General features: G+C 67.7%; 62 protein-coding genes and 1 pseudogene (1 of these 63 running past the window's edge). 12 read left to right on the top strand and 51 right to left on the bottom strand.

What is annotated here, in order from left to right; all coding sequences use genetic code 11:
- Positions 1-355, bottom strand: partial view of a bifunctional ADP-dependent NAD(P)H-hydrate dehydratase/NAD(P)H-hydrate epimerase gene (locus D473_RS0116440; RefSeq protein WP_017610151.1) — the 5' portion only. It extends 1,190 nt beyond the left edge of the window; the window shows 355 of its 1,545 coding nt (coding positions 1-355); its start codon is at positions 353-355; its stop codon lies off the left edge, out of view.
- A gap of 146 nt (positions 356-501) precedes the next feature.
- Here D473_RS0116440 and D473_RS0116445 point away from each other — a divergent pair, with 146 nt between their 5' ends.
- Positions 502-930 carry a hypothetical protein gene (locus D473_RS0116445; RefSeq protein ID WP_017610152.1) on the top strand — a complete coding sequence of 143 codons (429 nt, stop codon included), beginning with the start codon at positions 502-504 and terminating at the stop codon, positions 928-930.
- A gap of 15 nt (positions 931-945) precedes the next feature.
- Here the strand turns inward: D473_RS0116445 and D473_RS27270 are convergent, their stop codons facing one another.
- Positions 946-1,791: a hypothetical protein gene (locus D473_RS27270; protein ID WP_017610153.1), complete on the bottom strand. Its 846-nt coding sequence runs from the start codon at positions 1,789-1,791 to the stop codon at positions 946-948.
- A gap of 364 nt (positions 1,792-2,155) precedes the next feature.
- Here D473_RS27270 and D473_RS0116455 point away from each other — a divergent pair, with 364 nt between their 5' ends.
- The 8 genes from D473_RS0116455 to D473_RS0116490 all read left to right on the top strand — a co-directional run bounded on the left by D473_RS0116455 (position 2,156) and on the right by D473_RS0116490 (position 7,694).
- A complete protein-coding gene (locus D473_RS0116455; protein WP_026127030.1) occupies positions 2,156-2,518 on the top strand; it encodes a hypothetical protein in 363 nt (120 codons plus the stop codon).
- Entirely contained in the window at positions 2,511-2,954 is a 444-nt protein-coding gene (locus D473_RS0116460; RefSeq protein ID WP_017610155.1) for a hypothetical protein, read from the top strand. The genes D473_RS0116455 and D473_RS0116460 overlap by 8 nt, the downstream gene beginning before the upstream one ends.
- A gap of 9 nt (positions 2,955-2,963) precedes the next feature.
- Positions 2,964-3,818 (top strand): sulfurtransferase, encoded by an 855-nt coding sequence (locus D473_RS0116465; protein ID WP_017610156.1) that lies wholly within the window; start codon positions 2,964-2,966, stop codon positions 3,816-3,818.
- A gap of 277 nt (positions 3,819-4,095) precedes the next feature.
- On the top strand, positions 4,096-4,641 hold the full coding sequence (locus D473_RS0116470) for a DUF4178 domain-containing protein (protein ID WP_051043103.1): 546 nt from the start codon (positions 4,096-4,098) through the stop codon (positions 4,639-4,641).
- A gap of 7 nt (positions 4,642-4,648) precedes the next feature.
- Positions 4,649-5,155, top strand: coding sequence for a DUF2617 family protein (locus tag D473_RS0116475; protein WP_017610158.1), 507 nt, complete (start codon positions 4,649-4,651; stop codon positions 5,153-5,155).
- Between the two features lie 10 nt (positions 5,156-5,165).
- Positions 5,166-5,588, top strand: a complete 423-nt coding sequence (locus D473_RS0116480; RefSeq protein ID WP_017610159.1) for a hypothetical protein — start codon at positions 5,166-5,168, stop codon at positions 5,586-5,588.
- A gap of 68 nt (positions 5,589-5,656) precedes the next feature.
- The gene (locus D473_RS0116485; RefSeq protein WP_017610160.1) at positions 5,657-6,085 is read left to right on the top strand and encodes a DUF350 domain-containing protein; all 429 of its coding nucleotides are present in this window, start codon (positions 5,657-5,659) and stop codon (positions 6,083-6,085) included.
- 37 nt (positions 6,086-6,122) lie between these two features.
- Complete coding sequence (locus D473_RS0116490; protein ID WP_017610161.1) at positions 6,123-7,694, top strand: polyamine aminopropyltransferase; 1,572 nt, start codon at positions 6,123-6,125, stop codon at positions 7,692-7,694.
- 82 nt (positions 7,695-7,776) lie between these two features.
- On the opposite strand, the gene D473_RS0116495 is transcribed toward D473_RS0116490, so the two are convergent.
- Complete coding sequence (locus tag D473_RS0116495) at positions 7,777-8,241, bottom strand: flavodoxin family protein (RefSeq protein ID WP_017610162.1); 465 nt, start codon at positions 8,239-8,241, stop codon at positions 7,777-7,779.
- Between the two features lie 179 nt (positions 8,242-8,420).
- Here D473_RS0116495 and D473_RS0116500 point away from each other — a divergent pair, with 179 nt between their 5' ends.
- A complete protein-coding gene (locus tag D473_RS0116500) occupies positions 8,421-8,669 on the top strand; it encodes a hypothetical protein (RefSeq protein ID WP_241474809.1) in 249 nt (82 codons plus the stop codon).
- A 114-nt stretch (positions 8,670-8,783) separates the two neighbouring features.
- Here the strand turns inward: D473_RS0116500 and D473_RS0116505 are convergent, their stop codons facing one another.
- A complete protein-coding gene (locus D473_RS0116505) occupies positions 8,784-9,848 on the bottom strand; it encodes a CDP-alcohol phosphatidyltransferase family protein (RefSeq protein ID WP_017610164.1) in 1,065 nt (354 codons plus the stop codon).
- Between the two features lie 467 nt (positions 9,849-10,315).
- On the opposite strand from D473_RS0116505, the gene D473_RS0116510 reads away from it, so the two are divergent.
- Positions 10,316-12,442: an acyltransferase family protein gene (locus D473_RS0116510; protein WP_033353508.1), complete on the top strand. Its 2,127-nt coding sequence runs from the start codon at positions 10,316-10,318 to the stop codon at positions 12,440-12,442.
- A gap of 300 nt (positions 12,443-12,742) precedes the next feature.
- Here D473_RS0116510 and D473_RS25780 read toward each other — a convergent pair.
- The 6 genes and pseudogenes from D473_RS25780 to rplM all read right to left on the bottom strand — a co-directional run bounded on the left by D473_RS25780 (position 12,743) and on the right by rplM (position 18,178).
- A pseudogene (locus D473_RS25780) lies at positions 12,743-13,461 on the bottom strand (crotonase/enoyl-CoA hydratase family protein).
- Positions 13,462-13,470: 9 nt separating this feature from the next.
- On the bottom strand, positions 13,471-14,244 hold the full coding sequence (locus D473_RS0116520; RefSeq protein ID WP_017610166.1) for an SDR family oxidoreductase: 774 nt from the start codon (positions 14,242-14,244) through the stop codon (positions 13,471-13,473).
- Positions 14,245-14,545: 301 nt separating this feature from the next.
- Positions 14,546-15,568, bottom strand: coding sequence for an ROK family glucokinase (locus D473_RS0116525; RefSeq protein WP_017610167.1), 1,023 nt, complete (start codon positions 15,566-15,568; stop codon positions 14,546-14,548).
- A gap of 114 nt (positions 15,569-15,682) precedes the next feature.
- A complete protein-coding gene (gene glmM, locus D473_RS0116535) occupies positions 15,683-17,020 on the bottom strand; it encodes a phosphoglucosamine mutase (protein WP_017610168.1) in 1,338 nt (445 codons plus the stop codon).
- Positions 17,021-17,181: 161 nt separating this feature from the next.
- A complete protein-coding gene (rpsI, locus tag D473_RS0116540; RefSeq protein ID WP_017610169.1) occupies positions 17,182-17,691 on the bottom strand; it encodes a 30S ribosomal protein S9 in 510 nt (169 codons plus the stop codon).
- A gap of 37 nt (positions 17,692-17,728) precedes the next feature.
- A complete protein-coding gene (rplM, locus tag D473_RS0116545; protein WP_017610170.1) occupies positions 17,729-18,178 on the bottom strand; it encodes a 50S ribosomal protein L13 in 450 nt (149 codons plus the stop codon).
- A gap of 1,894 nt (positions 18,179-20,072) precedes the next feature.
- On the opposite strand from rplM, the gene D473_RS0116550 reads away from it, so the two are divergent.
- Positions 20,073-20,921: a hypothetical protein gene (locus tag D473_RS0116550; protein ID WP_017610171.1), complete on the top strand. Its 849-nt coding sequence runs from the start codon at positions 20,073-20,075 to the stop codon at positions 20,919-20,921.
- A 101-nt stretch (positions 20,922-21,022) separates the two neighbouring features.
- Here the strand turns inward: D473_RS0116550 and truA are convergent, their stop codons facing one another.
- The 41 genes from truA to rplJ form a co-directional block, all read right to left on the bottom strand.
- Positions 21,023-21,868: a tRNA pseudouridine(38-40) synthase TruA gene (gene truA, locus D473_RS0116555; protein ID WP_017610172.1), complete on the bottom strand. Its 846-nt coding sequence runs from the start codon at positions 21,866-21,868 to the stop codon at positions 21,023-21,025.
- Positions 21,869-21,962: 94 nt separating this feature from the next.
- Positions 21,963-22,475 carry a 50S ribosomal protein L17 gene (gene rplQ, locus D473_RS0116560; protein WP_026127032.1) on the bottom strand — a complete coding sequence of 171 codons (513 nt, stop codon included), beginning with the start codon at positions 22,473-22,475 and terminating at the stop codon, positions 21,963-21,965.
- Positions 22,476-22,541: 66 nt separating this feature from the next.
- A complete protein-coding gene (locus D473_RS0116565) occupies positions 22,542-23,564 on the bottom strand; it encodes a DNA-directed RNA polymerase subunit alpha (protein ID WP_017610174.1) in 1,023 nt (340 codons plus the stop codon).
- A gap of 176 nt (positions 23,565-23,740) precedes the next feature.
- A complete protein-coding gene (gene rpsK, locus D473_RS0116570) occupies positions 23,741-24,145 on the bottom strand; it encodes a 30S ribosomal protein S11 (RefSeq protein WP_017575978.1) in 405 nt (134 codons plus the stop codon).
- A 66-nt stretch (positions 24,146-24,211) separates the two neighbouring features.
- Positions 24,212-24,592: a 30S ribosomal protein S13 gene (rpsM, locus tag D473_RS0116575; protein ID WP_017610175.1), complete on the bottom strand. Its 381-nt coding sequence runs from the start codon at positions 24,590-24,592 to the stop codon at positions 24,212-24,214.
- A gap of 218 nt (positions 24,593-24,810) precedes the next feature.
- Positions 24,811-24,924 carry a 50S ribosomal protein L36 gene (rpmJ, locus tag D473_RS0116580; RefSeq protein WP_026127033.1) on the bottom strand — a complete coding sequence of 38 codons (114 nt, stop codon included), beginning with the start codon at positions 24,922-24,924 and terminating at the stop codon, positions 24,811-24,813.
- Positions 24,925-24,970: 46 nt separating this feature from the next.
- On the bottom strand, positions 24,971-25,192 hold the full coding sequence (gene infA / locus D473_RS0116585; RefSeq protein WP_086002075.1) for a translation initiation factor IF-1: 222 nt from the start codon (positions 25,190-25,192) through the stop codon (positions 24,971-24,973).
- Positions 25,193-25,478: 286 nt separating this feature from the next.
- Entirely contained in the window at positions 25,479-25,937 is a 459-nt protein-coding gene (locus D473_RS0116590) for a DUF1707 domain-containing protein (RefSeq protein ID WP_017610176.1), read from the bottom strand.
- Between the two features lie 76 nt (positions 25,938-26,013).
- The gene (gene map, locus D473_RS0116595; RefSeq protein WP_017610177.1) at positions 26,014-26,835 is read right to left on the bottom strand and encodes a type I methionyl aminopeptidase; all 822 of its coding nucleotides are present in this window, start codon (positions 26,833-26,835) and stop codon (positions 26,014-26,016) included.
- Positions 26,835-27,491, bottom strand: coding sequence for an adenylate kinase (locus tag D473_RS0116600; protein ID WP_193373288.1), 657 nt, complete (start codon positions 27,489-27,491; stop codon positions 26,835-26,837). Before D473_RS0116600 ends, map begins: the two co-directional genes overlap by 1 nt.
- Positions 27,492-28,805, bottom strand: a complete 1,314-nt coding sequence (secY, locus tag D473_RS0116605; RefSeq protein WP_017610179.1) for a preprotein translocase subunit SecY — start codon at positions 28,803-28,805, stop codon at positions 27,492-27,494.
- 295 nt (positions 28,806-29,100) lie between these two features.
- Positions 29,101-29,565, bottom strand: coding sequence for a 50S ribosomal protein L15 (rplO, locus tag D473_RS0116610; RefSeq protein WP_017610180.1), 465 nt, complete (start codon positions 29,563-29,565; stop codon positions 29,101-29,103).
- On the bottom strand, positions 29,562-29,747 hold the full coding sequence (rpmD, locus tag D473_RS0116615) for a 50S ribosomal protein L30 (RefSeq protein WP_017610181.1): 186 nt from the start codon (positions 29,745-29,747) through the stop codon (positions 29,562-29,564). Before rpmD ends, rplO begins: the two co-directional genes overlap by 4 nt.
- Before the next feature lies 1 nt (position 29,748).
- Entirely contained in the window at positions 29,749-30,348 is a 600-nt protein-coding gene (gene rpsE, locus D473_RS0116620) for a 30S ribosomal protein S5 (RefSeq protein ID WP_017610182.1), read from the bottom strand.
- Positions 30,349-30,399: 51 nt separating this feature from the next.
- The gene (gene rplR, locus D473_RS0116625) at positions 30,400-30,780 is read right to left on the bottom strand and encodes a 50S ribosomal protein L18 (protein ID WP_017610183.1); all 381 of its coding nucleotides are present in this window, start codon (positions 30,778-30,780) and stop codon (positions 30,400-30,402) included.
- Between the two features lie 3 nt (positions 30,781-30,783).
- On the bottom strand, positions 30,784-31,323 hold the full coding sequence (gene rplF / locus D473_RS0116630) for a 50S ribosomal protein L6 (RefSeq protein WP_017610184.1): 540 nt from the start codon (positions 31,321-31,323) through the stop codon (positions 30,784-30,786).
- A gap of 17 nt (positions 31,324-31,340) precedes the next feature.
- Entirely contained in the window at positions 31,341-31,739 is a 399-nt protein-coding gene (gene rpsH, locus D473_RS0116635) for a 30S ribosomal protein S8 (protein ID WP_017610185.1), read from the bottom strand.
- Positions 31,740-32,030: 291 nt separating this feature from the next.
- Positions 32,031-32,216, bottom strand: coding sequence for a type Z 30S ribosomal protein S14 (locus D473_RS0116640; RefSeq protein ID WP_017610186.1), 186 nt, complete (start codon positions 32,214-32,216; stop codon positions 32,031-32,033).
- A gap of 10 nt (positions 32,217-32,226) precedes the next feature.
- On the bottom strand, positions 32,227-32,802 hold the full coding sequence (gene rplE, locus D473_RS0116645; RefSeq protein ID WP_017610187.1) for a 50S ribosomal protein L5: 576 nt from the start codon (positions 32,800-32,802) through the stop codon (positions 32,227-32,229).
- Positions 32,802-33,116: a 50S ribosomal protein L24 gene (gene rplX / locus D473_RS0116650; RefSeq protein ID WP_017575962.1), complete on the bottom strand. Its 315-nt coding sequence runs from the start codon at positions 33,114-33,116 to the stop codon at positions 32,802-32,804. Before rplX ends, rplE begins: the two co-directional genes overlap by 1 nt.
- 3 nt (positions 33,117-33,119) lie before the next feature.
- Complete coding sequence (gene rplN, locus D473_RS0116655) at positions 33,120-33,488, bottom strand: 50S ribosomal protein L14 (RefSeq protein WP_017610188.1); 369 nt, start codon at positions 33,486-33,488, stop codon at positions 33,120-33,122.
- A 104-nt stretch (positions 33,489-33,592) separates the two neighbouring features.
- The gene (gene rpsQ, locus D473_RS0116660) at positions 33,593-33,871 is read right to left on the bottom strand and encodes a 30S ribosomal protein S17 (protein ID WP_017610189.1); all 279 of its coding nucleotides are present in this window, start codon (positions 33,869-33,871) and stop codon (positions 33,593-33,595) included.
- Complete coding sequence (rpmC, locus tag D473_RS0116665; RefSeq protein ID WP_017575959.1) at positions 33,868-34,122, bottom strand: 50S ribosomal protein L29; 255 nt, start codon at positions 34,120-34,122, stop codon at positions 33,868-33,870. The genes rpsQ and rpmC overlap by 4 nt, the downstream gene beginning before the upstream one ends.
- Positions 34,122-34,541: a 50S ribosomal protein L16 gene (rplP, locus tag D473_RS0116670; protein WP_017610190.1), complete on the bottom strand. Its 420-nt coding sequence runs from the start codon at positions 34,539-34,541 to the stop codon at positions 34,122-34,124. The genes rpmC and rplP overlap by 1 nt, the downstream gene beginning before the upstream one ends.
- A gap of 3 nt (positions 34,542-34,544) precedes the next feature.
- On the bottom strand, positions 34,545-35,342 hold the full coding sequence (rpsC, locus tag D473_RS0116675) for a 30S ribosomal protein S3 (RefSeq protein WP_017610191.1): 798 nt from the start codon (positions 35,340-35,342) through the stop codon (positions 34,545-34,547).
- Positions 35,342-35,707 carry a 50S ribosomal protein L22 gene (rplV, locus tag D473_RS0116680; RefSeq protein ID WP_017610192.1) on the bottom strand — a complete coding sequence of 122 codons (366 nt, stop codon included), beginning with the start codon at positions 35,705-35,707 and terminating at the stop codon, positions 35,342-35,344. Before rplV ends, rpsC begins: the two co-directional genes overlap by 1 nt.
- Positions 35,708-35,781: 74 nt before the next feature.
- The gene (gene rpsS, locus D473_RS0116685) at positions 35,782-36,060 is read right to left on the bottom strand and encodes a 30S ribosomal protein S19 (protein ID WP_026127035.1); all 279 of its coding nucleotides are present in this window, start codon (positions 36,058-36,060) and stop codon (positions 35,782-35,784) included.
- Between the two features lie 12 nt (positions 36,061-36,072).
- Positions 36,073-36,912 carry a 50S ribosomal protein L2 gene (gene rplB, locus D473_RS0116690; protein WP_026127036.1) on the bottom strand — a complete coding sequence of 280 codons (840 nt, stop codon included), beginning with the start codon at positions 36,910-36,912 and terminating at the stop codon, positions 36,073-36,075.
- 59 nt (positions 36,913-36,971) lie between these two features.
- Entirely contained in the window at positions 36,972-37,262 is a 291-nt protein-coding gene (rplW, locus tag D473_RS0116695; protein ID WP_017610195.1) for a 50S ribosomal protein L23, read from the bottom strand.
- Positions 37,259-37,930, bottom strand: coding sequence for a 50S ribosomal protein L4 (gene rplD, locus D473_RS0116700; protein WP_017610196.1), 672 nt, complete (start codon positions 37,928-37,930; stop codon positions 37,259-37,261). Before rplD ends, rplW begins: the two co-directional genes overlap by 4 nt.
- Positions 37,931-37,933: 3 nt before the next feature.
- A complete protein-coding gene (gene rplC, locus D473_RS0116705; protein ID WP_017610197.1) occupies positions 37,934-38,584 on the bottom strand; it encodes a 50S ribosomal protein L3 in 651 nt (216 codons plus the stop codon).
- Between the two features lie 12 nt (positions 38,585-38,596).
- Positions 38,597-38,905, bottom strand: coding sequence for a 30S ribosomal protein S10 (gene rpsJ / locus D473_RS0116710; protein ID WP_014908366.1), 309 nt, complete (start codon positions 38,903-38,905; stop codon positions 38,597-38,599).
- Positions 38,906-39,164: 259 nt separating this feature from the next.
- Positions 39,165-40,358, bottom strand: a complete 1,194-nt coding sequence (gene tuf / locus D473_RS0116715) for an elongation factor Tu (protein WP_017610198.1) — start codon at positions 40,356-40,358, stop codon at positions 39,165-39,167.
- Positions 40,359-40,445: 87 nt separating this feature from the next.
- Positions 40,446-42,557, bottom strand: a complete 2,112-nt coding sequence (gene fusA / locus D473_RS0116720) for an elongation factor G (protein ID WP_017610199.1) — start codon at positions 42,555-42,557, stop codon at positions 40,446-40,448.
- Between the two features lie 34 nt (positions 42,558-42,591).
- Positions 42,592-43,062 carry a 30S ribosomal protein S7 gene (gene rpsG / locus D473_RS0116725; protein ID WP_017610200.1) on the bottom strand — a complete coding sequence of 157 codons (471 nt, stop codon included), beginning with the start codon at positions 43,060-43,062 and terminating at the stop codon, positions 42,592-42,594.
- 2 nt (positions 43,063-43,064) lie between these two features.
- A complete protein-coding gene (rpsL, locus tag D473_RS0116730) occupies positions 43,065-43,436 on the bottom strand; it encodes a 30S ribosomal protein S12 (protein WP_017610201.1) in 372 nt (123 codons plus the stop codon).
- Between the two features lie 487 nt (positions 43,437-43,923).
- Positions 43,924-45,204 carry a DUF4190 domain-containing protein gene (locus tag D473_RS0116735; RefSeq protein WP_026127037.1) on the bottom strand — a complete coding sequence of 427 codons (1,281 nt, stop codon included), beginning with the start codon at positions 45,202-45,204 and terminating at the stop codon, positions 43,924-43,926.
- A gap of 1,496 nt (positions 45,205-46,700) precedes the next feature.
- The gene (locus tag D473_RS0116740; protein ID WP_017610202.1) at positions 46,701-50,579 is read right to left on the bottom strand and encodes a DNA-directed RNA polymerase subunit beta'; all 3,879 of its coding nucleotides are present in this window, start codon (positions 50,577-50,579) and stop codon (positions 46,701-46,703) included.
- 34 nt (positions 50,580-50,613) lie between these two features.
- Entirely contained in the window at positions 50,614-54,081 is a 3,468-nt protein-coding gene (gene rpoB / locus D473_RS0116745; RefSeq protein ID WP_017610203.1) for a DNA-directed RNA polymerase subunit beta, read from the bottom strand.
- A 696-nt stretch (positions 54,082-54,777) separates the two neighbouring features.
- Entirely contained in the window at positions 54,778-55,167 is a 390-nt protein-coding gene (rplL, locus tag D473_RS0116750) for a 50S ribosomal protein L7/L12 (protein WP_017610204.1), read from the bottom strand.
- Between the two features lie 93 nt (positions 55,168-55,260).
- The gene (gene rplJ / locus D473_RS0116755) at positions 55,261-55,791 is read right to left on the bottom strand and encodes a 50S ribosomal protein L10 (RefSeq protein WP_017610205.1); all 531 of its coding nucleotides are present in this window, start codon (positions 55,789-55,791) and stop codon (positions 55,261-55,263) included.
- Positions 55,792-56,233 lie beyond the last annotated feature (442 nt).

Consider the following 56,233-nt stretch of genomic DNA (forward strand, 5'->3'; position numbering starts at 1 on the left):
GGTCCGCACCGAACAGGTCCGAGCCGTCGGCGTCGGAACCGGTGAAGTCCCGCACACGCCCGCCCGCGGCACGCAACGCCGCCGCGCCCGCCTCGTGCACCCGCGAACCGGCGGTCAGGGCTCGGACCATGGCGCCGCGCCGGGCGAGGTCGGCCCCGGCGTACAGGGCGTCGCCGCCGTTGTCGCCGCTGCCGACCATGAGCACGACGCGCGCCCCGTACACCGACGGCAGCAGTCGGACGCACTCCACCGCCAGGCCGGCCGCAGCCCTGCGCATGAGCGCCCCTTCCGGCGAGCGCGCCATGAGTGCGCCCTCGGCCTCGCGGACGACATCGACAGTGTGTGCGTTGAGCACGGGTCCACCTCCGGGATCGGTCGGCACCCATCGTGCCGCACGGAGGAGCGGCCGTCGGCCCGCCACACACGCCGGACGGTCATTGTCACCGCACCCTTCGGCGGCCATGCTGTCGGTACCCACGCCCGCTCACGAGGAAGACACCGATGCCCGGCCACCACTGCTTCGTCAGGTCCAGCGAACTCCAGCTCCGCCCCGGTGAATGGCACGACATCGGGTTCGACTGGCGCGACGACGGCCTGATCTCGGTCTCCGCCCTGGCCGGGACGGGACCGGAGGCCCTCGGCGGCGTTCTCTACGACCTCTCCGTCGGTGTGGTCCTGCACGGAACCACCCCCGGGACCGAGGTGCAGTTGCGCGCGGCGGAGTTCGAGCCCGACGGCGACGACGGCCGGGTCCGGCGCGAGCGCCCGGCCCTGGGGCTCGTGCACGCCGCCGGGCACGGCCGCTTCACCCACCACTGGAAGGGCTCACTCGCGGTCGGCCACTGGGTCGGTGTGCAGGTGGCGCAGTTCGGGGCCTCCGACGCGCGCCTGGTCTCCGCCGAGGCCGACGTGTTCACCTGGCGCCACTGATCCGGTCCGCTGACGTCAGGCCGCCCTCCATCTGAACCTGTCGTCGGTGTCCGTGGTCGTGCACTGCATGCGTGTGCCGGCGCTGGTGTACCCGTACTGCCAGTGCTCACTGCAGAACGCCCCGGGATGCACCCCTGGGACGGGACCGGGTTCGGGCTCGGGCTCCGGCTCCGGCTCGGGCTCCGGCTCGGGCTCCGGCTCGGGCTCCGGCTCCGGCTCGGGCTCCGGCTCGGGCTCCGGCTCGGGCTCCGGCTCCGGCTCGGGCTCCGGACTGGGGTCCGGACTGGGGTCCCCCATGGTGTCCGGGCAGTCCTGTCCCGAGGCAACAACGAAGAGTTCCATCTCGAGCGTGTCCGCGTAGGGCGCGGTCTCGCCGTCTTCCTCGGGGTCATGGGCACACACCGAAACGGAGTCGGCATCCCCGTCCTCCGGCGCGTCCACGTCACCGAACGCACTGCTGATGACGGTCTCCGCGAGGCCGGCCTCGTCAGCCCATCCCGATGCGTCGGCAGCAGTCCCCTCTGTCAGGTCGGGGAAACTCGGCCAGGGCACTGCTTCGCCGGGCTCCTCGGGGCAGTCGCTGCCCTCTGGGACCAGGCCGAGCACGACCTCCCCCTCCGGTGCGCCCTCGGCACCCGAGCAGACCAGCATCGCCGATTCGGTCCAGGGACCGTCTTCGCCGTCCGCCCAGAGCTCCGTCCCGGCGACCTCGATGCCGGCCGAGTCGAGCTCCTCCAGAGCTTCGGGGAGGAGCGTCCCGATTACGTCGGGGACCGGGTCCTCGGCAGGTTCGGAGGTCGCGGTGGACTCCGGATCCGGGATATCGGCCAGAGCCGCAACGCATCCGGCGAGCAGGAACATGGAGAGCACTGTTCCGCCGCAGCCCAGGCATCCGAGGCCGACCTTGACCCCGAGCGACGTGGGTTTGCGACCGTGCGGTCCAGGGGGCGGGGAAGGAGCCCGAGGGGGAGAAGCCATGGGAATGCTCCATTGTGTGTCACGGGGCGGCGGAGCGGGAGCCGCTGGGGGACGATCGGACCGTGTCCAGGGCGCGACCGGAGGCTCAGATTAGCCCTCCAGCCCCCCGCGCACCATCGATATGCCGGAATTGCCCAAGAACCCGTTCCCGGGTACACGACGGTGACCGCAAAGTACTACGCTGTGTCGTTGACAGGAGCGGACCGCTGACATGGGCGGACGCGTGGTTCTCGGAAGCGGAGGCGGCGTGGTCGACTGGCTCACCATGACGATCCAGATGGTGTCGCTGGGCGTGGCCGTCTGGTGTCTGGTCTCGTTCTTCCAGGACCGCCCCATGCTGGTCCCCCACCTCATCGGCACGGGTGTGCTGTGGTTGCTCGTCCTCGGCCAGGTCGGGGCCGCCGTCGCCGCCATGGTGGGCGGGGACCGCCCCGACGAGCTCCCCATGTTGATCTCCTACCTGGCCACCATCGCGCTCCTGCCGCCTGCCTGTGCGGTGTGGGGTTTCATGGAACGCAGCAAGTGGGGTCCGGCCGTCATCGCCTTCGCGTGTTTCGTCCTGCCCGTGCTGCTGGTCCGTATCGAGCAGCTCTGGAGCCCCGTTGCCTGAGACCGCCGCGACGACCACCGACGCCACTCTGCGCTCCGGCCCGGGCCGCCTGCTCGTGGCCGTGTACGCGGTCTTCGCCCTGGCCGCCACCGCGCGCGGCACCTATCAACTCCTCACCAGGTTCGACGAGGCGCCGCTGGCCTACGGGTTGTCGGTCTTCGCCGGAGCCCTGTACCTCGTGGCCGCTGTGGGTCTGGCGCGGGCCGGCCGCACCTCCCGCATGGTCGCTCTGGTGTGCGTGTGCGTGGAGATGGCGGGTGTGCTCGTCGTCGGTGCGCTGACGCTGTTCTGGAGCGCGGGTTTCCCCGACGACACGGTCTGGTCGAACTTCGGCAGCGGGTACCTGTTCGTCCCGCTGGTCCTGCCGGTCCTGGGCCTGTGGTGGGTCCTCGAGGTCCACCGCGGGGACCGGCGAGAGACAGCGCCCACCTCCTAGGCTGACCGTATGAACCAACCCCAGAACCTGCCCGTGGCCGTGTCGGCCGACTGGCTGCGCGACCACAGCGACCGTGTGGTCGTCGTCGACTCCCGCTGGTACCTGGACGGCCGCTCCGGGCGGGAGGCCCACCTGAACGGCCATCTGCCGGGCGCGGTCTTCGCCGACGTCGACACCGACCTGGCCGCGCCCGCGAGCGCCGATGGAGGCCGCCATCCGCTGCCCTCCCCAGAGGACTTCGCCACCGCCCTGGGCCGCCTCGGCATCGGCGACGGGTCGACGGTGGTGGTCTACGACGACGCCGGCGGCTCGGTGGCCGCGCGGCTGGTGTGGATGCTGCGTGTGCTCGGCACCCCGGCGGCCTTCCTCGACGGTGGTGTCCAGGCCTGGAACGGTCCTCTGGAGACCGGTGAGGTCGCATCCGGACCCGCCGAGCGCACACCCGTGCCCTGGCCTTGCGACCGTGTCGCCGACACCGGGACCGTGAGCGCGCGTGCCGGGGAACCCGAGCACCTGCTCCTCGACGCCCGTACGTACGGCCGCTACACCGGCGAGCAGCCTGCCCCCGTCGACGTCCGGCCCGGCCACGTCCCGGGTGCCCGCAGCGCGGCCTGGCAGGGAAACCTCGACGGCGAGGGGTTCCTCGCGGCCCCCGAGACCCTGTGGGAACGCTTCTCCGTCCTGGGCGCTGACACGGCCGAAACGGTCACCGCCTACTGTGGTTCTGGAGTAACCGCTTGCCATGACCTGCTCGCCCTCGAGCACGCAGGGATGGCCGGCGCACGCTTGTATCCGGGATCCTGGAGCCGGTGGGGAGGTGACGAGAGGCTGCCAGCGGAGACCGGAGATCCGCACCGGACGTAACGGGGGCCTCTTCAACGGTCACCGTCCGTAGGAAGTTCCCCTTCGGGTCCCCTTCGGGCGGTTTTTTCTGTCCGAATCAGGTCACGAACGAAACCGAAGGCGCTTCTGCGGCGTCCGACCCAGTACAGGACAGTGCCGCACCACGCGGCCCGCCACCAGCGATCCCTACCCTTGGTCGCCCCCGCGCTCAACGCGTAAGACCACGAAACGAGGAACCTTGACCGTCGAATTCGTGCTGCTAGTCATCCTGCTCGCCGTTGCCATCGTCGTGGGGATCATGCTCTACAAACAGCGCGCGAAGGCACAGCAGAGCCAAGCCCCTGTTCAGTCCACGGCCCCGGCCGACCCCTTCGCCACAACCACCGAGACCGAGGGAGACCCCCGCGGCATCAAGGCCGGCGACATGATCGACTGGGGCAACGAACGCACCTGGATCCGCGGCTCGCTGCGCCTGTCCGAGGGCGGGGCCGTGTGGGCCGAGCACTTCCTGGAGGTCGAGGGCGGCCGCCGTTGGCTGTCGGTCGAGGAGGACCCCGACCTGCAGCTGTCCCTGTGGTCCGCCCGCCCCGACCTCGATCTCGTCCCCCAGGGCAAGGCCATGGAGGTCGAAGGCACCGTCTACAAGCTCCAGGAGAAGGGCTCCGGCTCCTACCGTTCCGAAGGCACCACGGGCCTCAAGCCCGAGGGCGGCCTCGACTACGTCGACTACGAGGCGGACGACGGCAGCCTGCTGTCCTTCGAGCGCTTCGACCACGGCAGCTGGGAAGCCAGCACCGGCAAGACGATCATGCCCGGCACCTTCACGATCTACCCCGGGAGCTGAGCAGACCGTGCACACGAACATCAGCACGCCCTTCGTCGACACCAAGGCCAGCGACCTGGTGTGGACCCTGGACCATCCGGTGGTCGAACCGCTGGCCGCCCGCACCTGCCGGGTGCACGGCGTCACGGTCGAGCTCCGGGTCCTGGGCGCCTCCCACCAGACCGTCGTACGGTCGGCGGGCGGTGAGCTGGTGGAGACGGTGGCCTGCCTGCCCGGTGTCGAAGGCGGCCTGCCCGAGCAGGGCGAGCCCACCGGGACCCCGGCGGGCCACTACCGGTTCTCGTCTTCCGTGCACCACCTGGCCCACACCGACCTGACCCGCCGGGTGGATCTTCTGCACCGCGAGGTGGCCGACACACCCGGCGGACTCCTGGTCACCTTCCCGGGGGACCCGCTCGCGGTGACCGCACTGCACCTGTCCCCCGATCCCGGCGGGCCGGTGCGGTGGACCACCTGGCACGTGTATCCGCAGAGCGGCGAGTTGGTGACGACCGCCGCCACACTGACTCCCTGAGATTCCGAGGATGCCCATCGTGGTTGACACCATGCGCGGGGCCACGGCGCCCCGAACGACCAAGACGAAGTCCTCCGTGTTGTGCGGAGGAGCCCTGGCCCTGACCCTGCTGCTCTCCGCGTGCGGGGGCAGTTCGAACAACGAGGACTGCGACAACAACTCGAGCGCCGCGGCCTCCCCGTCCGCCTCCCCTTCCGCCTCGCCCTCTGCTTCCCCGTCCGCCTCGCCCTCCGCCTCACCGTCACCGGTGTTCGGGTCCTCCCCGTCGCCATCGGCCTCGGCGTCCCCGACAGCGGACGACTGCAACAGCAGCAACAGCAACAGCGGTGGCGGCGGTGGTTTCTTCTTCTTCGGTGGCGGAGGCGGTAGCTCCAACGACAGCGGCGGCAGCGGCAGCAACACGCGCGGAGGCGGCACCGGGACGGGCAAGTAAACTGCAGGTCGGGGAGCGCATGCTTCCCGACACAGTCAATCCCTCAATCCCTCTCTTGGACCAATTTCATGGACGAGATCCTCACCAGTTCCCTGTCCGCGCTCGGCTACGGGGCGGTCGGAACGGCCATCATGCTGCTCGGCTACCTGACCACCGACCTGCTCACCCCCGGCAAGCTGCACGAACTGATCTGGGAGGAACGCAACCCCAACGCGGTCCTGCTGGTGTCGGCCAACACCCTGGGTGCCGCCGTGGTGGTCGTGTCCGCGATCCTGTCCAGCTACTCCGAGCTCGGCCTGGGCGCCGGCCTGCTCTCCGCCGCCGCGTTCGGGCTCATCGGTCTCGCCGTGATGGCTGCCTCGTTCCTGATCATCGACCTGATCACCCCGACCAGCGTGAGGGCCGTCATCTCCAGTTCCGAGTTCCACCCCGCGACCTGGGTGAGCGCCACCGCCCACCTGTCCGTCGCTTTGGTGGTGGCCGCCGCCATCTCCTGAGGCCCTGCGCCTCCCTCTCCGAAGAAAGCACCCCGACTTGACCGAGACCCCGACAGGCGCCCGAACCAGGCTCCCGATCCGTCCACGCGCAGCACGGTTCTTCGTGATGCTGGCGGTGTTCATCTGCGCCGCCTGCGGCCTGGTGTACGAGCTCGCTCTCGTCGCGATCGGCAGTTACCTCCTCGGCGACACCATCACGCAGGCCTCCGTGGTCCTGTCGGTCATGGTGTTCGCGATGGGTGTGGGGTCGCTGCTGTCCAAACGGTTCCAGCACCGTCCCGCGCTGTCCTTCGCCGTCATCGAGGGTCTGCTCTCCCTCATCGGCGGTCTGTCGGTGCTGCTGCTCTACGCGGCCTTCGCGTGGTTCTCCGCTTACCAGCCGGCGCTTGTGGTGCTGTCGTTCATCATCGGCATGCTCATCGGCATGGAGATCCCCCTGCTGATGACGCTGATCCAGCGCATCCGCAAGCAAGAGGCCTCCCAGGCGGTCGCGGACCTGTTCGCCGCCGACTACGTGGGCGGGCTCATCGGCGGTCTGGCGTTCCCGTTCCTGCTGCTGCCCGTCCTGGGTCTGCCCAAGGGCGCGCTCGCGGTGGGTCTGCTCAACGCGGTCGTGGGTGTGGCCGTGGTCCTGTGGCTTTTCCGCGACGATCTGAGCCGCCGCGCCTACGCGGGCCTCGGAGCCGGACTGAGTGTGATCGTCGCGGCCCTGGGGCTGGCCTACCTGTACGCGGACCAGTTCGAGATCGACGCCCGCCAGGCCATGTACCGGGACCCGATCGTGCACGCCGAACGTTCGGAGTACCAGGAGGTCGTCCTGACCCGGTCGGTCGACGGGAAGGACGTGCGCCTGTTCCTCAACGGGAGCCTGCAGTTCTCCACCCTGGACGAGTACCGTTACCACGAGTCGCTCATCCACCCGGTGATGGACGGGCCACGCGAGAACGTGCTGGTGCTGGGCGGCGGCGACGGGCTGGCGGTGCGCGAGATCCTGGAGTACGACGACGTCGAGAGCGTCACCGTCGTGGACCTGGACCCGGCGGTGGTGGAGCTGGCCGTCAACGAACCCGTCATCCGCGACCTCAACGAGAACGCCCTCGAGGATCCGCGTGTGGAGGTCGTCAACACCGACGCGTTCCAGTGGCTGCGCGAGGAGGCCGGACAGTTCGACGCGGTCGTGGCCGACCTGCCCGACGGCGAGGACGTGGGAACCTCGAAGCTGTACACGGTCGAGTTCTACTCGTTGGTGCGCGAGAGGATGGCCGAGGACGGCCGGCTGGTCGTCCAGGCCGGTTCACCGTACTTCGCCCCCGAGGCGTACTGGAGCGTGGGCCACTCGCTGGAGGATGCCGAGTTCGCTTCGGTGCCCTACAACGTGGACGTGCCCACCTTCGGAAACTGGGGCTTCTACCTCGCCTCGGCCCAGGGGGAACCGGAGCTGGACGTACCCGAGGACGCGCCGGCTCTGGAGTTCTTGGACGAGGAGCTGCTCGACGCCGCCCAGGTCTTCCCGAGGGACCGCAGTGAAGAGGAGGAGGCCGCGGAAGCCTCCACGATGATGCACCCGCGTATCATCGGCTATCACCAGGGCGCCTGGCGCGGATACTGAACCCGCGCACCACGGGGACCGCGTTCCGCCGGCCCGTACCGTCGAACAACCCCGCCTGCGGGGCTCCGGCCCCGGACCGAGCTCAGCCCTGGGCCCGCTCCAGTGCCGCGAGCGCAGTGACGGCGCCCAGTTCCCAACAGGCCTCGCGGGCGTCGGCGTCGGGACGGCCCGTCACGGTCACCGGCGGGCGGTGGCGTTCCCAGCCCATGCCCTTGGAGACGGACTCCACGGCCCGCACGGCGCCGGACGTGTCGTTGTCCCCGTGCACGTACAGGGCGTAGGGCAGTCCCCGGGTGTCGTTCCGGGCCGGGTAGTAACTGCGGTCGAAGAAATCCTTGAGGGCTCCTGACATGTACCCGATGTTGGCCGGGGTACCGAGGAGAAGGGCGTCGGCGGCGAGCAGCTCCGTCGGGCCCGCGGCCAGGGCGGCGCGGGCGTGCACCTCCACACCCTCGATGTCGTCGGTGTGCGCGCCTTCCAGGACCGCGTCGAGCATCTCCTGCGTGGCGGGCGAGACGGTGTGGTGAACGATGAGCAGCCGTGCCATGCCCCCACCCTAGGCCGCGCTCCCGAGGACGGTTCTGCCCGGCCCGTCCCGCCGGGCCCGCCCGGGAGCGGCCGCACACGGCCCGCGCGAGGGCGTACGGGGCAGGGGACCTGGGTATGCGCTTGTGGCGGGGCACCGGCCCTGCGAACGGTGGCCCCGTCGACAGGGAGCCGGAGCTCATGAGCCAGCAGCCCTCACAGGAACCGTCCTCCGACAAACACACTTCTCCCGGGGGCGGCGCGCCCGCGCCCAGGAGCGGGCCCCAGGCCGCACCGTGGCTGTGGATCAGTTTCGGCTGCGGCGGGTTGCTCGCGGTCGGGCTGGGCCTGGCCGCCCTGGTCGCGTTCGTGCTCGCGGCGCCCGACCCCGCCGACAACGAACGCAGTCGGTTGCAGGACGGCGGGGTGGTCCGGAACCTCCCCGAGTGAGGCCGGCGGCCCTGCGGGCGCGGGAAGAGCGCCCCCGGCCCGCAACGACCGAATCCCCGGTACGGGGGCGCTGCGCACGCGCGGCGTCCCCCGTAACCGTGTCCGTGTCCCGGCTCAGGACATCGCGGCGTTCTCGCGCCGACGCTCCTCCAAGGAGACCAGCGCGGTGTTGATGTCGCGGGTGACGCGGGTGAACTCCTGCGTGGACAACCACAGCTTGTAGATGATCAGCACCTCGAAGGCGAACATGAACACCGCCGAGGCCGCGATGGTCACGAGCATGCCCGTCAGGGAGAACACGCCCACCAGCGGCGCGATGATGAAGACACCCATCTGGTACTCGATGCCGCTGAACAGGTGCGGACGAATGCGGTTGGTGCGCAAGGAGTCCCGCATGGTCCGGTACCAGGGGAAACGGCGGTCGAACCCCTTCTGCAGCGTGGTGCTCTGCAGCTCCTTGGCCTTGCTCGTAGCGGTCGGCTGGGTGACCTGGCCGGGGTCGGCGTGATGCATGGCCGCACCGGGCGCGTTGACCCGCTCCGTGCCGCCGAGGGAGACGCTGGCGTCGTCGTCGCCCAAGTGGTCGACGACGCTCTCGTCACTGCCGAAGGTGCCGGCCGCCCGGCGCACCCCGCTGGTGTCGCCCTCGGTGGCCTCCTCCACCTCGCGGATGACCGAGGCGATGTGGCGGCGCATGGTCGAACGCACCTTCGCCATCTGCGGCGAGTTCAGGTAGCGGAACATGTCGGTGAAGACGATGCCCAGCAGGAACCACAGGAAGACCGGGGCGCCGGTCTGCAGGAACTGGCCGCCCATCAGCGCGATCGCGCAGATCAGGACCCTGATGCGGTCGAAGACGTAGTCCAACCAGCTCCCGAAGACGGAACCGTTGCCCTTGAGGCGGGCGACCTTGCCGTCCATGCAGTCGAGCACGAAGCTCAGATGGAACAGCGCAGCACCGGTGATCAGCCAGTACCAGTCGCCCAGGAAGAAACAGACCGCCGAGACCAGACCCAGGAACAGCGCCGCGAGCGTGAGCTGGTTCGGGGTGATCGAGGTGCGGTTCGCGGTGAAGGCCACCAATCGTGAGGCGAGGGGGTCGACGAGCCAGACCGTCCACCAAGAGTCCCGGGGTTTGTAAGTCTGCTCGCGAACATCGGCGAGCGTGAACGTGTTCATACGTGGACCTCCATGAGGCAGGTCGGGGGTAGGACACGGTCTCGGGAGGATGTCGGGCCGACCGTCGCGAGGAATGTGCGCGAACGGGCAGCACCGCGGGACCCACAGAGATGACGGCCGGATGACCTTCCCCGGTGACACGAGAGGCGAAAAGTGCCGAAAACGTGACATCAGGATGACGTCCCCGCGGAAACCACGGGACAGCCCCGAGGCCCTGGGCACGGGACCCACCTCACCGGCCCCGGTGATCCACGCCTCACCCGGAGGGCCACAGGGCTACGTGACCACAGAGATTGAATCTCGAGTTGGCAACAAGGGCGCCCCTGCTTCCGGAGTGGTCGTGCCCCGACCCAATACTGAAGCTGCGGGCCCCTCAGGGACGCCGACCACTTCTCTCGGCCTGCGCGCGCAGCGCCGCCCGCTTGGCGCATCCACGTTCTCTTCTGTCCCGAGCCTGGAGTCGTTCCGTGTCCGCTCCTGCCCCGCGACCCGTCTCCGACGTGCTCTCCTCACCGGTGACCCCGTCGGCTCAGAGCCGCCACCGCCTCGACATCGAGGGGTTGCGTGCCGTCGCCGCCCTGTTGATCGCCGTTTACCACATCTGGTTCGGCACGGTCTCCGGGGGCGTCGACGTCTTTCTGCTGCTCACCGGATTCCTGGCCACGGGGTCGCTGGTACGCACCCTGGAACGCGGCGACCGGGTCGAGTTCGGTGCCTACTGGAGCAAGGTCCTCAGACGGCTCTCCCCAGCGGGCGCGGTCGTGCTCGGTGCGGTCCTCCTCGGCACCTACCTGTTCATACCGCGTTCGCGCTGGACCGAGATCCTCAGCGAGGTGCAGGCCTCACTCCTGTACTACGGCAACTGGAACCTGGCCTTCGGCTCCGTCGACTACATGGCCGAGAATTCCGCGGCCGGCCCGGTACAGCACTTCTGGTCACTGGCGATCCAGGGGCAGTTCTATCTGGTGTGGCCGCTGTTCATCACCGCGGTGGGCATGGTCGCGGCGTGGCTGGGGATGCGGATCCGAACGGCCGCCCTCGGATCGGTCGCGCTGGTCGCGGCGGGCTCCTTCGTGTACTCCGTGTGGATCACCGCCAACGAGCCCGTGTGGGCCTACTTCGACAGCGGCGCCCGGTTGTGGGAACTGGCGCTGGGCGGGCTGCTCGCCCTGTCGGTCCCCTACCTGAACCTGCCCGGATGGCTGCGCGGGGCCGCCGGGTGGCTGGGTCTGGCCGCCCTCGTGACCTGCGGCGCGGTCATCAGCGACACCCTGGACTACCCCGGTTACGCGTCCTTGTGGCCGACCGCCGCGGCAGCGCTCGTCATCCTCGCCGGCGCCGGTGAGAACGGGAACGGACGTTTTACCGCCAACCGCCTGCTGAGTATGCGGCCGCTGCCCTGGCTGGGCGGACGCGCCTTCCCCCTGTTCCTGTGGCACTGGCCGGTGCTGGTCTTCTACCTGGAGGTCACCGACCGGGTCCGCCCGTCCTTCACCGGCGGCCTGATGATCCTGGCGGTCTCCTTCGTGGCCGCTGTCGCCACGACCTGGGCCGTCGACGGCGGCGTCACCCGTGTGACCACCCGGTACAAGGCCCCGATCTGGTCGCTGGCGGCAGGTGTGCTCTTCATCGTGCCCGTGTTGGTGGCGACCTCGTTGTGGGGCCAGGAGATCGACCGCAACCGCGACCTGCGCCTGGAGCTCAGCTCCAACCCGATGAACTACCCGGGCGCCGCCGTCCACCTCGATCAGGAACTGGCGACCGAGCTGCCGGTCCTGCCCGTGCACCCCGACACCTCCACGGTCGCCGAGGACACCATCGCGCGGACCGACGAGTGCAACGCCGTGGCCGAGGACGAGGAGATGGTGCTGTGCGAGTTCGGTGACCCCGACGCCGACTTCACCATCGCGCTCGTGGGCAGTTCCCACGTCCGCCACTGGTTCGACGCGATGAAGACCATCACCGAACGCCAGGGCTGGAACATGGTCATGATGACCCGGAACGCGTGCCAGTTCAGCCCCGAGGTCCAGTACCGCGCCGGCAAGGAGTACCCCAACTGCACGGCGTGGAACCAGCAGGTCATGACCGAGCTGGGAAGCCGCGACATCGACGCGGTCTTCGGCCTGGCGTCCCTGACCGACTCCAGTGAGGACGGCGAGGAGCACGTCCCCGACGGTTTCGTGCAGCGCTGGTACCAGCTCGACGAGATGGGCATCGACATGATCGCGGTCCGCGACACCCCGCGCTTCGACTACGACGTGCCCGAGTGCGTCGCCCAGGAAGGCGCCGCCGAGTGCGTGGCCGACCAGCGCGACTCCATGGCCGAGACCGCCCCCTACCAGGACTTGGCCGAGGTCCCCGACAACACGAGCTTCGTCGACCTCACCGGATACCTGTGCCAGGACGGAACCTGCCAGGGCGTCATCGGCAACCAGCTCGTCTACTACGACAAGCACCACCTCAGCTACGCCTTCTCCGAGTCGATGGCCGCTGCGCTGGAACCGCACCTGTTGGAGGCCTCGGGGCAGGAGAACCGGGGCGAGGCCGGGCCGCTGAGCTCCTCGGCGGCCGCGGAGGTCTCCGAGCACAGCTGAGCCGTACCCCGTCCGGGCCTGGTCCTACGGACCCCGAGAAGGGCCCGCGGCCGTGCACGGGACCGGCACATTCGCGAGCCGGGGCGGCCCCTCGATCCCTCAGTGCCCGTCTCGGAGCCGCGCCGGCACCGCTACGCACCCGGGTCGGACCGGGGCCGTACAAGCCGGGAGAAGTCGGCCAAGGCGCGCTCATGGGGATCAACAGGAACCAGACCGCCCCCGGTGCGTCTTCGGCCCCCGACGCAGCACGAGGGACGGCCGACCTCTGTCGACCGCCCCTCGGTTCACGCTCCGACCGGGCTACTCGCCCTTCCAGTCGGGGGCACGCTTCTCGGCGAAGGCCGCCGCACCCTCCATCGCGTCGTGGCTGGCGNGGACCAGTCGTCGGAGGCCGCCATGATCTCCTTCGAGACCCGCACGGCGAGGGGGCCGTTGGCGCTGATGCTCGTGGCCAGCTCCTTGGCGCCCTCGAGCGCGCCGCCGTTGCCGGTGACCCGGTTGACCAGGCCCAGGTCGGCCAGGCGCTGGGCACCCACGAATTCACCGGTGAGGGCGAACTCCGAGGCCAGGTTGCGCGGGATGCGGTGCTGCAGCCGCAGCAGACCGCCCGCGCCGGCCACCAGTCCGCGCTTGACCTCGGGGATGCCGAACTCGGCCCCCTCGGCGGCCACGACCAGGTCGCAGGCGAGCACCGCCTCGAACCCGCCGGCCAGGGCATGGCCCTCGACCGCGGCGATGAGGGGTTTCTTCGGCGGGGCCTCGGCGAAGCCACCGAACCCGCGTCCCTCCACGACCGGGACCTCACCCTTCATGAAGGCCTTGAGGTCCATACCCGCGCAGAAGGTCCCGCCTGCGCCGGTGATGATGCCGACGGTCAGATCGCTTCGCGAGTCCAGGTCGTCGAGGGCCTCGGCGATCTGGCCGGCCACGGACGCGTTGACCGCGTTCTTGGCCTTGGGGCGGTTGATGGTGATGACGGCGACGCCGTCCTCGGTGCTGTAGAGAACCTCGTCGGACACGGGTTCCTCCTACTTCGGGGGCATGCGGAGGCCGCCGTCGATGCGGACGACCTCACCGTTGACGTAACTGACCTCGACCAGGGTACGGGCGAGCTTGCCGAATTCCTCGGGGGTACCCAGGCGCTTGGGGAAGGGGACCGGGGAGGCCAGCTTCTGCTTGAACTCCTCCGAGCCGGGGCCGTCACCGTAGATGGGCGTCTCGAGGATTCCGGGGGCGATGGTGTTGACGGTGACACCCACGGCGGCCAGGTCGCGCGCGGCCGGCAGGGTCATGCCGATGACACCGCCCTTGGAGGAGGAGTAGGCGATCTGGCCGATCTGGCCCTCGATACCGGCGAGGGAGGCGGTGTTGAGGACGGAGCCGCGCTCGCCGTCCTCGTTGACCGGCTCGGTCTTGGCGATCTCGGCCGCCGAGAGACGCAGCACGTTGAAGGTACCGATCAGGTTGATCTGGATGACCTTCTGATAGCTGTCCAGGTCGTGGGGGGTGCCGTGGCGGTCGACGGTCCGGGTGGCCCAGCCGATGCCGGCGCAGGAGACGGCCACCCGGAAGGGCTTGCCGGTGTCGACGGCGGCCTGGACCGCGGCCCCGACCTGATCCTCCTGGGAGACGTCGGTGCTGACGAAGACGCCGCCGATCTCCTTGGCGACGGCCTCGCCGCGCTCCGCGTTGAGGTCGGCCACGACGACGGTCGCACCGGCGGAGGCGAGTTCCTTGGCGGTGGCCTCACCCAGGCCACTCGCACCGCCCGAGACGAGGGCGGAGATTCCGTTGAGATCCATGTCAGGCACTCTACAGAGAGTGTGACCCACGCACTAGAACCGGGTTCGGTTAATTGTGGGTAGCCCGCCCGGACCAGGACCCGCCGCCCCCTCCGCCACCACCGAACCCAGGAAGTACGCCCGAGCGGGGCTCCCGCACTTCTGGCGCATCGGGCCGGAAGAGGACCGGCCGGCCGCCCACGTCCACGAACTGGACGGCACCGAAATGCCGAGATACGTCCCCCGTCACCGCCGCACGGGAAGGGCTCGAGGCCGAGGTCCCGTTCCCGATCGGCATCCGGGTCCAGAACCTGCTCCGGGGTCAGCCTCGGCCCAACCTCCGCTGGCGGCGGCCCTGGCGCCAACGGGGCAGCCCCTCGCGCGACAGGTCGGCCGCGCCGACGATCCCCGCCTCGTTTCCCAACGCCGCCGGCACGACCCGCGCCGCGGGCCGGTACCCGCGACCGGTGAGCCCGCGCTCGAAAGCGGTGCGCGCCGGCCCCAGCAGCAGGTCCCCCGTCTCCGAGACCCCGCCGCCGATGACGAACACCTCCGGGTCGAAGGCGGCGGCGAGGTCGGCCAGGCCCCGGCCGAGCCACTCCCCCGCCTCCTCCATCAGCTCCACGCAGGCGCGGTCGCCCTTGGCCGCCAGCTCACCGACGAGCACACCCGTGACCAGTGAGGGGTTCCCGCCGACGGCCTCCGAAAGCGCGCCGGCCACCGGGGAGCCCGCGGCCACGAGCGAACGGGCCTCCCGCGCCAGGGCGTGGCCGCTCACGTACTGCTCCCAGCAACCGCGGTTGCCGCACTCGCACAGGTGCCCGCCGGGAACCACCGTCATGTGCCCGAACTCCCCGGCCACCCCGTACCGGCCCCGGTACAGACGCCCTCCGAGCACGATCGCCCCACCGATACCGGTCCCCAGGTTCACCACCACGACGTCGTCGGAGCCCCGGCCCGCGCCCACACGCGCCTCGGCCCAGGCGGAAGCGTTCGCGTCGTTCTCCACCACCACCGGCAACCCGAGCCGTACCGACAACGCGTCCCGCAGGGGTTCGCCCCGCCACGACAGGTGCGGAGCGAACAGGACCTCGGCGCGGTGCTCGTCCACGAAACCGGCCGCACCCACCCCGACCGCACGCACAGGATGGGCGGAGCGGAGCTCGTCGACGGCCCCGACGACGGTCTCCTCCACCACGTCGGAGCTCTTGCTGCGGTGCGGGGTCTCGGTGCGCACCTGTGCCAGGAGCCGTCCCTGCGGTGTGACCACACCCGCCGAGACCTTGCTGCCGCCGATGTCGACGCCGACCGTCAGCGCCTGACCGAACCACGTGTCCGTGACCATGCCCGTTCCCTTCCCCGACCCCATGGCCTCTGCCCAGGGGGCCACACGAGAAACGGTCGCACCGCTCCTCCCCGGAGCCGTGCGACCGCGTTCCGTCGTTCGGTGGCGTGCCCGTCAGGACAGCTCTTTGCGTACCACCCCGGCGAGCTCCTCCGCGACGGCGCGGGCCTGCTCCTCCTCGGGCGCCTCGACCATGACGCGGACCTTCGGCTCGGTACCGCTCGGGCGCAGCAGAACCCGGCCGGTCTCGCCCAGCACGGACTCGGCCTCGCGCACGGCCGCCCACAACGGTGCGGAGTCGTTCACCTTGGTGCGGTCCACGTCCGGAACGTTGATCAGCACCTGCGGCAGACGCGTCATGACCTCGGCCAACTCGGCCAGCCCCTGACCGCGGCGTGCGATCGCCGACATCAGGTGCAGACCGGTCAGGACCCCGTCACCGGTGGTGCCGTGGTCGAGCAGGATCACGTGGCCCGACTGCTCACCGCCCAGCGTGAACCCGCCGCGCTTCATCTCCTCGAGCACATAGCGGTCGCCCACGGCCGTCTCGACCACGGACACGCCCTCGCGCTTCATCGCCAGCTTCAGCCCCAGGTTGGACATGACCGTGACCACGAGGGTGTCCTCGGCCAGCCGGCCGGACCCCTTCAGCTCGGTCGCCAGGATCGCCAGGATCTGGTCTCCGTCGACGACCTCTCCGCCGGAGTCCACGGCCAGGCAGCGGTCGGCGTCACCGTCATTGGCGATACCGGCGTCGGCGCCGTGCAGGCGCACGGCCTCCTGGAGCGCGTCCAGGTGCGTGGAGCCGTGGCCCTTGTTGATGTTGTGGCCGTCGGGGGCGTCACCGATCGCGATGACCTCGGCGCCCGCCCGGCGCAGGGCCTCGGGGGCGACGGTGCTCGAGGCACCGTGCGCGCAGTCCACGACGATCTTCAACCCGTCCAGACGGTGGCGCAGGGACCCGACGACGTGTTCGACGTAACGCTCGGCCCCGTCGGTGGCCTCCGCGACCCGGCCCACGTCCTCGCCGGTGGCCGGGGTGGAAGGCACTCCGAGCATGCCCTCGATCTCGTCCTCGAGGGCATCGGCGAGCTTGTGGCCGCCCTCTGCGAAGAACTTGATCCCGTTGTCGCGGGCGGGGTTGTGGCTGGCCGAGAGCATGACACCGAAGTCCGCCCCGAGGTCACCGGTGAGGTGGGCCACGGCCGGGGTCGGCAGCACGCCCGCCCGGACCACGTCCACCCCGGTGCTGGCCAGCCCGGCGACGACGGCCGCCTCGAGGAACTCACCGGAGGCGCGCGAATCACGGCCCACGACCGCCATGGGCCGTCGTCCTTCGCGCCGCTCCGTGAGCACGCGCGCCGCCGCGACGGACAGGTCCAGTACGAGATCTGCGGTCAGGTCCTGACCCGCGACACCGCGTACACCATCGGTTCCGAACAGCCGAGCCACAGCGTCAGCCCCTTTCGAGATCGGCGCGTCCTTGACGGCGCCGGAGAGTTCGGGGTGGCAGGAAAAACGCCACCGGAAAAACAAAGGCCCGTACGCCCTCCCCGTGAGCGGGGACGACGTACGGGCCACAGCTCAGCCGGGCAGGAGCCGGCGAGAGAGCATCAGCGCTTGGAGAACTGGGGAGCCTTGCGCGCCTTCTTGAGACCGGCCTTCTTCCGCTCGACCTCGCGGTCGTCGCGGGTGAGGAAACCGGCCTTCTTGAGGGTCGGGCGGTTGTTCTCCGGGTCCAGGGACGACAGCGCACGGGCAACGCCGTGACGCATGGCGCCGGCCTGTCCACTCGGGCCTCCGCCGTTCAGACGGGCGAAGACGTCGTAGGCGCCGTCGAACCCGAGGGAGACCAGCGGCTCCTTGATGGCCTGCTGGTGGACCTTGTCCGGGAAGTAGTCCTCGAGCGACTTGCCGTTGACCTTGACCTCACCGGTGCCGGGCGCGATCCGGACACGGGCCACGGCCTTCTTGCGGCGGCCGGTGCCGGCACTGGGGCCGGACGCGGTGGGAACGTAGGCAGCGACGGTCTCGTCGGACTCGCTGGTGTACTCGGAGGGGAATTCCTCCGGGTTCTCGGTGTACTCCTGCTCGACGTCTTCGATGCCGGTGGGCTCGACCACGGTTCTCCTCGTACTTCCTGTAAAGTCTCGCGAACGCCTAGGCGGACTGCTCGATCTTGCCGATCTCGAACGGAACCGGCTGCTGGGCCTGGTGCGGGTGCTCCGGGCCGGAATACACCTTGAGCTTCTTGGCCATCTGGCGCCCGAGGGGACCCTTGGGGAGCATGCCCTTCACGGCCTTCTCGATGGCGCGCTCGGGGTACTTCTCCATCAGCTCCGAGTAGGAGACCGAACGCATACCGCCCGGGTAACCGGAGTGCCGGTACGCGCGCTTCTGCTCCAGCTTCTTACCGGTCAGCGCGACCTTGTCGGCGTTCACGACGATCACGAAGTCGCCGGTGTCGATGTGGGGCGCGTAGTAGGGCTTGTGCTTGCCCCGAAGCAGCGTGGCAACCTGGCTCGCCATACGCCCGAGCACGAGATCGGTAGCGTCGACAACGTGCCACTGACGCTGGACATCGCTAGTTTTGGGGCTGTATGTGCGCACGATCGTTTGCCTTCGCTCTTCAGTCGGCTGCCCCATCCCAGGAGGGATGGTGGACTCGTTTACGGAACACCCCCGCGGGCGCGGGGCCGGGAACTCCCCGCGGTTGCGGGGCCGTCACTGGCCGGATGTCCCATACCATTTCAGGACGACTCCGGTGGTGAGTGCGCAGACGGTGGTGCGTGGATCGGCTCCCTGTGACTCGATGTCTGGGGCCCACGGCAACTCAACGCACAACGACGGAACATCCTACTCGGCTCCCCGGATACAGGTCAAAACGAATCCAGGTGTCCCGCGCAGGACCACGTCCGCACTCCATAGTACGGACCCGGGGCCACGTCCGTGACCTCTCCGCCTTTTATTATGCCTGCCGTCAGAAGTGCTTCGTCCCGTTCTCGGCCGGGCGTTGGTTACCCTTGCACCGAAAGGACGCTCTCTGCCCCCGTGCGACGGGCACTGACACCCCCTCGGAGACACCCGTCACGATCCCGTCTCCCCCGCGATCGGAACGCACGGGCGCCTTCCGTCCCATCCTCGGAGCCTTCGGAGACTCTCATCAGTACGCATCCGCACTCGCCGCAGAACGGTCCGGACGGACAGCAGAACGGTGACGGCCGGGACCTGCTGGGACCGGAGCCCTCGGCCCCCGCAGGGGCCGGGGAACAGGATTTCACAGACGACGGGTCCGGCGCGTGGGGTTTCGGCCGCTCGGGCGCCCTCGGAGAGGGAGAGACCGGTCACAGCGGCGCCGGGGCGTCCGGTGCGGCGGCCGGGCCGGAGGGATCTGCCGCCCCCGGCGACGCGCTCCAGAGCGGATACGCACCGGTCCCGCCCAGCGCTCCGCGGCCTCCATGGGCCGACACCGAGGGAACCGGTGCACGGGAACCGACGTTCAGCGTCCCGACACCCCCGTGGGCCGGCACCGAAGGCGCCGGTTCACAGACACCGGCCGGGCACCAGAACTTTCCCACGGACACGAAGAGCGGCGGGTACGCACCCGTCCCTCCCGGAGGACCGCAGCCGCCCCGGACAGACACNCCACAGCGGCCCTGTCGGCCCTACCGGTCCCATGGAGCCCAGCACCCCCGGAGGCCCCACGGGCCCGACCGGTGGCCCCTACGGCCCCATGCCCCCCAGGGGGCACAATGGCCCCGGACATCCCCACACCCCGAGCGGATCCCACCAAGCCATGAATCGCAATGTCCCCCCGGACCCCGAGGGCCACGACGGCCCCAGCGGCCCGCACCCGCCACACCGCCCGCAAGCACCGGAAGGCCACGGTGCACCGGGCGCGCCCCGCGCCCCGGAAGGCCCACAGCAGCCGCCCGTGCCCCCGGGCGGCCGCCCGGGCCCCGGTGGGCCTCCGGGCCCTGGTGGGCCTCCGGGGCCGGGCGGCCCCAACGGACCCAACGGACCCCAGGGCCCCGGGGGACCGCACCGGGCCATGCCCCCCGGCCCCCCTCAAGGTCCGGGTGGCTCCCGGGGGCCCGGAGCTCCCCAGGGCCCCATGGGCCCGGGCGGCGGTCAGCCGCCCGTTCCCCCCGGTCCCCCGCAGGGCCCCGGCGGGCCCGGATTCCCCCAGGGCCCGCCTCCGGGCGCCCCCAACGGCCCCAGCGGCCCGCACCCGCCCATGGGCCACGGCTCCCCGAACGGACCGCCCCCTCCGATGGGTACAGGAGGCCCGCACGGTCCCGGCGCCCAGCACGGACCGCAGGGCCCCGGGCACCCTGCGGGTCCCCCCGTGCCGCCCGGCGCGCCCATGGGGCCGGGCGGCCCCCAGGGCCCGCCTCCCGGTGGTCCCGGCGGCCCCAACGGCCCTCCGCCGCCCATGCCTCACGGCGGCCCTCAGGGTCCCGGCCCCGGAGCCGGTCCCGGTGACACGCCCCCCGAGGAACCGATGTTTCCGACCGAGTCGGTGGGAGCCACCCAGAACTTCGCCGCCGTCCCCTCGTCCGGACGCGGCGACGACCGTCCGCTCTTCCGTGACGAGGTCCCCGAGGACCACGGCGCCGACACCGCACAGTTCGACGTCCAGAGCATGGACGACCACGACTACTACGACGAGGGCGGCAACTCCGGCACCGGCAAGCGCAAGACCCTGCTGATCGGCGGTTTCGTGGTCCTGCTCGTCGCAGCGGCGGGCGGCGCCTACTTCATCGCCTCCAGCGGATCGCTCCCCGACGGCGGCGCCCAGGCCGCGACCGTCGCGAACGAGGACGAGGACCCGGACGCGCTCGACTCCGAGACCCTCTTCCCCGAGTCCGTGTCGCTGAGCACCGACGACTACGACGGTGACTTCGACCGGGTCGCGGTCGACGACGTCGAGGACTGCGCCGAGGGCGCACACGGCGAGTACGGCGAGGTGCTCTCGGGCAACGACTGCCGCCAGTTGGTGCGCGCCTCCTACCTCAACGAGGACGACGGACACGCGGTGACCGTCGGTGTGGCCGCCATGCCCTCGGAGGAAGAGGCAGGGGCCGCTCTGGGCGAACAGGACCTCGTCGCCGCCCAGTGGTTCGCGGGATTGTCCGGCGAAGAAGGGTCGGCCGCCGAGGGCCTGGACCACGCCGGCGGGTTCGGCAACAGCGCCACGTGGGGGCGGTACGTGCTCTTCTCCCTCGGCACGGACGGCACGGCCGGGGAAGAGGGCTCGGAAGAGGGCGCGGAGGACGCCACCGAGCTGCGCAGCGTCAGCGACGGGTTCCTGGAGGAACTCCACACCTCGATCTCCGACGAGCGTTCCTAGAGGGCCGGTCCGACACACGTGACGGGGCGGCGGCCACACAGGCCGCCGCCCCTCGTGTTTTCCGCGGGTGTCTCATCCGGGTACCCACGCGCACGGCCGCTTCAGCGCAGTTCCCGCACCCGCCGGGTCGCGGACGCACGCGGTGCGAGCTCCTCGTCCGCGGGGTAGCGCACCTCCTCCAGGCTCAGCCCCTGCGGACCGACCACGTGCACCGACGAATCGCGCACACCGGCCCGCAACACCTCCCCCGGCCACTCGGGCGCACGTCGGCCGTCCCCGACCGCCAACAGCGCTCCCACGAGCGCACGCACCATGTTGTGGCAGAACGCGTCCGCCTTGATCGTCCCGTGCAGCAGGTGCTCGTCCACCCGCTCCCACGACAGGTGCAGCAGTTCACGGACGGTCGTCGCACCCTCCCGCTTCTTGCAGTACGCCGCGAAGTCGTGCTCGCCGCGCAACCGCTCAGCCGCGGCGTTCATCCGGTCCGTGTCCAACGGGCGCCTGTGCCACAACACGTCCCGCCTCCGCAGCGGATCCACTCCGTAGGGTGCGTCACCGACCCGGTACAGGTAGCGCCGGAACAGGGGGGAGAAGCGGGCGTCGAAGCCGGGCGGGGCCACACGCGCGTCGTTGACCCGTACGTCCTTGGGCAGCACACCGGCCAGGCGCCGCAGCACCCGCTCCCCCTCGCGCTCCCACGTCTGCAGCGGCACGTCGGCCTGGGCCACCTGACCGCGCGCGTGCACACCCGCGTCGGTACGCCCCGCGCAGGTCAGCGGCACCGACGGCAGGCGCAGAACCTTGGCCAGCGCGTTCTCCAGCTCCCCCTGGACGGTACGCCGGGTCGGCTGGGTGGCCCACCCGGAGAAGTCGGTGCCGTCGTAGGCGATGTCGAAGCGCACCCGCACCAGCTCGGGGCCCCCGACCGTCATCTCGTTCACGTCCATCGTTGCTGTCCCGTCCCGGATACGACGAGTGCCCGACCCCCCACGGGGATCGGGCACTCGGCAGGAAGCACGCGAAAACGTCGTGCGCCTTGTCTTACTTGTCCTCGGACTTGTCGCCCTCGGCCTGAGCGGTCTGCTCCGAGGTGGTGTCCTCGGCAGGCTGGTCCCCTGCTTCCGAGGCCCCGGCGGCCTCCTCGGAGGAGGTCTCCTCCGAGGGAGCGGCCGAGGTGGCCGGAGCGGCCGGGGCGGCCATGGCCTCGACCAGTTCGATCACGGCCATCGGGGCGTTGTCGCCCTTGCGCGGACCGATCTTGGTGATGCGGGTGTAACCACCGGGACGGTTCTCGAAGCGCGGGCCGATCTCGGTGAACAGCTCGTGCACGACGGCCTTGTCGGTGATCTTGGTCAGCACCTGGCGACGGGCGTGCAGGTCACCGCGCTTGCCGAAAGTGATCAGCTTCTCGACGTAGGGACGCAGACGCTTGGCCTTGGTCTCGGTGGTGCGGATGCGGCCGTGGGTGAGCAGCGAGGTGGCGAGGTTCGCCAGCATGTGCCGCTCGTGAGCCGGCCCGGAACCCAGACGGGCGCCCTTCGTAGGCGTGGGCATGGTGTCGTTCTCCTAGTGGTGCGGTCCACGGCAGCACTCGGCCGGGGACCATTGGGCGACGAAGGTCTAGTACTGCTCCGTCTCGACGAAGGACTCGTCCTCGTCGTCCTCGGAGCCGAAGGAATCGGCCGCGGAGCCGGGGTCGAATCCGGGAGGGGAGTCCTTCAGCGACAGGCCCATGTCGACGAGCTTCTGCTTGACCTCGTCGATGGACTTGGCACCGAAGTTGCGGATGTCCAACAGGTCCTGCTCGGAGCGGGCAACCAGCTCGCCGACGCTGTGGATCCCCTCACGCTTGAGGCAGTTGTAGGACCGGACCGTGAGGTTGAGGTCCTCGATGGGCAGCGCCAGGTCCGCCGCGAGTGCGGCGTCCGTCGGCGACGGGCCCATGTCGATGCCCTCGGCGTCGACGTTGAGCTCACGCGCCAGACCGAAGAGCTCGACCAGGGTCTTGCCCGCGCTGGCCACGGCGTCACGGGGACGGATGGCCGGCTTGGTCTCGATGTCGACGATCAGGCGGTCGAAGTCGGTGCGCTGCTCCACACGGGTGGCCTCGACCTTGTAGGTCACACGCAGCACCGGGGAGTAGATCGAGTCGATCGGGATACGGCCGATCTCCTGACCCTGCTGCTTGTTCTGCGTAGCCGAGACGTAACCGCGGCCGCGCTCGACCGTCAACTCCATCTCGAGCTTGCCCTTGCCATTGAGCGTGGCCAGGTGCAGGTCGGGGTTGTGCACCTCGACACCGGCCGGCGGAGCGATGTCCGCGGCGGTCACCACACCGGGGCCCTGCTTGCGCAGGTACATCAGCACCGGCTCGTCGTGCTCGGAGCTGACGACCAGGCCCTTGAGGTTGAGGATCATCTCGGTGACGTCCTCCTTGACACCGGGCACGGTGGTGAACTCGTGCTCGACGCCCTCGATGCGGATGCTCGTGACAGCCGCACCGGGGATGGAGGACAGCAACGTGCGCCGGAGCGAGTTGCCGATGGTGTAACCGAAGCCCGGCTCGAGCGGCTCGATGACGAATTTCGAGCGCAGGTCCGAGGCGACTTCCTCGGTGAGCGTGGGACGCTGTGCGATCAACATGGTCCGTGTCTTCCCTTCCACATGGCCGCCCGCTATTTGACGACCACCTGACGGGCACCACCGGACGGGTGCCCGTTGACCGGATTCCTACCCAGCGCGCGCTCCCGTGATGGGAGCACGGCCGACAAGCGCGGCACGGCGCCCGCGGGGCAGGTACGCGGACGCCGGAGACGGGATCAGACCCGGCGGCGCTTGGGCGGACGGCAGCCGTTGTGCGGAACCGGGGTGACGTCCTGGATGGAGCCGACCTCCAGACCGGTCGCCTGCAGCGAACGGATGGCGGTCTCCCGGCCCGACCCCGGGCCCTTCACGAACACGTCCACCTTGCGGACACCGTGCTCCTGGGCACGGCGCGCGGAGGACTCGGCGGCCATCTGAGCGGCGTAGGGGGTCGACTTACGCGAACCCTTGAAGCCGACCTGACCGGAGCTGGCCCACGAGATCACGGCACCGTTCGGGTCGGTGATGGTCACCACCGTGTTGTTGAACGTGCTCTTGATGTGAGCGTGTCCGTGGACAATGTTCTTCTTTTCCTTGCGGCGCACCTTGCGCGCGGCACCCTGACGGCCCTTAGGCGGCATTGGCGAAACTCCCAGAGATCATCGGTCCGTAAACGGTTCTCGGACTCGGTGGATGGTCCGAGCGGACTACTTCTTGCCGGACTTCTTCTTACCGGCCACGGTCTTCTTCTTGCCCTTGCGGGTGCGCGCGTTGGTCTGCGTGCGCTGACCGCGGACGGGCACACCACGACGGTGACGGATGCCCTGGTAGCTACCGATCTCCATCTTGCGACGGATGTCGGCCTGCACCTCGCGGCGCAGGTCACCCTCGACCTGGTAGGTGTTCTCGATCCACTCGCGGAGCTTGACGAGGTCTTCCTCGGACAGCTCGTGGATGCGGGTGCTGCCGTCGACACCAGCGTTGTTGACGGTCTCGATCGCGCGCGTGCGACCGATCCCGAAGACGTATGTGAGAGCGATCTCCACCCGCTTGTCACGGGGGAGGTCCACGCCGGCAATACGTGCCATGTGGGCGATACTCCATCTCTTCTTGTGCGGAGGTCTGTACCCGTCCCACCCTCTCGTCGCCCAATCGACGAGGCCCCGGCCTCCGACCAGGGGTGGTTCCCGGACCGTCGATGCGGTCGGACGGGAATCGGGACGGGTTCCTGTTGTTCCACAACCTCCCGGGAAGCCCCGGGACGGGTGCTTGCGATGCGTGAATCCGCAGCAAGCCCGCCGGGTCGTTAACCCTGGCGCTGCTTGTGGCGCGGGTCCGAGCAGATGACCATAACCCGCCTGTTGCGGCTGATCACGCGGCACTTCGCGCACATCTTCTTCACGCTCGGCTTGACCTTCATGGTGACTCCGAACTCATGCGGCTCCGGGCCGTGCGGCCCCAGCCGACTACTTGTAGCGGTAAACGATGCGCCCGCGCGTGAGATCGTACGGGCTCAGCTCCACGACGACACGGTCGTCGGGAAGAATGCGGATGTAGTTCATCCGCATCTTGCCGCTGATATGGGCAAGGACCTGGTGCCCGTTGTCGAGCTCTACCTTGAACACAGCGTTGGGTAGGGACTCGACAACGGAACCCTCGATCTCGATGGCGCCGTCTTTCTTGGCCATGTCCTCCACGCCTCGCTCATCGATTGGTTGATCAGGACAACCCGACGCGTCCCCAGCGGTCCTGGCATGACATTACGGCCCCGGCGACGACTGGTCACACACGTCACCGACGCCAGAACTCACTGGAAGCTCGGGCCAACTGCAAGAGCGTGCGCCGTGTGGACGCGCAACGAGGAAGGCAGACTGACCCAACAGCCCGCGTATGGGCAATGCAAGTCTACCCCTTCGGGCAAGTACTCCTGCCAGAGGGCGGAACACCTTACACCGGACAAGCCCCGATCAGTCACTACCGGTGGAGGCCGTCCTCGCCTCCGCGCTGTCCCCACATCACCCCGAGTGTCACCAACCCCATGAGGATCCCCCACGGGAACAGAACCCACAGGAACCAGGGATAGGAGTGGCCGGTGGTGAGGAAGACGATCAGCCAGATGGCGAAACAGAGGAGGTTGACCCCGCCCCACAGGAACCAAGGGATGAGGAGAGCAGGATCACGCCAACTCAGTGGAGAGGCCGAGGCCTCCTCCGGCACCCGTTCCGCGTCCCGCAACTCGGCGAGATCGCGTTCGGGAAGATCCTCGGTGACCCGGGCCAGCTCCGCCTCGGTACGCGACTTGTAGGCGCCGGAGAGGCGTTCGGTGAACTCCTCGTGGTCCAACCGCCCCTGGGCGAAATGCTCTTGGAGCAGCTGGGCGATCCGGTCACGTTCGGAATCGGATGTCCGCATGGGGGGAACCTGGTCGGACACTGCGCGCACCTCGCAAGGAAGAGGGCGGTGACGTACCGGACCCTCGGCCCCGCTTCCTCGGGCCGGCGCCGGGCCGTCACCAGCTCGGCTGGACGAATCCCATGTCCGCGACCTTATCGCAGTTCTCCTCGCGAGCCGTCAGAACCATCGGCCCACCCGCGGTGATGGCCACCGAGTGTTCGAAGTGGGCTGCCCTGCCGCCGTCGCGGGTGACCACGGTCCAGTCGTCGTCGAGGGTGATCACGTCGTGCCCACGCATGGTCGTCATCGGCTCGATCGCCAGGCACATGCCCTCGACCAGCTTGACTCCCCTGCCCTTTCGGCCGTAGTTGAGCACGTGCGGATCCATGTGCATCTCGGTCCCGATGCCGTGCCCCCCGTACTCACGCACGTTGCCGTAACCGCCGTTGTCGGCGATGTAGGTGCCGATGGCATGGCTGATGTCGCTCAGACGACCGCCCACACGCATCTGGGCGATGCCCTGCCACATCGATTCCTCGCACACGGCCATCATGCGCAGGTCCTCCTCACGCGGGGTCCCGGCGACCACCGTGATGGCGGAGTCCCCGTGCCAGCCATCCAGGATCGCTCCGCAGTCGACGGAGACGATGTCACCGTCGGAGAGCACGCTCTCGGCGCTCGGGATCCCGTGGACGACCTGTTCGTTGACCGAGGCACAGATCGACCCCGGGAAACCGTAGTAGCCCTTGAAGGACGGTACGGCCCCCGCGTCGCGGATGATCTTCTCGGCGACCGCGTCGAGTTCGAGGGTCGACACACCGGGCCGGACCGCGTCCCGCACGGCGTCGAGGGCACGGGCCACGATGCGGCCCGCCCCCCTCATCAGCTCGATCTGTTCCGGGGTCTTGAGCTGCACCGGTTCGGTTCTGCGGATCATCAGGAGGAAGCCTTCTCCCGGATCGCCGCCATGGCGCGCTCGGACACCTCGGCGACCGGACCGGTCGCCGCGATGGTGGCCAGCAGCCCTTCGCCCTCGTAGAACTCCACCAGCGGCGCGGTCTGGTCCCGGTAGACCTTCAGGCGGTGCCGGATGGTCTCCTCCCGGTCGTCCTCCCGCTGGTACAGCTCGGTGCCGTCCTCGTCGCACCGGCCTGCGGTCCTCGGGGCGTCGTACTCGACGTGGTAGACACGGCCGCACTCCGGGCAGGAGCGACGCCCGGAGAGACGCTTGACGACCTCTTCCTCGTCGACCCGCAGCTCCAGGACCGCGTCCAGCTTCGAGCCCAGGTCGGCGAGCATGGTCTTCAGCGTCTCCGCCTGGGGCACGTTACGCGGGAACCCGTCGAGCAGGAAGCCCTCTGCCGCGTCCTCCTGTGCCAGGCGATCTTTGACCATCGCGTTGGTGACCTCGTCAGGGACCAGGTCCCCTCGGTCCATGTACTCCTTGGCTTTCTTGCCAAGCTCCGTGCCACCACTGACGTTGGCCCGGAAGATGTCCCCGGTGGACACCTTCGGGATCGACAGCTCGGTCGCGAGGATCTGGGCCTGGGTACCTTTACCGGCCCCAGGCGGACCCACCAATACAGCGCGCATTTATCGCAGAAAACCTTCGTAGTTCCTCTGCTGGAGGTGACTCTCGATCTGCTTCACCGTGTCCAGCCCGACACCGACCATGATCAGAATGCTCGTCCCGCCGAAGGGGAAGTTCATGTCGGCGCCGGTGGCTCCGAGCGCGACCATCGGAAGAAGAGCAATCACACCCAGGTACAAGGACCCTGGCGTCGTCAGACGTGTGAGCACGTGGTCGAGGTACTCAGCCGTGGGACGCCCAGGTCGGATACCCGGGATGAAACCACCGTACTTCTTCATGTTGTCGGCGACTTCAGTGGGGTTGAACGTGATCGCGACGTAGAAGAACGCGAAGCCCACGATCATGACGAAGAAGGTCGCCATGTAGACGGGGTGAGTCCCTGTGAGGAAGTAGGTCTGGAAGAACTCCGCCACCGGGTGGGTGGAGTCCTGGCCCATGAGCCCCACGATGAGCTGTGGCAGGTACAGCAGAGAAGAGGCGAAGATCACGGGGATGATGCCCGCCTGGTTGACCTTCAGCGGGATGTAGGTCGAGCTGCCGCCGTACATGCGGCGGCCGACCATCCGCTTGGCGTACTGCACCGGGATACGGCGCTGGGCCTGCTCCATGAAGACCACGGCCGTGATGAGCGCGAGGCCGGCGATGCAGATGACGGTGAAGATCCAGACGGAGCGTTCCTCGAACATGCTCATGATCGAGGAGGGGAACATCGCGATGACCTGGGTGAAGATCAGCAGCGACATGCCGTTGCCGACGCCGCGCTCGGTGATGAGCTCACCGAACCACATGATGATCGCGGTGCCCGCGGTCATCGTGAAGACCATCGTCACCATGGTGAGGATGTCCTGGTTCGGCATGTAGACCGACGCCGGGATCTGGTTCTGGAAGAGCGCACCCGTCCGGGCCATCGCCACGATGCTGGTGGCCTGCAGCACGGCCAGCATTATGGTCAGATAACGCGTGTACTGCGTGATCTTGGCCTGCCCGGACTGCCCCTCCTTCTTGAGGCGTTCCAAGTGCGGGATCACCACAGTGAGCAGGTTGATGATGATGCTCGCGGTGATGTAAGGCATGACCCCGAGTGCGAACACCGCCAGTTGCAGCAGTGCGCCACCGCTGAACAGGTTGATCAGTGTGTACACACCGGTCTGATCAGCGGCCGTGACCGCCTCCATCTGCTCCCGGATGGCCGCGGAGTCGATCCCCGGGGCGGGGATCACCGAGCCGAGCCGGAACAGCGTCAGGATGAACAGTGTGAACAGCAGCTTGTTGCGCAGGTCGGGCGTGCGGAATGCACGAACGAACGCACCTAGCACGTCTCCTCCTGCGCGGTTTCGGCGGCGGAACGGGTTCCAGACATCGCGGCCGATCCTGATCGTCGTAGAGCCTCAGCACGGGCTGGTCGCCCTGTGCTCGGAAGTTTTCACATTAGGTCAAGCGGGAAGCTTAAACAGATGGCACTGTAACAGTCATCACGCGCTCATATCAGTTCGTGAGCCATAACGATCGCCGCTCACGTCCAACGCGGGCCGAACAACGCGGGGCGCCCGCCGACCGGTCGTTCCGACCCGCCGTGCGGACGCCCCTTGCGATGCATATCCGGGAAGATCCCTAGACCTCGGTGGTCGAACCACCGGCGGCGGCGATCTTCTCCTTCGCCGATCCGGAGAACGCCGTGGCGCTCACCTGGACAGCGACGTTGATCTCGCCCGTACCCAGGACCTTGACCGGCTCGTTCTTGCGAACTGCGCCCTTGGCCACCAGGTCGTCGATGCCGACCTGGCCGCCCTGGGGGAACAGCTCCCCGATCCTGTCCAGGTTCACGATCTGATAGATCGTCTTGAACCGGGCGTTGCTGAAGCCCTTGAGCTTGGGCACCCGACGGATGAGGGGCATCTGGCCACCCTCGAAACCGACGGGAACGGTGCTACGAGCCTTCGTGCCCTTGGTGCCACGACCGGCGGTCTTGCCCTTGGACGCCTCGCCGCGACCCTTGCGGGTCTTGGCCTTGTTGGCGCCGGGGGCCGGCCGCAGGTGGTGCAGCTTGAGCAGCTCGTCGGGGCTGTAGTCGCTCACTTCACGACCTCCTCGACACTGACAAGGTGCGAAACGATCGTGATCTGTCCACGCACCTCGGGACGGTCCTCACGGACAGTGGACTTGCCGATCCGGCCCAGCCCGAGGGTCTGGAGAGCAGCGGCCTGCTTCTCCTTGCCCCCGATCAGCGACCGGGTCTGTGTGATCTTCAGGTCGGCCATCTCAGGTACCTGCCTTCGCCTCAGCGCGGGCACGCAGCATGGCGGCCGGAGCGACGTCCTCGAGCGGCAGTCCCCGGCGCGCCGCGATCGCCTCGGGCTGGTTGAGCCCCTTGAGCGCGGCGACGGTGGCGTGCACGATGTTCAGCGGGTTCGAGGACCCGAGGGACTTGCTCAGGACGTCGTGGACCCCGGCGCAATCCAGGACTGCACGGACCGGACCACCGGCGATGACACCGGTACCGGGGGCGGCCGGCCGCAGCATGACGATGCCGGCGGCCTCCTCGCCCGTGATCTTGTGCGTGATCGTGCCCTGGACGCGCGGGACGCGGAAGAAGTTCTTCTTCGCTTCCTCGACACCCTTGGCGATGGCGGAGGGGACTTCCTTGGCCTTGCCGTAACCCACACCGACCATGCCGTCGCCGTCACCGACGACGACCAGGGCGGTGAAGGAGAAGCGACGGCCGCCCTTGACGACCTTCGCGACCCTGTTGATGGTCACGACCTTCTCCGTGTAGGAGACACCCTTGTCTGCGCCGCCGCGGCGATCATCACGGCGATCACGCCGCTCGCCACCGGCGCCGCGCCGCGGTGCTGCAGCCATCAGTGGTTCCTCTTCTCGTGGTTGATCTTGTGCGTAACGAAGGTCATCGGATCAGAACTCCAGTCCGCCCTCACGCGCCGCCTCCGCGAGCGCGGCGATGCGACCGGCGTACCGGTTGCCGCCGCGGTCGAAGACGACCTGGGTGACGCCGGCCTCCTTGGCGCGCTGCGCGACGATCTCACCCACCTTGACGGACTTCTCGGTCTTGGTTCCCTCCGTCGCACGGAGGTCGGCCTCGACGCTGGAAGCAGCGGCCAGGGTGTGGCCCTGGGTGTCGTCGATGACCTGCACCACGATGTGCTTCGAGGAGCGGAACACGTTCAGGCGCGGGCGCTCGGGGGTGCCGACGATCTTCTTCCGGCCCCGGTTGTGCCGGCGCAGGCGCGCGGTCGTGTACTTGGCCGTCCGCTTACGGCTCACGGTGATGCCCATTGCCTACTTACCAGCCTTTCCGGCCTTGCGGCGGATGTGCTCACCCTGGTAGCGAACGCCCTTGGCCTTGTAGGGGTCAGGCTTGCGCAGGCCGCGGATGTTCGCGGCGATCTGACCCACGAGCTGCTTGTCGATGCCTTCGACGTGGAAGATCGTCGGCTTCTCCACGCGGAAGGTGATGCCCTCCGGCGGCTCCACCACGACGGGGTGGCTGTAGCCGAGCGAGAACTCGAGGTTCTGGCCGCGGGCCTGGACGCGGTAACCCACACCGTGGATCTCCAGCGTCTTGGAGTAACCCTCGGAGACACCCTTGACCAGGTTGGCCAGGATGGACCGGGTCAGCCCGTGCAGCGAGCGGTTCTCCGGGTCATCGTCGGGACGCACCACCGTGACCACGCCGTCCTCATCACGGGAGGCAGTGATCGGTTCGGTGATGGTGTGCTTGAGTTCGCCCTTCGGCCCCTTGACAGTGACGTCTTGCCCGTTGATCGTGACTTCGACGCCCTTAGGGGCCGAGATCGGCAGTCGACCGATACGCGACATGCTTCAATCTCTCCCTGTTACCAGACGTAGGCGAGGACTTCGCCGCCAACGCCGTTCTTCTTGGCCTGCTTGTCGGTCATCAGGCCACCGGACGTCGAAATGATCGCAACGCCAAGACCGCCGAGCACTCGCGGCAGGTTCTCCTGCTTGGCGTAGACCCGCAGGCCCGGCTTGGAGACGCGGCGGATGCCGGCGATCGAACGCTCACGAGTGGGGCCGTACTTCAGGTCCAGCACGAGGTTCTTGCCCACCTGGGCGTCCTCGGAGCGCCAGCCCTCGATGAAGCCCTCCTGCTGGAGGATCGCGGCGATGTGCGCCTTGATCTTGGAATACGGCATCGCGACGGTGTCGTGGAAAGCCGAATTCGCGTTACGCAGACGCGTCAGCATGTCTGCGATCGGGTCGGTCATTGTCATGGCCGACTGGCCCTTCCTCACCGCGGTTTCCGTGTGCGGGTCTTTCCCAGGACCCATTCCCGCACCGGCCGGAGCCGGCGCCGGAGCCACGTTCGGACCTTCGGCGTGGTCGTGGGCACCGCTGTCCCTGACGGGACTACCGTGCCCTGTTTCATTTTTCTGTGTACGACCGGGCCGTCCTGATGACGGCCGGGTCACTCGGGGTCGCCGCCGAGAGGCCGGCGCCCCGGCGGGGGCCGACCCGTGCGCTCGCCCAGAGGGACATGAGCGCCAGGTCGGCCCCGCCGAGAACTACCAGCTCGACTTGGCGATACCGGGCAGCTCGCCGCGGTGAGCCATGTCCCGGAAGCAGATACGGCAGAGGCCGAACTTCCGGAAGACGGCACGCGAGCGGCCGCACCGCGAGCACCGAGTATACGCACGGACGCCGAACTTCGACTTCCGCTGCTGCTTGGCGATCAGCGCCTTCTTAGCCATGTCCTACCCCTCAGGCTTCCTTGAACGGGAAACCGAGCCGCTTCAGCAGGCTACGGCCCTGCTCGTCATTGACGGCGGTCGTGACGACGGTGATGTCCATCCCACGCTGCCGGTCGATCTTGTCCGGGTTCACCTCGTGGAACATGACCTGCTCGGTCAGACCGAAGGTGTAGTTCCCGTTCCCGTCGAACTGCTTCGGGGACAGACCACGGAAGTCACGGATCCGGGGAAGGGCGAGGGAGAGCAGGCGGTCAGCGAACTCCCACATGCGGTCGCCGCGCAGCGTGACGCTGGCGCCGATCGGCATCCCCTCACGCAGCTTGAACTGCGCGATGGACTTCTTGGCTCGGTTGATCTTGGGCTTTTGGCCGGTGATCGCCGACAGGTCGGTGACCGCACCCTGGATCAGCTTCGCGTCCCGAGCAGCCTCGCCGACACCCATGTTCACCGTGATCTTCGTGACCCCGGGAACCTGCATGATGTTGGCGATCTCGTGCTCCTCCTTGAGGGCGGGCACGATCTCGTTGCGGTACTTCTCCTTGAGGCGCGGCATCGGCGGGGCCGTGATGTCGTTGGTAACCGTCATCAGATGTCCTTACCGGTGCGGCGGGAGACGCGGACCTTGCGGACCTCGTCGCCCTGCTCGTCGAAGCGGTAGCCGACCCGGGTGGCCTTGCCGTCCTCCGAGAGCGCAACGTTGCTCACGTGGATCGGGGCCTCCTTGGTGACGACCTCGCTCTGCTGGCCGCCGGCCGGGTTGGCCTTCCGGTGCTTCTTGACCAGATTGACGCCCTCGACAACGACACGGTCCTCACGGGGCATGGCCTTGACGACCTTGCCGGTAGCACCCTTGTCCTTGCCTGCGAGGACGATCACCTCGTCGCCAGATTTGATCTTCATCGCTCAGAGCACCTCCGGCGCCAGCGAAATGATGCGCATGTACTTCTTCTCACGCAGCTCGCGGCCGACCGGGCCGAAGATACGGGTGCCTCGCGGGTCCCCGCCGTCCTTGATGAGCACGGCAGCGTTCTCATCGAAACGGATGTAGGAACCATCCGGCCGACGGCGCTCCTTGGCGGTGCGCACGATGACGGCCTTGACGATGTCACCCTTCTTGATCCCCGCGGCCGGCATGGCGTCCTTCACCGTACCGACGACAGTGTCGCCGATCCCGGCGTAACGGCGACCCGACCCACCGAGGACACGGATGGTGAGGATCTCCTTGGCACCCGTGTTGTCGGCGACCTTGAGTCGCGACTCCTGCTGAATCACGTCTACTCCTGATGTGATGCGTGCGGTCCACTGCCGCACGGCTAGGTGGTCTCACCCCTCGCGCCGGCGGCCGACACCGAGTGTCGGCCGCCGGCAGGCCGGAGCTACTTAGCCTTCTCCAGGATCTCCACGATGCGCCAACGCTTCGTCGAGGAGAGCGGCCGGGTCTCCATCAGGAGGACACGGTCGCCGACGCCACAGGAGTTCGCCTCGTCGTGCGCCTTGTACTTGGTCGTCCGACGGATGATCTTGCCGTACAGCGCGTGCTTGTCGCGGTCCTCGACCTCGACGACGACGGTCTTGTCCATCTTGTCGCTGACCACGTAACCCTCGCGGGTCTTGCGGTAGTTGCGCGTGGCAGTCTGCGTCTGGTTCTCAGTCATTCGGCTGCTTCCTTCGTCTCCTCAGCCGACTCACCAGACAGCGGCATGATGCCGAGCTCGTGCTCCCGCAGGACCGTGTAGATCCGCGCGATCTCTCGCTTGACGGTGCGCAGGCGGCTGTGGTTGTCGAGCTGGCCGGTGGCGGCCTGGAAGCGGAGGTTGAAGAGCTCTTCCTTGGCTTCCTTGAGCTTACCGACCAGGTCCTCGATGGACTGCTCGCGCAGCTCGGTGGCAGTCACGGTCTTCGCCATTACTCCCACACCTCCCGCTTAACAATCTTGCACTTCATCGGGAGCTTGTGCATCGCACGCCGGAGGGCCTCCTTGGCCACCGGCTCGGGCACGCCACCCGACAGCTCGAACATCACACGACCCGGCTTGACCGGCGCGACCCACCACTCCGGGGAACCCTTACCGGAACCCATGCGGACCTCGGCGGGCTTCTTCGTGATGGGGCGGTCGGGGAAGATGTTGATCCACACCTTGCCGCCACGCTTGATGTGCCGGGTCATGGCGATACGAGCCGCCTCGATCTGGCGGTTGGTGACGTAAGCCGCCTCCAGTGCCTGGATGCCGTACTCACCGAAGGAAACGGCGGTACCGCCCCTGGCCTCGCCACGAAGGTCGGGCTTGTGCTGCTTGCGGTACTTGACCTTACGAGGAATAAGCACGGCTCAGCTCCCCTCGGTCTTCGCGGTCTCGGCCGGGGCCTTCGACTCGTTGCCCTGCTGGCCGCCACCGCCGCCACGACGGCGGCGCTGCGGACGCTCACGGCGCTGGCCGCCGCCACCGCCACCGCCGCCAGCGGTGCGCTCGGCAGCCTGCTTGGCCTCGCGCTCGGCGCGGGTCACAGGGGCGTCGCCCTTGTAGATCCACACCTTGACGCCGATGCGGCCGAAGGTCGTCCGGGCCTCGAAGAGGCCGTAGTCGATGTCGGCGCGCAGCGTGTGCAGCGGGACCCGGCCCTCGCGGTAGAACTCCGAACGGGACATCTCGGCCCCGCCCAGACGGCCACCGCACTGGATACGGACGCCCTTGGCCCCGCTCTTGATGGCGCTCTGCATGGCCTTGCGCATCGCGCGGCGGAAGGCCACGCGACTGCTCAGCTGCTCGGCGACACCCTGAGCGACGAGCTGAGCGTCGGTCTCGGGGTTCTTCACCTCGAAGACGTTCAGCTGGACCTGCTTGCCGGTCAGCTTCTCCAGGTTCGTACGGATGCGGTCGGCCTCGACGCCGCGGCGGCCGATGACGATGCCCGGCCGGGCCGTGTAGACGTCGACGCGGACACGGTCACGGGTGCGCTCGATCTCGACCTTGGAGATGCCCGCGCGCTCCATGCCGCGGGTCAGCATCCGTCGGATCGCCACGTCTTCCTTGACGTAGTCCTTGTAGGCCTTGTCCGCATACCAACGGCTCTTGAAGTCGGTCGTCACACCGAGGCGGAACCCGTGCGGGTTGATTTTCTGTCCCACTATCGGGTCCTTTCCTTCGTCTTGGACGAGGCGACCGAGTCGGCAACGACCACAGTGATGTGGCTCGTGCGCTTGGTGACTCGGAAAGCCCGGCCGAATCCTCGCGGTCGGATGCGCTTCAGGGTCGGACCCTCGTCCACCCAAGCGCCCTCGACCGTGAGGTTCTCCCGGTCCAGCTTGTCATTGTGCTCAGCGTTGGCGATGGCACTGGCCAGCACCTTGCCAACAGGGTCGCTCGCCGACTGGGGAGCGAACCGGAGCACCGCCTGTGCCTCGTCAGCGGGCAACCCGCGAATAAGGTCCACCACCCGGCGGGCCTTCCGGGGCGTAACACGGACGAACCGTGCCTGAGCCCTCGTTCCCATCGCTTTTCCCTCGCTCACGGAAATTCATCTCCACTCACCGTGGAGAAAGTGGTTCTTATCTGCTGCAGCAACCGCTAACGGCGGCTACGGCGGTCTTCCTTGACGTGGCTCCGGAAAGTACGCGTGGGAGCGAACTCACCGAGCTTGTGGCCGACCATCGCCTCCGACACGAACACCGGAATGTGCTTGCGGCCGTCGTGAACGGCGATCGTGTGACCGAGCATCTCCGGCACGATCATCGAACGCCGGGACCACGTCTTGATGACGTTCTTGCTGCCCTTTTCGTTCTGAGCCTCAACCTTCTTGATGAGGTGCTCGTCCACGAAAGGACCCTTCTTAAGGCTACGTGGCATCAGACGTGCTCCTTACCGCTTCTTCTTGCCGCTACGCCGACGCCGCACGATGAGCTTCTGGCTGGTCTTGTTCGTGTTACGGGTCCGGCCTTCCTTGACACCCCAGGGGCTGACCGGGTGGCGACCACCGGAGGACTTGCCCTCACCACCACCATGGGGGTGGTCGATGGGGTTCATCACGACACCGCGGACGACCGGGCGCTTGCCCTTCCAGCGGCTACGGCCGGCCTTGCCCCAGCTGATGTTGGACTGCTCGGCGTTGCCGACCTGACCAACCGTCGCGCGGCAGCCGATCTCGACCATGCGCATCTCACCGGAGGGCATACGCAGCGTGGCGAAGTTGCCTTCCTTGGCGAGAAGCTGGATCTGCGAGCCGGCGGAGCGGCCCAGCTTGCCGCCGCCGCCCGGCTTCAGCTCGACCGCGTGCACGAACGTACCCGTGGGGACGTTGCGCAGCGGGAGGCAGTTACCGGGCTTGATGTCGGACTGCGGACCGTTCTCGACCTTGTCACCCTGCTTGAGGCCGGCGGGCGCCAGGATGTAGCGCTTCTCGCCGTCCACGTAGTGCAGCAGCGCGATACGAGCAGTGCGGTTCGGGTCGTACTCGATGTGTGCGACCTTGGCCGGCACGCCGTCCTTGTCGTGCCGACGGAAGTCGATCACGCGGTAGGCACGCTTGTGGCCGCCACCCTGATGGCGGGCGGTGATCCGGCCGTGGCCGTTGCGGCCGCCCTTGGAGTGCAGCGGACGGACCAGGGACTTCTCCGGCTCCGAGCGCGTGATCTCGACGAAGTCGCTCACGCTGGAGCCGCGACGTCCCGGCGTCGTCGGCTTGTGCTTACGAATGCCCATCTTCTTCGCGCATTCCTTTACGTCTTGCTTACTGTGGAGCGGTCTGACCCGGCTGGGTCTCAGACACCGAAGATGTCGATGCGGTCGCCGTCGGCCAGGCCGACGATCGCCCGCTTGGTGTCGGGACGCTTGCCGTAACCGAAGCGCGTGCGCTTGCGCTTGCCCTTGCGGTTGACCGTGTTCACGCTCGTGACCTTCACTTCGAAGATCTTCTCGATCGCGATCTTGATCTGGGTCTTGTTGGCGTCCGGGCGAACGATGAACGTGTACTTGTTCTCGTCCATGAGCCCGTAGCTCTTCTCGGAGATCACCGGTTCGACGATGATGTCCCGGTGGTCGGCGATCCTCACTTGGCGTCCTCCTCGGACTGAACGGCCGCGGAGGCACCGGCCGCGTGGGCCAGGAACTCGGTGTAGCCCGCCTCGGTGAAGACCACGTCGTCCGAGTACAGGACGTCGTAGGTGTTCACCTGGTCCGCGTCGAGGAGGTGCACCTCTTCGACGTTGCGCAGGGCACGCCGGTTGTGCTCGTCCTCACGGGCCAGGACGACGAGGACCTTGTCGGCCTCGCTGACCTGGCGCAGCGCCTTCAGGGCCGTCTGCGTGAGCTTGTTCTCGGCGTCGGCAGCGACGAACTCGCTGACGACGTGGATACGGCCGTGACGCGCCCGGTCCGAGAGGGCACCGCGCAGGGCGGCGGCCTTCATCTTCTTCGGGGTGCGCTGGCTGTAGTCGCGGGGCTGGGGGCCGTGGACCGTGCCACCGCCGACGTACTGCGGAGCACGGATCGAACCCTGGCGGGCGCGACCGGTGCCCTTCTGCCGGTAGGGCTTCTTACCACCGCCGCGGACGTCGCCGCGGGTCTTGGTGGCGTGGGTGCCCTGGCGGCCGGCGGCCAGCTGAGCGTTCACGACCTGGTGGATCAGCGGAATGCTGACCTGCTGGGCGAAGACACTGTCCGGCAGCTCGACGCTGCCCTTGGCCTTACCCTCGGGGTTCTTGACCTCGATCTGGGCCATGGCTTACTTGTCCCCCTTCACACCGGTGCGGACCAGCACCAGACCGCCGTTGGGACCGGGAACAGCACCCTTGACCAGGATGAGCCCCTTCTCCGCCTCGACGGAGTGAACGGTCAGGTTCTGGACCGTCTTGCGGACGTTGCCCATGCGACCGGCCATCCGCGTGCCCTTGAACACGCGGCCGGGCGTGGCGCAGCCGCCGATGGCGCCCGGGGTGCGGTGCGTGCGGTGGGTACCGTGCGAGGCACCCATACCGGCGAACCCGTGGCGCTTCATGACACCGGCGAAGCCCTTGCCCTTGGTCTTACCGGTCACGTCGACCGACTGACCGTCCTCGAACGAGGAGGCGTCGACTTCCTCGCCGAGCTGGTACTCGGAGGCGTCCGTGGTGCGGACTTCAACGTAGTGGCGGCGCGGGGTCAGTTCGTGCCGGCGCAGGTAGTCGCCCAGGGGCTTGTTGACCTTGCGCGGGTTGATCTGCCCGTAGCCGAGCTGGATGGCGGAGTAGCCATCGGTGTCGGGGGTCCGGATGCGGCTCACGACGCACGGACCGGCCTTCAGGACGGTGACGGGCACAATCTTGCCCTCGTCGTCGAAGACCTGGGTCATGCCGAGCTTTTCGCCCAGAACTCCCTTGATCTGCTTGGTGGCCATGTCTGTGCGTCCTTAAAGCTTGATCTCGATGTCAACGCCCGCCGGCAGGTCGAGACGCATCAGCGAGTCCACCGTCTTCGGCGTGGGGTCGATGATGTCGATCAACCGCTTGTGGGTGCGCATCTCGAAGTGCTCGCGCGAGTCCTTGTACTTGTGCGGCGATCGGATGACGCAGTAAACGTTCTTCTCCGTCGGCAGCGGCACCGGGCCCGCGACCTGTGCGCCAGTTCGCGTCACGGTCTCGACGATTTTCTTCGCCGAGCTGTCAATGACCTCGTGGTCATAGGCCTTTAGCCGAATGCGGATCTTTTGTCCCGCCATGTGGCCTGCTCGTCCTTCGTTTCAGTGTCCGTAACGGTGTGCATTCCGGTCACAGAAACCCAGGCCGGACGGAAGATGCCGCCGCTGTGGCCGTGAGCCTCTATTCCCTTGAGAAACCGCAACAGGGCTTCCCCCTGCGGTACGCCACCGTCACAGAGCCCGATGACGTCTTCTCGGTGTGGTGGGGCGGGCCGTGCGCGCACGGCCCGCCCACCTCCCGGGGCGGTGTTCCCACGAGGGGAACGTGTCCCGGTTCGTACTACTTGATGATCTTGGTGACGCGACCGGCACCCACGGTCCGACCACCCTCGCGGATGGCGAACTTGAGGCCCTCTTCCATCGCGACCGGCTGGATCAGCACGACGGACATCGCGGTGTTGTCACCAGGCATGACCATCTCAGTGCCTTCCGGCAGCGTCACGACGCCGGTGACGTCGGTGGTGCGGAAGTAGAACTGGGGACGGTAGTTGTTGAAGAACGGCGTGTGGCGGCCGCCCTCGTCCTTGGACAGGATGACGACCTGGCCCTCGAACTCCGTGTGCGGAGTCGTCGTGCCCGGCTTGATGATGACCTGGCCGCGCTCGACGTCCTCGCGCTTGGTGCCGCGCAGCAGCAGCCCGACGTTGTCGCCGGCCTGGCCCTGGTCGAGCAGCTTGCGGAACATCTCCACACCGGTGACGGTGGTGGTCTGCTTGTTGTCCTTGATACCGACGATGTCGACGGTCTCGTTGACGTTGATGATACCGCGCTCGATGCGGCCGGTGACGACCGTACCGCGACCGGTGATCGAGAAGACGTCCTCGATCGGCATCAGGAACGGCTTGTCGGTGTCACGCTCGGGCTCGGGGATGTGGCTGTCCACGGAGTTCATGAGCTCGAGGATGGCGTTCTTCCACTCCTCCTCGCCCTCGAGGGCCTTGAGGGCGGAGACCCTGGTCACCGGGGTGTCGTCGCCGGGGAACTCGTACTCGGTGAGGAGCTCACGGACCTCGAGCTCGACCAGGTCGAAGATCTCGTCGTCGTCGACCATGTCGGCCTTGTTCAGGGCCACCACGATGGCGGGGACGCCGACCTGGCGGGCGAGCAGGACGTGCTCCTTGGTCTGCGGCATGGGGCCGTCGGTGGCCGCCACGACCAGGATGGCGCCGTCCATCTGCGCCGCACCGGTGATCATGTTCTTCACGTAGTCGGCGTGACCGGGGCAGTCGACGTGAGCGTAGTGGCGCTCGGTCGTCTCGTACTCGACGTGAGCGACGGAGATGGTGATGCCGCGCTCGCGCTCCTCGGGAGCGTTGTCGATGTCCTCGAACGGGGTGAGCGGGTTCAGGTCCGGGTGCGCGTCGTGCAGGACCTTGGTGATCGCAGCCGTCAGCGTGGTCTTGCCGTGGTCAATGTGACCGATGGTGCCGATGTTGACGTGCGGCTTATTCCGCTCGAACTTTTCCTTCGCCACTGGAAGTCTCCTAGACGTACAGAGCTATCTGGATCCGGTCCCCGCCCGCGTGTGTGCGAGGACCGGAACTGGTTACGTGTCCGCGAACTACTCGCCGCGGACCTTCGCCACAATTTCTTGGGCGACGGAAGACGGAACCTCCGCGTAGGAGTCGAACACCATCGAGTAGTTGGCTCGACCCTGGGTACGGCTGCGCAGGTCACCCACGTAGCCGAACATTTCGGAGAGGGGCACGATGGCCTTGATCAGGCGGGTGCCGGAACGCTCCTCCATGGACTGAACCTGTCCACGGCGAGAGTTCAGGTCGCCGATCACGTCACCCATGTACTCCTCGGGAGTGGTGACCTCGACGGCCATGACAGGCTCCAGAAGAGTCGGCTTGGCCAGCTGGACGGCCTCCTTGAAGGCCATCGAACCGGCGGTCTTGAAGGCCATCTCGGAGGAGTCCACATCGTGGTACTGGCCGTCCTGGAGCGTGACCTTGATACCAACCAGCGGGTAGTGCGCGAGCACACCCAGCTCGGCGGCTTCCTGGGCGCCGGCGTCGACGGACGGGATGTACTCACGCGGCACGCGGCCACCCGTGATGCTGTCGACGAACTCGTAGCCGTCGGCGGTCCCGTCCTCGCTCATCAAGGGCTCGAGGTCGATCTTGATCTTGGCGAACTGGCCCGAACCACCCGTCTGCTTCTTGTGGGTGTAGACGTGGCCCTCGACCTTCTTGCGAATGGTCTCGCGGTAGGCCACCTGGGGCTTACCGATGTTCGCCTCGACCTTGAACTCGTCGCGCATGCGGTTGACCAGCACCTCGAGGTGCAGCTCACCCATGCCGGAGATCACGGTCTGACCGGTCTCCTCGTCCGTGGCCACCTGGAACGAAGGGTCCTCGTCGGCCAGGCGCTGGATCGCGATGCCCAGCTTCTCCTGGTCGCTCTTGGTCTTCGGCTCGATGGCCACCTGGATGACCGGGGCAGGGAAGGTCATGGACTCGAGGATGATGGGCGAGCTCGGGTCGCAGAGCGACTCACCCGTCGTGGTGTCCTTCAGACCCATGACCGCGACGATGTCACCGGCGCCGGCCTCGGCGATCTCCTCACGCTTGTTGGAGTGCATGCGGTAGATCTTGCCGATGCGCTCCTTGCGGCCCTTGACGCTGTTGAGCACCTGGCTACCGGTGGTGAGAACACCGGAGTAGATGCGCACGTAGGTCAGCTTGCCGAGGTGCGGGTCGCTCATGATCTTGAAGATCAGGGCCGACATCGGCTCGTCGGTGTTGGGCTTGCGGGAGAGCTTGGTCTCCTCGCTCTCGTCCTTGGGGTCGTGGCCCTCGATGGCCTCGACGTCCAGGGGCGAGGGCAGGTACGCCGTGATCGCGTCGAGCAGGGGCTGCACGCCCTTGTTCTTGAACGAGGTGCCGCACAGCACCGGCACAGCGGTGCCGGCGATGGTGGCGCGGCGGATGGCCGGGACGAGCTGCTCGGTGGTGGGCTCCTGGCCCTCCAGGTAGAGCTCCATGATCTCGTCGTCGGCGTCGGCCAGCGTCTCGATGAACTGCTCACGAGCCTCACGAGCAGCCTCGATGTGGCTCTCGGGGATCTCGATCGTCTCGTACATCTCACCGAGCTTGGCCTCGGTGCTCCAGACGTAGGCCTTCATGTGGACAAGGTCGATGACGCCCTGGAAGTCGCTCTCAGCACCGATGTTGAGCTGGATCGGCATGGCGTTCGCACCCAGGCGCTCGCGGAACTGGTCCACGCAGCGCTGGAACTCGGCGCCGATCTTGTCCATCTTGTTGACGAAGCAGACCCGCGGGACGCCGTAGCGGTCGGCCTGGCGCCAGACCTGCTCGGACTGGGGCTCGACACCTTCCTTGGCGTCGAACACCGCGACGGCACCGTCGAGCACACGCAGCGACCGCTCGACCTCGACCGTGAAGTCGACGTGGCCAGGCGTGTCGATGATGTTGATGGTGTAGTCGTCCCAGTGGGTGGTGGTGGCAGCCGAGGTAATGGTGATACCCCTCGACTGCTCCTCCTTCATCCAGTCCATCGTGGCGGCACCGTCGTGGACCTCGCCCACCTTGTGGGTCACACCGGTGTAGTAGAGGATCCGCTCGGTCGTCGTGGTTTTACCCGCGTCGATGTGGGCCATGATGCCGATGTTTCGCACCGTGGCCAGGTCAAGCACGTTCTTAGCCATAAGGCTCGTCGTCCCTCGGTCGATCTCGTCCGCGTTACCAGCGGTAGTGAGCGAAAGCCCGGTTCGACTCGGCCATCTTGTGCGTGTCCTCACGCTTCTTGACAGCCGCGCCGAGACCGTTGCTGGCGTCGACCAGCTCGTTCATCAGACGCTCGGTCATGGACTTCTCACGACGCCTGCCCGAGAACGTGACCAGCCAGCGCAGGGCCAGCGTGGTGGACCGGGAGGCGCGGACCTCGACCGGCACCTGGTAGGTCGCGCCACCGACACGGCGGCTGCGGACCTCGAGCGCGGGCTTGACGTTGTCCAGACCACGCTTCAGAACGACGAGCGGGTCCTGGCCGGTTTTCTCACGGGCGCCCTCGAGGGCGTCGTAGACGATGCCCTGAGCGAGGGAACGCTTGCCGTCGACCAGCACCTTGTTGATCAGTGCAGTGACGAGCGGCGAGCCGTAAACCGGGTCGGTGATGAGCTGGCGCTTCGGCGCCGGGCCCTTGCGCGGCATGCTTACTTCTCCTTCTTGGTGCCGTAGAGGCTACGCGCCTGCTTGCGGTTACGGACACCCTGGGTGTCGAGCGAGCCGCGGACGATTCGGTAGCGGACACCCGGCAGGTCCTTCACACGGCCACCGCGGACCAACACGATGCTGTGCTCCTGGAGGTTGTGACCGATGCCGGGGATGTAGGCCGTCACCTCGATGCCGCTGCTCAGCCTCACGCGGGCGACCTTGCGCAGCGCGGAGTTCGGCTTCTTGGGCGTAGTGGTGTAAACACGCGTGCACACACCACGACGCTGCGGACTCCCCCTCAGCGCCGGGCTATTGTTCTTTGCGACCTTGTCCTGTCGGCCCTTGCGGACCAGCTGCTGGATGGTGGGCACCGCGTCTCCGTCTTCCTCGTGACCTACGCCGGTTCTCGTAGCCGATATCGCTATTGACCTGCTGGCTTTCCCGAACCTCCCCGGCCCCCGATGTCGGGCGTGTCGCTTTCGACCCGGCGTACAGTGACGATGGGCGCGCACACCCGGCCATGAGGCCTTGAAGGGAGGGGGTTCACATGCTAAGCGCGCCCGGATCTGTGATCCGCCCCAATGTGATGGGGCCGGGCGCCGCACACACACGTGTGACCCGTCGACTCACGGGCACAATCACACAGGATACCGTTTGCCGAGGAGACGGTCAAAACGGTGTGCGACATGGCGAGAGCCAGCGTGACCGGTCCTCGCGTAGCCGTGGGTCTCCCCCCAGTCTACGCGCTTCCGGGCTTGCTTCGTCCCAGTATTTTCCTCTGGGTCGTTCGTCGGGCGACCGAAAACGAGAACGGCCGCTCCCCTCCCGTCCATTATCGGGGAAGAGCGGCCGTGCTCGCTACAGAATCAGGGTGATCGCCAGAGAGATCACGGTCACCACGATGCCGATGACGGCGAGAACCGTACCGGCCATGATGCGCCCGTGGCCGTCGAGCTCACCCCGCGACTCCCGGATCTCCCGTTTGGCCTTGGGCCCGGTGACCAGGAGGGCCAGGAGGGCCGTGATCACACCGGCGAAGGGGATCAGCGAGGCCACACCCAGCCAGAGGGTAAGGTTCGCGCCCGGTTCGGTGTCGGCGAGGAAATCCACGCTGTCGTAACCGGGGTAACCGTCACCCGGTTCACCGCCCGGGGGACGGTCGTCGAACCCGGGGAAGTCCTCGGTGATGTCACGGCGCCGGCGCTGGCCCCGGCGGGATTTCTCCGGCATCCCGTAGTCGGCCGGGGTGAAGCCGTCCTCGTACTCGTCCTCGTGGTCGCCGTACTCATCGCCGTACTCGTCGTCGTAACCCTCGTCGTAGCCGTCGTAGCCCTCCTCCCACTGGCCCTCGTCGGATCGGCGCCCGTAGGAGGGCACCGATCCCAGGTCGGAAGGCACACCGGCGGGAGGCCGAGCGATGTCCTCCCCGGGACCGTCCGGGGACAGCGGGGAGAACATCTGCGTCGAGGCGCCCCGGTCGTCGTCGGCCGCGGGCGCACCGAACATCTGGGTGGCCCCTCCGTCGGCCTGGGGCTCGACCCCGGCTCCCGTGTCGGCCCCGGCCTGCGACTGCAGGTCGGCGAGGGCCGCGAGGGGATCATCGGAAACCGGGGCGGGACCGTGTCCGGTGTCCCCGGGACCGCCCCAGTCGTCATGGCGTACTCCCCCGTCGGTGTCCTCTCGGCGCCGCTGTTCGGCCTGGCGGACCGCGTCGGGCAGACGCGGATCGTCACGGGAGAAGGCCCAGGTGTTGCCGCTGCCGGTACCGAGGTCACCCGGCTGTTCCGGTTCGGGCGGCCGGGTGCCGGAGAGCTCGTCGTCGTAACCGTCGTCGGCCCACGACCGGCCGTTCCCGGTGTTCCACCCGTCCTCGAAGGACGTCCGGTCGCCGGGTGTCCAGGAGCGCGGGCCGGCGGTGCCGGAGAGTTCGTCGTTGTAGCCGTCATCGCCGTACGCCGGCCGGTCGAACGGGTCGGAGGCGTTCCGGCCCCCGACGCTTCCGGTCGCGGAGGCGTCCCAGGAGGAGGGCTCACCCGAGGGGGCCCAGGGCTCGCCGGGGACCGGCGTACTCGTCCCGAGAGGATCCGGTCCCGGAGCGTCCCAGGACCCGAGCCCAGCGGACGGACCTGCGCTGTCCAAAGGATCGCCCTCGGAACCCGGCTCCCAGGGCGGGGTGTTGTCTGCCGGGGACCAATGCTCGCCGTTGACGGGCGCGGGGGCACCCGGGCCGAGCGGATCGCTTCCGGGGCCGTCCCAGGACGAAGACCCGGACGAAGGATTCCAGGGCTCACCGCCGTAAGAAGGCGCACCCGACCCCAGAGGACCACTCTCCGAAACACCCCACGAGGAAGACTCACCCGACGGGACCCACGAATCCCCAAGACCCGGGGACGAACCCCCCGGCCCGAGCGGATCCACATCGGAAGCACCCCACGACGAAGCCTCACCCGACGGGGACCAGGACTCACCGCCGTCAGGCTGCGCTGCCGACCCGAGCGGATCGATTCCAGGACCGTCCCAGGACGAAAGCCCGGACGAAGGATTCCAGGGCTCACCGCCGTAAGAAGGCGCACCCGACCCCAGAGGACCACTCTCCGAAACACCCCACGAGGAAGACTCACCCGACGGGACCCACGAATCCCCAAGACCCGGGGACGACCCCCCCGGCCCGAGCGGATCCACATCGGAAGCCCCCCCCGACGAAGCCTCACCCGACGGGGACCAGGACTCACCGCCGTCAGGCTGCGCTGCCGACCCGAGCGGATCGATTCCAGGACCGTCCCAGGACGAAAGCCCGGACGAAGGATTCCAGGGCTCACCGCCGTAAGAAGGCGCACCCGACCCCAGAGGACCACTCTCCGAAACACCCCACGAGGAAGACTCACCCGACGGGGACCAGGACTCACGGTCCGAGGACAGGGGATCCGTACCAGGGGTCCACGTCTCCGGCGAGGACCAGTGACCGGTCTCCGGCGCGGACTCGTCCGAGACCCAGGTATCGGCCGCCGCGGGCGAGGCGTCGTGGTCCACCGAACCGGTCGAGGGCCACTCCCCCGCTCCCGTCTCGCCAGGGGGCGCCGGAACGTCGGCGCTCGCAGCCACGTTCGGGTAGCCGCCCGGACGGTCACCGCGGTCCTCCCACGGCATGGGCTCCACCGGGCGGTGCGGCACCTCCCGCGCACCCGGGTACACGAACGGGTTCTGCGACTCGTAGGACGTGGAGGGTGCCGGCTCCTCGGGGACCGAAGGCGCCTGCGGTTCGGCAGGGGTGAACCCGCCCAACGCCTCGGGGTAGGGCTCGACCATCTCCGGACGCGCCGAATCCGGACCAGCGTACCCTCCGCTGTCCGGGAAGACCGTGCCTTGGCCCTTTTCCTCCCGCTGTTCGTCCAACGGGTCCTCGTACTCAGACTGCGTGCGGTGACGGTTCTGACTGGGCCGGAACCACGAATCCGCGCTGTTCCGGTCGGAGTCCCGTCCACCCCCGTGCTCGGTCACTGATGTGCCTGCCTTCCGACGCGCCGAAGCGCCCTCTCCCGTCCACACCGGAACGTGTGGACCAACAACGACAAACGGCGGCGGTCCCCACCCCTGCAGGGGTGGGTGGCCGCCGCCGTCAGTACAGCAAACCGTGGTTAACGGCTGTACGGTCCGAAGTCGTACTCCTCCAGCGGCACGGCTTCTCCCGAACCCTGCCCGAAGGTGTACTCGCTCGGCTCCTCGTACCCCGAGACGGAGTACATCGAGGCCTTGGCCTCCTCGGTGGGCTCCACCCGGACGTTGCGGTACTGCGGAATACCGGTACCGGCCGGGATGAGCTTACCGATGATGACGTTCTCCTTGAGGCCGAGGAGCGGATCGCTCTTGCCGTGGATCGCGTTCTCGGTGAGGACCCTGGTGGTCTCCTGGAACGAAGCCGCCGACAGCCAGGACTCCGTGGCCAGCGAGGCCTTGGTGATACCCAGCAGCACCGGGCGACCGGAGGCGGGCTGGCCGCCCTCGGACACCACGCGGCGGTTGATCCGCTCGAACTTGGGCCGCTCGACCATCTCACCGGGCAGCAGCTCGGTGTCGCCCGACTCCAGGATGTTCACACGCTTGAGCATCTGGCGGACGATGATCTCGATGTGCTTGTCGTGGATGGACACACCCTGCGACTTGTAGACCTCCTGGACCTCGGACACGAGGTGCTGCTGCACCGCGCGCGGGCCCTGGATACGCAGCACCTCGTGCGGGTTGATCGCACCCTGGATGAGCTGCTGACCGACCTTGACGGGGCCGCCGTCGCTCACGAGGAGCTGAGCACGCATCGGGACCGGGTAGGCGATCTCGTCCGTGCCGTCGTCGGGGATGACGACGACCTTGCGGCTCTTCTCGGTGTCGTCGATCCGGATCCGGCCCTCCATCTCGGAGATCGGGGCCATACCCTTGGGGATGCGGGCCTCGAAGAGCTCCTGGACACGGGGCAGACCGTGGGTGATGTCCTGACCGGCCGAACCACCCATGTGGAAGGTCCGCATGGTCAGCTGGGTACCGGGCTCACCGATGGACTGGGCCGCGATGATACCGATCGCCTCACCGACGTCCACCGGCTTGCCGGTCGCCATGGAGCGGCCGTAGCAGGTGGTGCAGACACCGATCTTCGCCTCACAGGTCAGCGACGAACGGATGCGCACCCGGGTGATCCCGTGAGCGACGAGCTTGTCGATGTTCTGCTCGGAGGTGTCGGCCAGCGCCGGAAGCACGAGGTTGCCCTCGGCGTCCAGCGTGTCCTCGGAGATGGTGCGGCCGAAGCCGGTGTTCTCGACGTTGTGCTTGCGCACGACGACACCGGCCGCGTTCTCCTCGCCGACCTCGTGCCAGAGCGAACGGTCCGTGCCGCAGTCGACCTCGCGGACGATGACGTCCTGCGCGACATCCACCAGACGACGGGTCAGGTAACCCGAGTCGGCGGTACGCAGAGCCGTGTCCACCAGCCCCTTGCGCTGACCGTGAATGGAGATGAAGTACTCCAGCACGGACAGGCCCTCGCGGTAGGAGGACTTGATCGGACGCGGGATCGTCTCACCCTGGGTGTTGGAGACCAGACCACGGATACCGGCGATCTGGCGCACCTGCATCGGGTTACCGCGAGCACCGGACTGGACCATCATCCACACCGGGTTGTCGGTGCGGAAGCTGTCCTCCATGTTCTTGGCGATCTCACCGGTGGCCTGGGTCCAGACCTCGGTGAGCTCCTGGCGCCGCTCGTCGTCGGTGATGAGGCCGCGGTCGAACTCGCGCTGGATCTTGTCGGCCTTGCGCTCGTGGGTATCGAGGATCTCGGCCTTGCGCGGGGGCACGATGACGTCCTCGATACCGATGGTCAGGCCGGACTGGGTGGCCCAGCGGTAACCCGCGTCCTTCAGGGCGTCCAGGGTCGTGGCGACCTGGACCTTGGCATAGCTCTCGGCGAGGTCGTTGACCAGCGTCGAGATCTGCTTCTTGCCGACCTGGAAGTTGACGTAGGGGTAGTCCACCGGCGTGCTCTCGTTGAAGAGGTACCGGCCGAGCGTGGTCTCCAGGGTGTAGGGCTCCCCGGGCTCCCAGTCCTCCGGCGGAGTCCAGTCCTTCGGTGCCGGGGCACCGTCGGCGATCCGCAGGTTGATGCGGGCCCGGATGTCCAGCTCTCCCAGGTCGAAGGCCATCAGGGCCTCGGCCGGCGAGAGGAAGGACCGGCCCTCGCCCGCGACACCGTCCATCTGCGTCGTCAGGTAGTACAGGCCGATGACCATGTCCTGGGTGGGCATCGTCACGGGCTTGCCGTCGGACGGCTTGAGGATGTTGTTGGTGGCCAACATGAGCAGCCGCGCCTCGGCCTGGGCCTCGGCGGACAGCGGCAGGTGCACGGCCATCTGGTCACCGTCGAAGTCCGCGTTGAACGCGGTGCACACGAGCGGGTGGATCTGGATGGCCTTGCCCTCGACCAGCTGCGGTTCGAAGGCCTGGATGCCCAGGCGGTGCAGCGTGGGCGCACGGTTGAGCAGCACCGGGTGTTCGGTGATGACCTCTTCGAGAACGTCCCACACGACCGGACGGGACCGCTCCACCATCCGCTTGGCACTCTTGATGTTCTGCGCGTGGTTCAGGTCGACCAGGCGCTTCATCACGAACGGCTTGAACAGCTCCAGCGCCATCTGCTTGGGCAGCCCGCACTGGTGCAGCTTCAGCTGGGGACCGACCACGATGACCGAACGGCCGGAGTAGTCGACACGCTTGCCCAGCAGGTTCTGACGGAAACGGCCCTGCTTGCCCTTGAGCATGTCGGACAGCGACTTCAGCGGACGGTTGCCGGGCCCGGTGACCGGGCGACCGCGGCGGCCGTTGTCGAACAGCGCGTCGACGGCCTCCTGCAGCATCCGCTTCTCGTTGTTGACGATGATCTCGGGCGCGCCCAGGTCCAGAAGCCGCTTGAGGCGGTTGTTCCGGTTGATGACACGGCGGTACAGGTCGTTGAGGTCGGAGGTCGCGAAGCGGCCACCGTCGAGCTGCACCATCGGACGCAGGTCCGGCGGAATGACCGGGATGCAGTCCAGCACCATGCCCATGGGGCTGTTGGTGGTGTTGAGGAACGCCGAGACGACCTTGAGCCGCTTGAGGGCACGGGCCTTCTTCTGGCCCTTGCCGGTACGGATGGTCTCGCGGAGCTTCTCGGCCTCCTCGTTCAGCTCGAAGTTGGAGAGCCGGTCCTGGATGGCCTGAGCGCCCATACCGCCGCGGAAGTACTTGCCGAAGCGGTCCCGCATCTCGCGGTAGAGCATCTCGTCGCCCTCGAGGTCCTGGACCTTGAGGTTCTTGAACCGGTTCCAGACCTCGTCGAGGCGGTCGATCTCGCGCTGGGCACGGTCGCGCAGCTGGCGCATCTCACGCTCGGCACCCTCGCGGACCTTACGGCGCGCGTCGCCCTTGGCGCCCTGTTCCTCGAGCTCGGCGAGGTCGGTCTCGAGCTTGCGGTGGCGTTCCTCGAGAGTGGAGTCGCGGCGCTGCTCCAGGTGCTGCTTCTCGACCGCGACACGGGCCTCCAGGGACTGCAGGTCGCGCTCACGGCCCTCGTTGTCCACCCACGTGACCATGTAGGCCGCGAAGTAGATGATCTTCTCGAGGTCCTTCGGCGCCAGGTCCAGCAGGTAGCCCAGACGCGAGGGCACACCCTTGAAGTACCAGATGTGCGTGACGGGGGCGGCCAGCTCGATGTGGCCCATCCGCTCACGGCGCACCTTGGCACGGGTCACCTCGACGCCACAGCGCTCACAGATGATGCCCTTGAAACGGACGCGCTTGTATTTGCCGCAGTAGCACTCCCAGTCCCGGGTCGGACCGAAGATCTTCTCGCAGAAGAGGCCGTCCTTCTCGGGTTTGAGGGTGCGGTAGTTGATGGTTTCGGGCTTCTTGACCTCGCCGTGCGACCACTGGCGAATGTCGTCGGCCGTCGCGAGACCGATTCGCAGCTCGTCGAAGAAGTTGACGTCGAGCACTTAATTCGTCCTCTGCTCTCGAAGGATGCGGAAGTTAGACCTCTTCGACACTGCTCGGCTCACGCCGCCCCAGGTCGATACCCAGCTCTTCCGCCGCACGGAAGACGTCCTCGTCACTGTCCCGCATCTCGATGGACATACCGTCGCTGGACAGCACCTCCACGTTCAGACAGAGCGACTGCATCTCCTTGATGAGCACCTTGAAGGACTCAGGGATGCCCGGCTCGGGGATGTTCTCGCCCTTGACGATGGCCTCGTAGACCTTGACACGACCCACGACGTCGTCGGACTTGATGGTGAGGAGTTCCTGGAGCGCGTAAGCGGCTCCGTAGGCCTCCAGGGCCCAGACCTCCATCTCGCCGAAGCGCTGACCACCGAACTGCGCCTTACCGCCCAGCGGCTGCTGGGTGATCATCGAGTACGGACCGGTGGAGCGGGCGTGGATCTTGTCGTCCACCAGGTGGTGGAGCTTGAGCATGTACTTGTAACCGATGGAGATCGGCTCGGCGAAGGGCTCACCGGTACGGCCGTCGAACAGCACGGCCTTGCCGTCCTCGTTGATGAGGCGGTCGCCGTCCTGGTCCGGGTTGACCGACTGCATGAGGCCGCTGAGCTCTTCGCCGCGGAGTCCGTCGAAGACCGGGGTCGCCACACGGGAATCGGCCTCGACCTCGGAGGCCCCCATCTCGTTCAGGGACTTCTTCCAGTCGGCGTCGAGCCCCTCGACGGTCCACCCGTTCTTGGCCAACCACCCCAAGTGGACCTCGAGCACCTGGCCGACGTTCATTCGGCCGGGTACACCCAGCGGGTTGAGGATGATGTCGATCGGGGTGCCATCCTCCAGGAACGGCATGTCCTCCTGCGGGAGGATCTTCGCGATGACGCCCTTGTTGCCGTGGCGGCCGGCGATCTTGTCACCGTCGGTGATCTTGCGCTTCTGGGCCACGTAGACGCGGACCATCTCGTTCACCCCGGGCGCGAGCTCGTCGCCGTCCTCACGGCTGAACACGCGCACACCGATGACCTTGCCGGTCTCGCCGTGCGGCACCTTCAGGGAGGTGTCGCGGACCTCACGGGCCTTCTCGCCGAAGATGGCGCGCAGCAGGCGCTCCTCCGGGGTCAGCTCGGTCTCACCCTTGGGCGTGACCTTGCCGACGAGGATGTCGCCGTCGACGACCTCTGCACCGATGCGGATGATGCCCCGGTCGTCGAGGTCGGCCAGGACCTCATCGCTGACGTTGGGGATCTCCCGCGTGATCTCCTCCGGACCCAGCTTGGTGTCCCGGGCGTCGACCTCGTGCTCCTCGATGTGGATCGAGGACATGACGTCCTCCTGCACCAGGCGCTGGGAGAGGATGATGGCGTCCTCGTAGTTGTGGCCCTCCCAGGACATGTACGCCACGAGGAGGTTCTTGCCCAGCGACATCTCGCCCTGGTCCGTGGACGGACCGTCGGCCAGGACCTCGCGCTCCTCGACCCGGGCGCCCTCATGGACGATCGGGCGCTGGTTGAAGCACGTGCCCTGGTTGGAGCGCTCGAACTTGCCCATGCGGTAGGTCCTGCGCGTGCCGTCGTCGGCCATCACGGTGACGTAGTCGGCCGTGACGTCCTCGACGACACCGGCCTTCTCCGTCAGCACGACCTCGCCGGCGTCGGTGGCGGCACGGTACTCCATGCCGGTACCGACGAACGGGGACTCGGCCCGCAGCAGCGGCACGGCCTGGCGCTGCATGTTGGACCCCATGAGCGCACGGTTGGCGTCGTCGTGCTCCAGGAACGGGATCATGGCGGTGGCGACCGACACCATCTGGCGCGGCGACACGTCCATGTAGTCGACCTCGTCGGTACTGACCTGCTCGAAGTCGTCACCGCGCCGCCGCACGAGAATGCCGGCTTCGGCGAAGGTGCCGTCCTCGTTCATCGGCGTGTTCGCCTGCGCGATGATGTAACGGTCTTCCTCGTCCGCGGTGAGGTAGTCGACCTCGTCAGTGATGTGACCGTCGACGACCCTGCGGTACGGGGTCTCCACGAACCCGAAGGAGTTGACACGCCCATAGGCGGCCAGCGAACCGATGAGACCGATGTTGGGACCCTCAGGGGTCTCGATCGGGCACATGCGGCCGTAGTGCGAGGGGTGGACGTCACGGACCTCGAAACCCGCGCGCTCACGGGACAGACCGCCCGGGCCCAGCGCCGAGAGGCGGCGCTTGTGGGTCAAGCCGGCCAGAGGGTTGGTCTGGTCCATGAACTGGGACAGCTGCGAGGTACCGAAGAACTCCTTGATGGAGGCCACGACCGGGCGGATGTTGATCAGGGTCTGCGGCGTGATCGCCTCGACGTCCTGGGTGGTCATCCGCTCGCGGACCACACGCTCCATGCGGGCCAGACCCAGGCGGACCTGGTTCTGGATGAGCTCACCGACGGTACGGAGACGGCGGTTGCCGAAGTGGTCGATGTCGTCGGTCTCGATGACCCGCTCGCCGAGCGGGGTCTCCTTCTCGGTCTCACCGGCGTGCAGGCGGACGAGGTAGTCGATCGTGTTGACGATGTCGTCCTCGGTCAGCGTGCCCTGCGTGTAGTCGGTGTCGAGGCCGAGCTTCTTGTTGATCTTGTACCGGCCGACCTTGGCGAGGTCGTAACGCTTCGGGTTGAAGTAGAGGTTCTCCAGAAGCGTCTGGGCCGACTCCTTCGTCGGCGGCTCGCCGGGACGCAGCTTGCGGTAGATGTCCAGCAGGGCGTCGTCGGTGCCGGCGGTGGGGTCCTTCTCCAGGGTGTTGCGGATGGACTCGTACTGGCCGAACCGCTCCAGGATCTGGTCGGTGGTCCAGCCCAGCGCCTTGAGCAGGACCGTGACGCCCTGCTTGCGCTTACGGTCGATGCGCACACCCACGAAGTCGCGCTTGTCGACCTCGAACTCCAGCCATGCACCGCGGGACGGGATGACCTTGCAGCCGTAGAGGTCCTTGTCCGAGGTCTTGTCGACAGAAGTGTCGAAGTAAACGCCCGGGGAGCGAACCAGCTGGGACACGACGACGCGCTCGGTGCCGTTGATGATGAAGGTGCCCTTGCTGGTCATGAGCGGGAAGTCGCCCATGAACACCGTCTGGCTCTTGATCTCACCGGTGTCGTTGTTGATGAACTCCGCCGTGACGAACATCGGGGCGGAGTAGGTCATGTCCTTGTCCTTGCACTCCTCTTCGGAGTACTTGGGCGGCTCGAACCGATGGTCGCGGAACGACAGCGACATCGTGCCCGAGAAGTCCTCGATCGGACTGATCTCCTCGAAGATCTCTTCGAGACCGGACTGCTCCGTAACGTCCTTGCGGCCGGCGTTCCGGGCCGCCTCCAGTCGGGCCTGCCACTTCTCGTTGCCCAGGAGCCAGTCGAAGGACTCCGTCTGAAGGGCGAGAAGGTTCGGGACCTCGAGTGGTTCCGGAATGCGGGCGAAGGAAACGCGGTGCGGACCAAGTACGTTAGCGGAGGCGTTGCGCGAGGCTGCCAACAGGGGTCCTTCCGAAGGCTTGTGGCGGTTGAAGCGCGCACGCCAGACGATCCGTCACGAGAAGGACCGTCACAACGAGGTCGAGACGGTCGCATCGAGTGGGAACGGCCTACCGGGTTCCGGTTGTACTACGGATGGCGGCAAACGTTCACCAACACAGGGATCACCAAAGGGCAGCGCAAAAGAGCAGTGTAGCCGGAAACTACACCGCTGTCCACCCACGGTCCACAACACCACTCAAGACACCGGCAGGATCACCCGCCGAGGGCGATCCGTCAACCCCGAACACCCCGCCCGAGGTCGGTCTCTCGTCGCGTTCCGTACGGCTGGACGAGCGCGCCTGCCCCTGGCCCCAGGAGGGGGATGTTGAGCCAACAGACATCCCGAAGGGTTCCCCCACGGGCAACGGGTAAACACTCCTCCGCCCGGACCCCGTCAAGAATCCCGGGACGGGAGATTATCGCGCCCAAGGGACAGTTCGCACATGCGCTCCCCCGGTGCCCGCCCGATCGACCCGACCAAGCCTGGCACAGCATGGCCCCGGGGCGGCCGCGGACACGGCCGTTCACGGCATACGGGACGCGGGGCCCCTCCGAGGCACTGAGTGGACCGTGAAGACACGAACACGGCCGCCCCTCCGCAAGGGAAGGACGGCCGCGTGAAGCAGACCAGCGGGCTTCTGCGGCCCGCAGGAGACTACTTGAGGGTGACGGTGGCGCCGGCGCCCTCGAGGGACTCCTTGGCCTTGTCCGCGTTCTCCTTGTTGACGCCCTCGAGCAGAGCCTTCGGAGCGTTGTCGACCAGGTCCTTGGCCTCCTTGAGGCCCAGGCTCGTGAGGCCGCGGACCTCCTTGATGACCTGGATCTTCTTGTCGCCGGCCGACTCGAGGACGACGTCGAACTCGTCCTTCTCCTCCTCCTCGGCGGCCTCGCCACCGCCACCGGCGGGGGCGGCGACGACGGCGGCGGCCGGGGCGGCGGCCTCGACGTCGAACTTCTCCTCGAAGAGCTTCACGAACTCGGAGAGCTCGAGGAGGGTCATCTCCTCGAACGCAGCAAGCAGGTCCTCGTTGCTGAGCTTCGCCATGGTGCGATCTCTCTTTCTCTACAGGACACGCGCGCCGATCAGACGCCGCGTGCGAGCCTTTGGCGGGCGGCAGCCCGCCGTGGTTCAGGGGTTCTAGGCGGCTTCCTCGGAGCTCTTCTTCTCCTCGAGGGCCTTCGCGAGACGCGCGGCCTTGAGGGGGAGAGCCTGGAAGACGGCGGCGGCCTGGCCCTGCTTGGACTTGAGGGCACCGGCCATCTTCGAGAGAAGCACCTCGCGGGACTCCAGGTCGGCCAGCTTGGTGATCTGTTCGGCGTCCATCGTCTTGCCGTCGATGACGCCGCCCTTGATCACCAGGGCGGAGTTCTGCTTCGAGAAGTCGCGCAGACCCTTGGCCGCCTCGACCACGTCACCGTGGACGAAGGCGATCGCGGAGGGACCCTCGAGGAGGTCGGAGACCTCTTCGTCGATCTCTGCGTCCTTGACCGCGATCTTGGTCAGGGTGTTCTTCACGATGCGGAATCGCGCGGTCTGACCGAGGCCACGGCGGAGCTCGTTGAGCGCCGCCACGGAGAGCCCCCGGTATTCGGTCAGCACGGCACCGTTGGACTCACGGAACTCGCCCGCGAGCTCGGCGACCGCTGCTGCCTTGTCCGGCCTCGCCATGGGACTCCTTCCAACATTGTCGTCATCCCGCCCGACGGCGGGGATGCTCCACCCCGAAGGGGCGGACGTTTCCGCTCCCGGCCGACGGACCTTGCGGTCGTCCGGCCTTCGAGGGGCGTTCGGGCCATGGCCCCGGCTTCCGGTCACCACCGGATGCCGGCCGACGACAACACCGGCTGTCTCCCACGGACTCGTCGCGATCGGCGTCAGCACGAGAAAAGCCCCGAGCGCCAGGCGCACGGGGCACGACCACGTCCTGAAGGGCACACACATCGGTGCCCGGGACGGGAAAGCTCTGAGTGACACCTGCGCGGGCGCCCATCGTGGACGGGTCCTTAGGTCACCCTTGCGGGCGACGACCAGCGGTCTTCGGCAATATCCAACCTTACCCCACGTTCCGGTCTGCATCGAACCGAGTAGTGCGACCACGGCCGGCGCGGAA

This window comes from Nocardiopsis xinjiangensis YIM 90004 (genome assembly GCF_000341145.1).
Classification (GTDB): domain Bacteria; phylum Actinomycetota; class Actinomycetes; order Streptosporangiales; family Streptosporangiaceae; genus Nocardiopsis; species Nocardiopsis xinjiangensis.

Excerpts from the sequence above, each read along its gene's own strand:
- D473_RS0116445 (WP_017610152.1), top strand. The coding sequence starts at position 502 with ATGCCCGGCCACCACTGCTTCGTCAGGTCCAGCGAACTCCAGCTCCGC.
- D473_RS27270 (WP_017610153.1), bottom strand. The coding sequence starts at position 1,791 with ATGTTCCTGCTCGCCGGATGCGTTGCGGCTCTGGCCGATATCCCGGAT.
- D473_RS0116465 (WP_017610156.1), top strand. The coding sequence starts at position 2,964 with ATGAACCAACCCCAGAACCTGCCCGTGGCCGTGTCGGCCGACTGGCTG.
- D473_RS0116470 (WP_051043103.1), top strand. The coding sequence starts at position 4,096 with ATGCTCTACAAACAGCGCGCGAAGGCACAGCAGAGCCAAGCCCCTGTT.
- D473_RS0116480 (WP_017610159.1), top strand. The coding sequence starts at position 5,166 with ATGCCCATCGTGGTTGACACCATGCGCGGGGCCACGGCGCCCCGAACG.
- D473_RS0116485 (WP_017610160.1), top strand. The coding sequence starts at position 5,657 with ATGGACGAGATCCTCACCAGTTCCCTGTCCGCGCTCGGCTACGGGGCG.
- D473_RS0116495 (WP_017610162.1), bottom strand. The coding sequence starts at position 8,241 with ATGGCACGGCTGCTCATCGTTCACCACACCGTCTCGCCCGCCACGCAG.
- D473_RS0116500 (WP_241474809.1), top strand. The coding sequence starts at position 8,421 with ATGAGCCAGCAGCCCTCACAGGAACCGTCCTCCGACAAACACACTTCT.
- D473_RS0116505 (WP_017610164.1), bottom strand. The coding sequence starts at position 9,848 with ATGAACACGTTCACGCTCGCCGATGTTCGCGAGCAGACTTACAAACCC.
- D473_RS0116520 (WP_017610166.1), bottom strand. The coding sequence starts at position 14,244 with ATGGATCTCAACGGAATCTCCGCCCTCGTCTCGGGCGGTGCGAGTGGC.
- D473_RS0116525 (WP_017610167.1), bottom strand. The coding sequence starts at position 15,568 with ATGGTCACGGACACGTGGTTCGGTCAGGCGCTGACGGTCGGCGTCGAC.
- D473_RS0116550 (WP_017610171.1), top strand. The coding sequence starts at position 20,073 with ATGTTTCCGACCGAGTCGGTGGGAGCCACCCAGAACTTCGCCGCCGTC.
- truA (WP_017610172.1), bottom strand. The coding sequence starts at position 21,868 with ATGGACGTGAACGAGATGACGGTCGGGGGCCCCGAGCTGGTGCGGGTG.
- rplQ (WP_026127032.1), bottom strand. The coding sequence starts at position 22,475 with ATGCCCACGCCTACGAAGGGCGCCCGTCTGGGTTCCGGGCCGGCTCAC.
- D473_RS0116565 (WP_017610174.1), bottom strand. The coding sequence starts at position 23,564 with ATGTTGATCGCACAGCGTCCCACGCTCACCGAGGAAGTCGCCTCGGAC.
- rpsK (WP_017575978.1), bottom strand. The coding sequence starts at position 24,145 with ATGCCGCCTAAGGGCCGTCAGGGTGCCGCGCGCAAGGTGCGCCGCAAG.
- rpsM (WP_017610175.1), bottom strand. The coding sequence starts at position 24,592 with ATGGCACGTATTGCCGGCGTGGACCTCCCCCGTGACAAGCGGGTGGAG.
- rpmJ (WP_026127033.1), bottom strand. The coding sequence starts at position 24,924 with ATGAAGGTCAAGCCGAGCGTGAAGAAGATGTGCGCGAAGTGCCGCGTG.
- infA (WP_086002075.1), bottom strand. The coding sequence starts at position 25,192 with ATGGCCAAGAAAGACGGCGCCATCGAGATCGAGGGTTCCGTTGTCGAG.
- map (WP_017610177.1), bottom strand. The coding sequence starts at position 26,835 with ATGATCCGCAGAACCGAACCGGTGCAGCTCAAGACCCCGGAACAGATC.
- D473_RS0116600 (WP_193373288.1), bottom strand. The coding sequence starts at position 27,491 with ATGCGCGCTGTATTGGTGGGTCCGCCTGGGGCCGGTAAAGGTACCCAG.
- rpmD (WP_017610181.1), bottom strand. The coding sequence starts at position 29,747 with ATGGCCGACCTGAAGATCACACAGACCCGGTCGCTGATCGGGGGCAAG.
- rpsE (WP_017610182.1), bottom strand. The coding sequence starts at position 30,348 with ATGGCTGCAGCACCGCGGCGCGGCGCCGGTGGCGAGCGGCGTGATCGC.
- rplR (WP_017610183.1), bottom strand. The coding sequence starts at position 30,780 with ATGGGCATCACCGTGAGCCGTAAGCGGACGGCCAAGTACACGACCGCG.
- rplF (WP_017610184.1), bottom strand. The coding sequence starts at position 31,323 with ATGTCGCGTATCGGTCGACTGCCGATCTCGGCCCCTAAGGGCGTCGAA.
- rpsH (WP_017610185.1), bottom strand. The coding sequence starts at position 31,739 with ATGACAATGACCGACCCGATCGCAGACATGCTGACGCGTCTGCGTAAC.
- D473_RS0116640 (WP_017610186.1), bottom strand. The coding sequence starts at position 32,216 with ATGGCTAAGAAGGCGCTGATCGCCAAGCAGCAGCGGAAGTCGAAGTTC.
- rplE (WP_017610187.1), bottom strand. The coding sequence starts at position 32,802 with ATGACGGTTACCAACGACATCACGGCCCCGCCGATGCCGCGCCTCAAG.
- rplX (WP_017575962.1), bottom strand. The coding sequence starts at position 33,116 with ATGAAGATCAAATCTGGCGACGAGGTGATCGTCCTCGCAGGCAAGGAC.
- rpsQ (WP_017610189.1), bottom strand. The coding sequence starts at position 33,871 with ATGACTGAGAACCAGACGCAGACTGCCACGCGCAACTACCGCAAGACC.
- rpmC (WP_017575959.1), bottom strand. The coding sequence starts at position 34,122 with ATGGCGAAGACCGTGACTGCCACCGAGCTGCGCGAGCAGTCCATCGAG.
- rplV (WP_017610192.1), bottom strand. The coding sequence starts at position 35,707 with ATGGGAACGAGGGCTCAGGCACGGTTCGTCCGTGTTACGCCCCGGAAG.
- rpsS (WP_026127035.1), bottom strand. The coding sequence starts at position 36,060 with ATGCCACGTAGCCTTAAGAAGGGTCCTTTCGTGGACGAGCACCTCATC.
- rplB (WP_026127036.1), bottom strand. The coding sequence starts at position 36,912 with ATGGGCATTCGTAAGCACAAGCCGACGACGCCGGGACGTCGCGGCTCC.
- rplD (WP_017610196.1), bottom strand. The coding sequence starts at position 37,930 with ATGGCCCAGATCGAGGTCAAGAACCCCGAGGGTAAGGCCAAGGGCAGC.
- rplC (WP_017610197.1), bottom strand. The coding sequence starts at position 38,584 with ATGGCCACCAAGCAGATCAAGGGAGTTCTGGGCGAAAAGCTCGGCATG.
- rpsJ (WP_014908366.1), bottom strand. The coding sequence starts at position 38,905 with ATGGCGGGACAAAAGATCCGCATTCGGCTAAAGGCCTATGACCACGAG.
- fusA (WP_017610199.1), bottom strand. The coding sequence starts at position 42,557 with ATGGCTAAGAACGTGCTTGACCTGGCCACGGTGCGAAACATCGGCATC.
- rpsG (WP_017610200.1), bottom strand. The coding sequence starts at position 43,062 with ATGCCGCGCAAGGGCCCGGCGCCGAAGCGCCAGCTCATCACCGACCCG.
- rplL (WP_017610204.1), bottom strand. The coding sequence starts at position 55,167 with ATGGCGAAGCTCAGCAACGAGGACCTGCTTGCTGCGTTCGAGGAGATG.
- rplJ (WP_017610205.1), bottom strand. The coding sequence starts at position 55,791 with ATGGCGAGGCCGGACAAGGCAGCAGCGGTCGCCGAGCTCGCGGGCGAG.